The 57671-nt window shown below is 70.4% G+C and carries 48 protein-coding genes and 1 pseudogene (1 of these 49 running past the window's edge); 37 read left to right on the top strand and 12 right to left on the bottom strand.

From position 1 onward, the window contains the following. Nucleotides 1–965, bottom strand: the 5' portion of a protein-coding gene (locus tag ABS52_10865) for a hypothetical protein (protein ODT03100.1). 871 nt of this gene lie to the left of the window's left edge; the window shows 965 of its 1836 coding nt (coding positions 1–965); it begins with the start codon at nt 963–965; its stop codon lies beyond the left edge, outside the window. Nucleotides 966–1181: 216 nt separating this feature from the next. Here ABS52_10865 and ABS52_10860 point away from each other — a divergent pair, with 216 nt between their 5' ends. The 9 genes from ABS52_10860 (at nt 1182) to ABS52_10820 (ending at nt 12055) form a co-directional block, all read left to right on the top strand. Further along, a complete protein-coding gene (locus ABS52_10860; GenBank protein ID ODT03099.1) occupies nt 1182–2153 on the top strand; it encodes a hypothetical protein in 972 nt (323 codons plus the stop codon). A gap of 239 nt (nt 2154–2392) precedes the next feature. Beyond that, on the top strand, nt 2393–4438 hold the full coding sequence (locus ABS52_10855) for an oligopeptide transporter, OPT family (GenBank protein ID ODT03140.1): 2046 nt from the start codon (nt 2393–2395) through the stop codon (nt 4436–4438). 70 nt (nt 4439–4508) lie between these two features. Continuing rightward, nucleotides 4509–6152, top strand: coding sequence for a hypothetical protein (locus tag ABS52_10850; GenBank protein ID ODT03098.1), 1644 nt, complete (start codon nt 4509–4511; stop codon nt 6150–6152). A gap of 10 nt (nt 6153–6162) precedes the next feature. Continuing rightward, a complete protein-coding gene (locus tag ABS52_10845; protein ODT03097.1) occupies nt 6163–6570 on the top strand; it encodes a hypothetical protein in 408 nt (135 codons plus the stop codon). Nucleotides 6571–6714: 144 nt separating this feature from the next. Then, nucleotides 6715–7800 carry an endoglucanase gene (locus ABS52_10840; protein ID ODT03096.1) on the top strand — a complete coding sequence of 362 codons (1086 nt, stop codon included), beginning with the start codon at nt 6715–6717 and terminating at the stop codon, nt 7798–7800. A gap of 134 nt (nt 7801–7934) precedes the next feature. Next, the gene (locus tag ABS52_10835; GenBank protein ODT03095.1) at nt 7935–9974 is read left to right on the top strand and encodes a hypothetical protein; all 2040 of its coding nucleotides are present in this window, start codon (nt 7935–7937) and stop codon (nt 9972–9974) included. Further along, nucleotides 9971–10732 carry a hypothetical protein gene (locus ABS52_10830; protein ID ODT03094.1) on the top strand — a complete coding sequence of 254 codons (762 nt, stop codon included), beginning with the start codon at nt 9971–9973 and terminating at the stop codon, nt 10730–10732. The genes ABS52_10835 and ABS52_10830 overlap by 4 nt, the downstream gene beginning before the upstream one ends. Before the next feature lie 91 nt (nt 10733–10823). Continuing rightward, nucleotides 10824–11054: a hypothetical protein gene (locus tag ABS52_10825; protein ODT03093.1), complete on the top strand. Its 231-nt coding sequence runs from the start codon at nt 10824–10826 to the stop codon at nt 11052–11054. Between the two features lie 98 nt (nt 11055–11152). Beyond that, the gene (locus ABS52_10820; GenBank protein ODT03092.1) at nt 11153–12055 is read left to right on the top strand and encodes a deacetylase; all 903 of its coding nucleotides are present in this window, start codon (nt 11153–11155) and stop codon (nt 12053–12055) included. Nucleotides 12056–12145: 90 nt separating this feature from the next. Here the strand turns inward: ABS52_10820 and ABS52_10815 are convergent, their stop codons facing one another. After that, on the bottom strand, nt 12146–12829 hold the full coding sequence (locus ABS52_10815; protein ID ODT03091.1) for a hypothetical protein: 684 nt from the start codon (nt 12827–12829) through the stop codon (nt 12146–12148). 119 nt (nt 12830–12948) lie between these two features. On the opposite strand from ABS52_10815, the gene ABS52_10810 reads away from it, so the two are divergent. The 5 genes and pseudogenes from ABS52_10810 to ABS52_10790 all read left to right on the top strand — a co-directional run bounded on the left by ABS52_10810 (nt 12949) and on the right by ABS52_10790 (nt 17644). Continuing rightward, nucleotides 12949–13839, top strand: a complete 891-nt coding sequence (locus ABS52_10810; protein ID ODT03090.1) for a hypothetical protein — start codon at nt 12949–12951, stop codon at nt 13837–13839. A gap of 4 nt (nt 13840–13843) precedes the next feature. Beyond that, complete coding sequence (locus ABS52_10805; GenBank protein ID ODT03089.1) at nt 13844–14299, top strand: hypothetical protein; 456 nt, start codon at nt 13844–13846, stop codon at nt 14297–14299. A 38-nt stretch (nt 14300–14337) separates the two neighbouring features. After that, on the top strand, nt 14338–16095 hold the full coding sequence (locus ABS52_10800) for a hypothetical protein (GenBank protein ID ODT03088.1): 1758 nt from the start codon (nt 14338–14340) through the stop codon (nt 16093–16095). Between the two features lie 293 nt (nt 16096–16388). Further along, nucleotides 16389–17081 (top strand): annotated as a pseudogene (locus ABS52_10795) (endonuclease III). Nucleotides 17082–17185: 104 nt separating this feature from the next. Continuing rightward, nucleotides 17186–17644, top strand: a complete 459-nt coding sequence (locus tag ABS52_10790; GenBank protein ID ODT03087.1) for a cyclophilin — start codon at nt 17186–17188, stop codon at nt 17642–17644. 272 nt (nt 17645–17916) lie between these two features. Here the strand turns inward: ABS52_10790 and ABS52_10785 are convergent, their stop codons facing one another. Continuing rightward, nucleotides 17917–18636 (bottom strand): hypothetical protein, encoded by a 720-nt coding sequence (locus tag ABS52_10785; GenBank protein ID ODT03086.1) that lies wholly within the window; start codon nt 18634–18636, stop codon nt 17917–17919. 225 nt (nt 18637–18861) lie between these two features. Here ABS52_10785 and ABS52_10780 point away from each other — a divergent pair, with 225 nt between their 5' ends. The 13 genes from ABS52_10780 (at nt 18862) to trkD (ending at nt 33490) form a co-directional block, all read left to right on the top strand. Further along, complete coding sequence (locus ABS52_10780) at nt 18862–19572, top strand: hypothetical protein (protein ODT03085.1); 711 nt, start codon at nt 18862–18864, stop codon at nt 19570–19572. Beyond that, the gene (locus ABS52_10775) at nt 19565–20932 is read left to right on the top strand and encodes a hypothetical protein (protein ODT03084.1); all 1368 of its coding nucleotides are present in this window, start codon (nt 19565–19567) and stop codon (nt 20930–20932) included. Before ABS52_10780 ends, ABS52_10775 begins: the two co-directional genes overlap by 8 nt. A 140-nt stretch (nt 20933–21072) precedes the next feature. Then, nucleotides 21073–22095, top strand: a complete 1023-nt coding sequence (locus ABS52_10770; protein ID ODT03139.1) for a hypothetical protein — start codon at nt 21073–21075, stop codon at nt 22093–22095. Nucleotides 22096–22135: 40 nt separating this feature from the next. Then, the gene (locus ABS52_10765; GenBank protein ID ODT03138.1) at nt 22136–23704 is read left to right on the top strand and encodes a hypothetical protein; all 1569 of its coding nucleotides are present in this window, start codon (nt 22136–22138) and stop codon (nt 23702–23704) included. Nucleotides 23705–24090: 386 nt separating this feature from the next. After that, a complete protein-coding gene (locus ABS52_10760) occupies nt 24091–24690 on the top strand; it encodes an HAD family hydrolase (protein ODT03083.1) in 600 nt (199 codons plus the stop codon). 126 nt (nt 24691–24816) lie between these two features. After that, entirely contained in the window at nt 24817–25374 is a 558-nt protein-coding gene (locus ABS52_10755) for a hypothetical protein (protein ODT03082.1), read from the top strand. Further along, on the top strand, nt 25371–25751 hold the full coding sequence (locus ABS52_10750; GenBank protein ODT03081.1) for a hypothetical protein: 381 nt from the start codon (nt 25371–25373) through the stop codon (nt 25749–25751). Before ABS52_10755 ends, ABS52_10750 begins: the two co-directional genes overlap by 4 nt. Before the next feature lie 11 nt (nt 25752–25762). Beyond that, nucleotides 25763–26140 carry a hypothetical protein gene (locus tag ABS52_10745; GenBank protein ID ODT03080.1) on the top strand — a complete coding sequence of 126 codons (378 nt, stop codon included), beginning with the start codon at nt 25763–25765 and terminating at the stop codon, nt 26138–26140. Beyond that, nucleotides 26140–27447, top strand: coding sequence for a hypothetical protein (locus tag ABS52_10740; GenBank protein ID ODT03079.1), 1308 nt, complete (start codon nt 26140–26142; stop codon nt 27445–27447). Before ABS52_10745 ends, ABS52_10740 begins: the two co-directional genes overlap by 1 nt. A 76-nt stretch (nt 27448–27523) precedes the next feature. Further along, nucleotides 27524–29305: a hypothetical protein gene (locus tag ABS52_10735; protein ODT03078.1), complete on the top strand. Its 1782-nt coding sequence runs from the start codon at nt 27524–27526 to the stop codon at nt 29303–29305. 13 nt (nt 29306–29318) lie between these two features. Next, the gene (locus ABS52_10730; protein ID ODT03077.1) at nt 29319–30542 is read left to right on the top strand and encodes a multidrug ABC transporter substrate-binding protein; all 1224 of its coding nucleotides are present in this window, start codon (nt 29319–29321) and stop codon (nt 30540–30542) included. 238 nt (nt 30543–30780) lie between these two features. After that, on the top strand, nt 30781–31299 hold the full coding sequence (locus tag ABS52_10725) for a hypothetical protein (protein ODT03137.1): 519 nt from the start codon (nt 30781–30783) through the stop codon (nt 31297–31299). Nucleotides 31300–31474: 175 nt separating this feature from the next. Then, nucleotides 31475–33490, top strand: a complete 2016-nt coding sequence (gene trkD / locus ABS52_10720; GenBank protein ODT03136.1) for a potassium transporter Kup — start codon at nt 31475–31477, stop codon at nt 33488–33490. 50 nt (nt 33491–33540) lie between these two features. On the opposite strand, the gene ABS52_10715 is transcribed toward trkD, so the two are convergent. The 6 genes from ABS52_10715 to ABS52_10690 all read right to left on the bottom strand — a co-directional run bounded on the left by ABS52_10715 (nt 33541) and on the right by ABS52_10690 (nt 40598). Next, nucleotides 33541–35844 (bottom strand): hypothetical protein, encoded by a 2304-nt coding sequence (locus tag ABS52_10715; GenBank protein ID ODT03076.1) that lies wholly within the window; start codon nt 35842–35844, stop codon nt 33541–33543. Nucleotides 35845–35983: 139 nt separating this feature from the next. Beyond that, a complete protein-coding gene (locus ABS52_10710; GenBank protein ID ODT03075.1) occupies nt 35984–37189 on the bottom strand; it encodes a hypothetical protein in 1206 nt (401 codons plus the stop codon). Between the two features lie 85 nt (nt 37190–37274). Then, nucleotides 37275–37691 (bottom strand): hypothetical protein, encoded by a 417-nt coding sequence (locus ABS52_10705; protein ODT03074.1) that lies wholly within the window; start codon nt 37689–37691, stop codon nt 37275–37277. Further along, nucleotides 37691–38509, bottom strand: a complete 819-nt coding sequence (locus tag ABS52_10700; GenBank protein ID ODT03135.1) for a hydrolase — start codon at nt 38507–38509, stop codon at nt 37691–37693. The genes ABS52_10705 and ABS52_10700 overlap by 1 nt, the downstream gene beginning before the upstream one ends. A 122-nt stretch (nt 38510–38631) precedes the next feature. Then, the gene (locus tag ABS52_10695) at nt 38632–39594 is read right to left on the bottom strand and encodes a hypothetical protein (protein ID ODT03073.1); all 963 of its coding nucleotides are present in this window, start codon (nt 39592–39594) and stop codon (nt 38632–38634) included. Then, entirely contained in the window at nt 39591–40598 is a 1008-nt protein-coding gene (locus tag ABS52_10690) for a hypothetical protein (GenBank protein ID ODT03072.1), read from the bottom strand. The genes ABS52_10695 and ABS52_10690 overlap by 4 nt, the downstream gene beginning before the upstream one ends. 281 nt (nt 40599–40879) lie before the next feature. On the opposite strand from ABS52_10690, the gene ABS52_10685 reads away from it, so the two are divergent. Further along, nucleotides 40880–41734 carry a hypothetical protein gene (locus tag ABS52_10685; GenBank protein ODT03071.1) on the top strand — a complete coding sequence of 285 codons (855 nt, stop codon included), beginning with the start codon at nt 40880–40882 and terminating at the stop codon, nt 41732–41734. A gap of 109 nt (nt 41735–41843) precedes the next feature. Here the strand turns inward: ABS52_10685 and ABS52_10680 are convergent, their stop codons facing one another. Beyond that, nucleotides 41844–44312 carry a leucine--tRNA ligase gene (locus ABS52_10680; protein ODT03070.1) on the bottom strand — a complete coding sequence of 823 codons (2469 nt, stop codon included), beginning with the start codon at nt 44310–44312 and terminating at the stop codon, nt 41844–41846. 119 nt (nt 44313–44431) lie between these two features. Here ABS52_10680 and ABS52_10675 point away from each other — a divergent pair, with 119 nt between their 5' ends. After that, a complete protein-coding gene (locus tag ABS52_10675) occupies nt 44432–45763 on the top strand; it encodes a hypothetical protein (GenBank protein ODT03069.1) in 1332 nt (443 codons plus the stop codon). On the opposite strand, the gene ABS52_10670 is transcribed toward ABS52_10675, so the two are convergent. Further along, the gene (locus ABS52_10670; GenBank protein ODT03068.1) at nt 45720–46793 is read right to left on the bottom strand and encodes a hypothetical protein; all 1074 of its coding nucleotides are present in this window, start codon (nt 46791–46793) and stop codon (nt 45720–45722) included. The two genes, ABS52_10675 and ABS52_10670, sit on opposite strands and share 44 nt — an antisense overlap. Nucleotides 46794–46939: 146 nt before the next feature. Beyond that, entirely contained in the window at nt 46940–47857 is a 918-nt protein-coding gene (locus ABS52_10665) for a hypothetical protein (protein ODT03067.1), read from the bottom strand. A 52-nt stretch (nt 47858–47909) separates the two neighbouring features. Between ABS52_10665 and ABS52_10660 the strand changes: the two genes are divergently transcribed. From ABS52_10660 to ABS52_10625, 8 genes are all read left to right on the top strand, one after another. After that, entirely contained in the window at nt 47910–50015 is a 2106-nt protein-coding gene (locus ABS52_10660) for a hypothetical protein (GenBank protein ODT03066.1), read from the top strand. Between the two features lie 70 nt (nt 50016–50085). Beyond that, the gene (locus tag ABS52_10655; protein ODT03065.1) at nt 50086–50559 is read left to right on the top strand and encodes a hypothetical protein; all 474 of its coding nucleotides are present in this window, start codon (nt 50086–50088) and stop codon (nt 50557–50559) included. A 616-nt stretch (nt 50560–51175) separates the two neighbouring features. Continuing rightward, entirely contained in the window at nt 51176–52600 is a 1425-nt protein-coding gene (locus ABS52_10650) for an aspartate ammonia-lyase (protein ODT03134.1), read from the top strand. 9 nt (nt 52601–52609) lie between these two features. Then, nucleotides 52610–52981: a hypothetical protein gene (locus tag ABS52_10645; protein ID ODT03064.1), complete on the top strand. Its 372-nt coding sequence runs from the start codon at nt 52610–52612 to the stop codon at nt 52979–52981. 235 nt (nt 52982–53216) lie between these two features. Further along, entirely contained in the window at nt 53217–54416 is a 1200-nt protein-coding gene (locus tag ABS52_10640) for a cytochrome c oxidase subunit II (protein ID ODT03063.1), read from the top strand. 54 nt (nt 54417–54470) lie between these two features. Continuing rightward, nucleotides 54471–56405: a cytochrome c oxidase subunit I gene (locus ABS52_10635; GenBank protein ODT03062.1), complete on the top strand. Its 1935-nt coding sequence runs from the start codon at nt 54471–54473 to the stop codon at nt 56403–56405. A 63-nt stretch (nt 56406–56468) separates the two neighbouring features. Then, nucleotides 56469–57146 (top strand): cytochrome oxidase subunit III, encoded by a 678-nt coding sequence (locus tag ABS52_10630; protein ODT03061.1) that lies wholly within the window; start codon nt 56469–56471, stop codon nt 57144–57146. Between the two features lie 8 nt (nt 57147–57154). Continuing rightward, nucleotides 57155–57490, top strand: a complete 336-nt coding sequence (locus ABS52_10625; GenBank protein ID ODT03060.1) for a hypothetical protein — start codon at nt 57155–57157, stop codon at nt 57488–57490. Nucleotides 57491–57671: the final 181 nt, after the last annotated feature.

Here is a 57671-nt window from a genome sequence, read left to right as displayed (position 1 = left end):
ATCTCGGCCGGGCGCATCCGCTTGACGTTCCACAAGTGGAAGATCTCGTGCGCCGTGACGCTCGGGAGCGCCGTGTTGCCGATGATGAAGGGCGAGTAGATCCCGAGGTGCGAATTGGCGTGCTCGAGCGCGCTGTAACCCGCCGACGACGAGTCGAAGACCGCGAGGATCGCGTAGGTGTCGTACGGCGCCTCGCCGAAGACGTCGATCATCGGCGGGAACATGCGCTGCACCTGCTCCCAGAAGGTGCGCCGGCCCTCGCCGGCGAGCGCCCGCTCGGGATACGACGCCACGCGCACCCACTTGCCTTGCACCTGCTGGGAATCCACGTCGAAGGCCCCGACGAAGAAGGGCATGTCCACGAGGTCGTGGTAGTCGCGCGCCGAGAAGGTGCGGGGGCCGGCCGACGGCATCCCGGTCGCCACCCTCCACCCCGGCTCGGTGACGACCGTCACCGTGGCCCCGAAGCCGGTGTCGCGCCCCTCGGGATAGGGAAAGAGGTTCGTCCCGTTGAAGAAGGCGAAGTCGTCCCGCGCCCACGCCATCGCGTTGTCGAGCGAGTCCGCGGCGAAGTCGAAACGAACGGCGATGTCGCGTGCGCCGCCAGGCGCAATGCGCCACGTGTCGTAATCCGCCTTGTCCCAGTGCAGCGGCTTCCCGTCGCCGGTGGCGCCGAACGACGAGACGTTGCGGGCAAAGTACGAGAGCTCGTAGGCCCCGGGGGTCCAGGCCGGGAACGACAGGAGCACCGGGTCGCGCCCCCTGGCCGAGAACCTCACCGTCACCGCCAGCGAGCGCGTCGCCGCCGTCGCCCGCGTGAAGGTCACCTCGTAGCGCAGGTCGGAGACCGGGGCAGACACCTCGGCGCCCCGGGGGGTGCCGCGCTGGGCCACGACGGGAGAGGTGATCCCGAGGGCGAGCGGGACGAGGAGAGCGTGGCACAACGAGCGCAGGGGCGGGCGCATATGCGGGGCGATTGGTGAAGCGCGGAAAGGTAATACCCCCGGATCCGCCCGGACGGCGGCGAAGGGGCCGCCCTTCCCACCGCGCCGAACCAGCCGCGCCGAACCAGCCGCGCGCGGCGCATGTGCAAGTTCCGCGACCGCCGGCGTCTCCACGGCAGGGCGCCACCCTCGGCCGGCGCCAATCACGCCACGAACCACCCAACACGGAGACGTACCATGTCCCGCCGCCTCCCTCTCCCCCGTCCCGTCCTCCTCGCGCTCGCGCTGCTCGCCACCTCCTGCGGAGGCGAGGGGCGCCCCGCCGTGGCGACGTCGGACGCGCCGTTCGTCGCGGGGCCGGGCGCATCGGCCGCCCCCCCACTGGAGGCGCCGGTCGAGCTGTCCCAGGCCGACGCCGCCGCGCGCGGCAAGGCGATCGTCGCCTCCCCTCTGCCGCCCCCCTTCGCACGCGAGCGGCGGGAGCCGCCCACCGATGCCGCGATACGGCAGGGAGACACGTCGGCCGCGTCGATGGTGATCCGCAACGGCGTGGCCTCGGTCCGGGTGGACTCTCTCGAGCCGGCCATCGCCGCGGTGCAGCGCATCGCCTCATCGTTAGGCGGCTGGGTGGGGAACACGACGCTCTCGGCGGGCGAGCACGAGGTGCGCAGCGCCACGATCGAGCTCAAGGTCCCGGCGCCGCGCTTCGACGAGGCGCTCGCCGGCCTCCGCCCCATCGGGAAGGTGGAGACGGTCACCAGCACCGCCGAGGATGTCGGCGAGCAGTATGTCGACCTCTCGGCGCGCGTCGCCAACAGCCGCCGTCTCGAGGAGCGCCTCGTCGCCCTCCTCGCCACGCGCACCGGGAAGCTCGAGGACGTGCTCAACGTCGAGCGTGAACTGGCGCGGGTGCGCGAGGAGATCGAGCGCGTCGAGGGGCGCCTGCGGTACCTGCGGGCGCGCGTCGCGACGAGCACCCTGGTGGTGACCGTCCACGAGCCCCTCCCGCTGGTGAGCTCCACCCCCGGCGAGAGCGTGATCGGCGAGGCCTTCCGGGAGGCGTGGCGCAACTTCGTGCGGTTCATCGCGGGAGGCATCGCCTCGTTGGGAACGCTGGTTCCGGTCGGTGCCCTCCTGTGGCTCGCGGCGGCCGCCTGGCGGCGCTACCGGCATCGCCCACGCCGCCAGGCGGCGACCCCGCAGGGGTGACTCGACGGCGCGACCGTCACCCCCCAGCTTAGAGGGCCTCGCACTGATGGTCGCGGGCGCACCCCGCCCCCTCCGCTTTCCTCCGACTCTCCACCATGGCCACCACGGCACCCGCAGGCGAGCCCCTCGCCACCGACATCGACGCCCCGGACGAGAACGGGCACCGCCCCTTCATCCCGCCGTCGCAGTCCCCGGTCGAGCTCACCGTCGGCGCGATCATCCTGGGGTGCATCCTCGGGCTGGTCTTCGCCGCGTCGTCGGTCTACCTCGCGCTCAAGGTGGGGCTCACCGTCAGCGCCTCCATCCCCATCGCCGTCCTCTCGATCACCATCTTCCGCTACGTGCAGAAGGCGTTCGGGTGGGAGTCGTCGATCCTCCAGAACAACATCGTGCAGACCACCGGCTCGGCCGGTGAGTCGATCGCCGCGGGGGTCGTCTTCACGCTGCCGGCGATCCTCCTGATGGGCTACAACCTCCCCTGGACCAACGTGGCGGCGATCGCCCTCGTCGGGGCGTTGTTAGGCATCCTCTTCACCATCCCCATCCGGCGCTCGCTCATCGTCAAGGAGCACCACAACCTCAAGTACCCCGAGGGGACGGCCTGCGCCGAGGTCCTCATCTCGGGCGAGAAGGGGGGCATCCAGGCCAGGACGGTCTTCCAGGGGTTCGGGCTGGGGGCGCTCTACAAGTTCCTCAACGCGGGGATGAGGTTGTGGGCCGAGGTGCCGCGGAAGGCGTTCGAACGCCTGCGCCCCGACGGCGCCCGCGAGCTCTTCGGCGAGATCCGCGCCGAGATCTCGCCCGAGCTCACGGGGGTCGGCTTCATCATCGGTCCGCGCATCGCCGGCTACCTCTTCGCCGGCGGGATGCTCTCCTACTTCGTCCTCATCCCCGCCATCAAGCTCTTCGGGATGAGCGCGACCGAGAAGATCCTCCCCTACGACACGCAGCTCATCCGCGACATGGATGCGACGGCGGTCCGCGGGAACTACATCTTCTTCATCGGTGCCGGCGCCGTCACCATGGCCGGCATCATCTCGCTGGTGCGCTCGTTCCCCACCATCTGGTCGGCGCTCACCGCCGGACTCGGGAGCATGAAGGGGCTGTCGGCATCGGCCGGCGTGCGCCGCACCGAGCAGGACCTCCCGATGTCGTACGTCATCGGCGGGTGCATCGTGCTCATCGCCGCCATGGTCCTCCTGCCACAGATCGGGATCAACCTGTTCGGGGCGATCCTCGCCGTCATCTTCGGCTTCCTGTTCGCCACCGTCTCGAGCCGCGTTGCCGGGCAGATCGGGGCCAGCTCGAACCCCATCTCGGGGATGACCGTCGCCACCGTCCTCATGACCGCCCTCTTGTTCCTGGCGGTGGGGTGGACCGGGATCGAGCATCGCGTCCTCGCGCTCTCCATCGGCGGCGTCGTGTGTGTCTCGGCCGCCGTCGCCGCCGCCACGTCGCAGGACCTCAAGACGGGATATCTCGTGGGAGCAACGCCCAAGCGGCAGCAGATCGGCCTGGTCTTCGGCGCGGTCACCTCGGCGATCCTCGTCGGCGGAATCATCCACTTCCTCAACGACGCCAAGACCACCATCGTGGCACGGTCGTTCCCCGGCGTCGACGTGCGCGACGTCGAGGCGTCCCCCATGAAGGGGCCCGACGGCAAGGCGTATCGCATCGGGCACCTGTACGAGCAGACGGGGAGCGCGCCGGCCGGGAAGTACCTGATCGACGACGCCGGCGCCATCGCCTTCCTCATCGACCCGGGGATCGGTGGGCGCGAGACCAGGGGAGCCGACGGGCGCGAGGTCGAGAAGCTCGACTCGCCCAAGTCGCAGATCATGTCGCTCGTGGTCGACGGCATCCTCACGCAGAAGCTGCCGTGGGGGCTCATCATGATCGGCGTCTTCCTCGCCGTGGCGTTGGAGATCCTCGGCCTTCCGTCGCTCCCGATCGCGGTGGGGGCGTACCTCCCGATCTCGACCTCCGCGACGATGTTCATGGGGGGGATCGTCCGCTGGCTCATCGACCGCAAGCTGGCCCCCGAGGAGCGCGAGGGGCCGGAGGCCGACAGCGGCCCCGGCGTCCTCTTCTCGTCGGGGCTCATCGCCGGCGGAGCGATCATGGGGGTGTTCCTCGCCGCGCTCGCCGCCCGCCGCCTGGACGGGGCGTTCAACCTGAAGGAGGCGATGGGGGCGTTAGGCGAGAACTCGCTGTTCGCCATGGTCATGTACGTGGCCCTGGTGGCCGTCCCGCTGTACCTCGTGGCGCGGCGCCGTCAGCCCTGACCGTCACCGGGGCGCGGGGCTGGCGGCAGCGGCCGGCCTCGCGCTCCCCCTCCTCGCCACCTCGCTCTGCCTGCTGGCCCCCCACGCCGGCGCGCAGCCCCCCGACCTCATCGTCACCAACGCCCGCATCTACACGGTCGACCAGAACCGCCCCGTCGTCGATGCGATGGCCATCCGCGACGGCCGCATCGTCGCCACCGGCCCGGCACTCCTGATCACCGCGATGAAGGGGGCGAACACCCAGGTGCTCGACCTCGAGGGGAAGACCGTGATCCCCGGGATGATCGACGCCCATGTGCACCTGATGGGGTTGGGGGAGGGGCTGCGCACCGTGGACCTGCGAGGCTCCACGTCGTACGACGAGGTGATCGCGCGCGTCGTCGAGCGCGCGAAGACCACCCCTCCCGGGCAGTGGATCCTGGGGCGTGCCTGGGACCAGAACGACTGGGCCGACACGCGCTTCCCCACGCACGAGAAGCTCTCGGCCGCGGTGCCGAACCACCCGGTCTTCCTGGTGCGCGTCGACGGTCATGCGACACTCGCCAATGCCGCCGCGATGAAGGCGGCGGGGCTCACCGCCGCCGCCAAGGACCCCTTTGGCGGGCAGATCGTGCGCGACGCGCGCAACAGCCCCACCGGGGTTCTCGTGGATCGCGCGCAGGGACTCGTGGCGCGCGCCATCCCCGACGCGAGCCGGGACGAGCTGCGCGCCGCCGCCATCGCGGCGACGCAGGAGATGAACCGCTGGGGACTCACCAGCGTGCACGACGCCGGGGTCGGGCGCGAGGCGATCGACGTCTACGAGGAAGTGGCGCGCGAGGGCAAGTTCTCGGTCCGCGACTACGTCATGATCGCCAACGACGACAGCACCATTGCCCACTACCTGCGCCGTGGCCCGCAGGCCAACCTGTACGAGGGGCGACTCTGGATCAAGGCGATCAAGATCAGCGCCGACGGCGCGTTAGGCTCGCGCGGGGCGGCGCTCCTCGAGCCGTACAGCGACGACCCCAGGAACTCCGGCCTCGCGCTCGTCCCCCCGGGGCGGGTGAAGCAGGTCAGCACGCTGGCGCTGCGCAACGGCTTCCAGGTCAACGTGCACGCCATCGGCGACCGCGCCAACCGCACCGTGCTCGACGAGTTCGAGGCCGCGCTGAAGGAGGTCCCCACGCCCGACCATCGCTTCCGCGTCGAGCACGCCCAGATCATCCACCCCGACGACATCCCGCGCTTCGCCCTGCTGGGGGTCATCCCCTCGATGCAGGCCAGCCACCAGACGAGCGACATGTACTGGGCGGGGAACCGCCTGGGGCAGCAGCGCCTGCTGGGCGCCTACGCCTGGCGGTCGCTGCTCAATTCCGGCGTCGTCATTCCCAACGGGAGCGACCTCCCGGTGGAGAAGACGAACCCGCTGATTTCCTTCCACGCCGCCATCTCGCGGCAGGACGACAACAACTGGCCGGCGGGCGGGTGGTTTCCCGAGCAGCGGATGACGCGCGAGGAAGCCCTGAAGTCGATGACGATCTGGGCGGCGTGGTCGGCGTTCATGGAGAAGGAGGTGGGGTCGCTGGAAGCCGGCAAGTACGCCGACTTCGTCGTCCTCGACCAGGACATCATGCGCGTCCCCCCCGAGCTCGTGCTGCAGACCAGGGTCCTCTCGACCTGGCTGGGCGGGAAGCCGGTCTATCGTCATGACACGGCCGTGGCCCACGACTGACGTCCCGTCCATGCCCTCCCGCCAGCTGCAGTCCGGGGCCGCGCGTCTCAAGCCGGCAATCCTCATTCGCGCCGCCCTCCTCCTGGGGGTCCTCTTCTTCGGCGCGGTGACCTGGTTCATCCGGCGTTCCGGCGGCGTCCCCCCCTTCGACCCCGCCAACGCGACCACGCTGCTCTGGGTGGCCCGCGGTGTCTGGGGGTTCTCCATGGCCACCTGCCTCGTCCTGTTCGGGCTGTTGCGCCACAGCCGCAACGCGGCGCGCGCGCGATCGCTCTCCATCGTTGGCTGGGCATCGGGCGAGCTGGTGGCCATGATGGGCGGGGTGGTCTGGTACCTCACGGGGAACTCCCAGTGGTACACGTTCGGGCTCGTGTACCTCGTCCTCACCTTCTTCGCCTTCCCCGCGCCGCGCGAGTGAGACCGGCACGCCCCACCATCTCGCGCGAACCGCATGCGCGGGCCGGGCGTTTGGAAGGCAACCGACGCGGAACCCGCCCCTCCCTGGGGAGTGCGGCGCGTTCCTTGCTGCGCACGTAGCCCTCTCGCCCCCCGTCGCCCGCCCATGCTCTCCGACTCGTCGATCGCATTCCTCAAGCGCCTCCTCGACACCCCCGGCCCCTCCGGCTTCGAGGGAGCGCCCGCCCGCGTCTGGCGAGACGAAGCGGCCCCCTTCGCCCGCGTCTCGGCCGACGTCACCGGGAACAGCCTGGCCGCGGTCGATCCCGCCCCCACCATCACCCCCGTCGAGCCGGTGACCATCATGCTGGCCGGCCACATCGACGAGATCGGGGTCATCGTGACGTGGGTGGATGAAGGAGGGCTGGTCTACATCGCGCCCATCGGCGGCTGGGACACCCAGGTGCTGGTGGGGCAGCGCATCCGCTTCGCCGGGCGCAATGGCGACGTCGTGGGCGTGATCGGGAAGAAGCCGATCCACCTCATGAAGCCCGACGAGCGCGAGAAGGTGACGAAGGTGGCCGACATGTGGGTCGACATCGGTGCCGCGTCGCGCGATGAGGCGCTGGCACTCGTCGACATCGGCGATGCCGGCGTCATCGACTCGCGCACGATCGACCTCCCCAACAACCGGATTGCCTCCCGCTCCATCGACAACCGGATCGGCGCCTTCGTGGTCCTCGAGGCGCTGCGCCGCTACGCGGAGCACCCGGGCAGCGCGCGGGTGGTGGCGGTGGCCACCGCGCAGGAGGAGATCGGGCTCCACGGCGGCGGCGCCCTGGTCGCGGCGCACCGGATCAACCCGGCCATGGCCATCGCGGTGGACGTCACCTTCGCGACCGATCACCCGGGCCCCGAAAAGAAGGAGGTCGGGGAGCACACGCTCGGCGGCGGGCCGGTCCTCACGCGCGGGTCCGTCAACTCGCCCGTCGTCTTTCGCCTGCTGCGCGACGCGGCCAAGCGCCGGGAGATTCCCTTCACCATCCACGCGGCGGGGCGCGATACCAGTACCGACGCCGACTTCATCCACCTTGCCCGCGAGGGCGTGGCGACGGCGCTCGTCTCGGTCCCGAACCGCTACATGCATTCGCCGAACGAGATGGTCTCGCTCGACGACCTCGACCGAACGGCGGAACTGATCGCGGAAGCCTGCCGCTCGGTGACGACGGAGACGGACTTCACCGCGCGCTAGGGAGCGGCCGTATCGCGGGTGGCGGCCCAGCGGCGCGTGCGTGCCCGCGGCCCGCCGCCCCCCTTCTCCCCGGTGGCGCGCGAGGCGCGGCCGGGGCATTTTGTATACAATCCACCCTTCACCCCGCGACCCGCATGCGCGCTCCCCGTCCCGCCCTCGCCCTCGTGCTCGGCGCCGCCTCCCTCGCGGTCCCTCCGCTTCACGCGCAGGGAAGGGGAGAACGCAATCCCCTCCCCCGTCCGCGCGCCGAGATCGTCGCCGCGATCGACTCCATCGCCAACGCCTTCCTGAAGGACGGGCGGGCCGCCGGCATGTCGATCGCCGTCGTGAAGGGACGCGACACCCTGGCGTTGAAGGGGTACGGCAAGGCCGACCTCGAGCTCGACGTCGCCACGCCGGCGCGCGCCGTCTACGAGATCGGCTCGGTGACCAAGCAGTTCACCGCCGCCGCCCTTCTCCAGCTGCAAGACGACGGGAAGCTCTCGCTCGACGACGAGCTCACCAGGTACCTCCCCGACTACCCCACGCAGGGGCACCGCGTCACCCTCCGACGCCTCCTGGACCACACGTCGGGAATCAAGGGCTATACCGAGCTCCCCGGCTTCGGCGCCATCATGACCCGCAAGCTCCCCAAGGACTCGCTCGTCGCCCTCTTCAAGAACGAGCCGTTCGACTTTGCGCCTGGCGAGGGAGAGGTCTACAACAACTCGGCGTACTTCCTGCTCGGGCTCGTGATCGAGAAGGTGGCGGGGAAGTCGTATGCCGACTACGTGAAGGAGGGGCTCTTCGCCCGGGCGGGGATGGCCGACTCGCGCTACTGCTCGGAGAGCGCCATCACCCCGCGCAAGGCACACGGCTACGACATGGGGCCCGGGGGGCTGCGCAACAAGGGATACATCGACCACACGTACCCGTACGCCGCCGGTTCACTCTGCTCGACCGTCGGCGACCTGGTGGCGTGGAACCGCGCCCTCCACGGCGGCAAGATCCTCTCGGAGCGGGCCTACCGCGAACTCCTCACGCCGGGAACGCTCAACGACGGGACCACGCTTCGCTACGCGAAAGGGCTCGCCCTCCACACCTTCGCCGGGCATCGCACCATCGAGCACGGCGGGGGAATCAACGGCTACCTCTCGTCCTCGGCGTATTTCCCCGACGAGGACGCCATCATCGTGGTCCTCATCAACACCGCCGGCCCCGTCTCGGCGGATGCGGTGACCGCGGCCCTTGCCACCGCCACCTTCGGCCCCGCCACGCGCCCTTCGCAACGCTACGCCGGCAACCTCGCCGAGCTGACGGGCACCTACGGTGGCGTGGGACGCGGCGCGCGGCTCGCCATCACGGTGACCGCCGACAGCGGCAAGCTCCGCGCGCTCTTTCCGCGCAACCAGTCGGCGGCCGAGCTGCGCTACATCGGCAACGACACGTGGGAGATCGAGGACACCCGCCTCACCTTCGAGCGCAAGGATGGCAAGGTGGCGCGGGTGCGGGCCGATCTCGTCTACGCCCCGGCGGGCCGCGGCCCGCCGGCCGCCGCCCGCCGGCTGACGGCTGCCTATCGGCCGGCGAGCGCGCCCTGGGCCCGTTCGGCGAGCGCGCGCTCGGCGGCCGATTGCACCTCGCGGTCGCGATCGCGCTGCAGCTGGCGGAGCGCCGCCTTCGCCGCGTGCGTCCCGGCCGCCCCCAGCGCCTGCACCGCCGCCAGGCGCAGCGCCAGCGATCGCCGCGCCAGGAGCCGCCCGGGCTGGGCCAGGCGCACCAACCGCTCGACGGCCTCGTCGGTGGGATTCGCGCCCAAGGCCTTCACCAGCGCATGCTGGACCTCGGGATCGGCCTCACGCTCCAGCGCCTGCACCAGCGCGGGGACGCCGCGCGGGTGGCGCGCGGCGGCGATGGCATGCGCCGCCTGGAGCCGCACCGCGGCGTTCGTGTCGGCCAGGAGCGGCGGCACGGCACTCATCCCCCGCGCGGTCCCGATCCGCGCCAGTGCCGCCACGGCGGAGCGCCGCACCCGCGCGTCGCTGTGGCCCAGCGCCCCGACCAGCACCGCCTCCGCCTCGCGGGACCCGAGTTCCCCCAGCAGCTCCACCGCATTGCGCACCACGTACCAGCGCGTGTCACCCATCAGGTGCATGAGGAGCGGTGCGGCTGACGGGCACCGCGCGATGGCATGACGGAGCGCGCGACGTTCCGAGGTGACGTTCGACGCGATCAGCTGCTCGACCAGCGCCTCGGCCCCCTCGCCTCCCGTTCGCACGAAGATCGACTCCAGCGCCGGCCGCAGCTCTCGCCGTACCGCCAGGAGCCGCGCGAGCCCGCGCATGGTCGAGGGGCTGGCGACGCGACGCACGTGAATCCCGAAGGCACGCTTCACGTCGGCGTCGGCGATCGCCGCCTCGCGCGTGACGACGCGATGCAACAGGTGCGTGACCGCCTCCCACTGGTCGACGCGCGCAAGGTCTTCGCACCGGCGCAGGAGCACATCCAGTGCTGCCGCCGCCTCGTCCGGCGTCACCCTTCCCTCGAGGCGCCGCAGCGCCGTGGTCACGGCGTCGGCGCTGCTCCGCGAAGCGAAGGCGGCCTCGGCAAGCTGCCGCTGGTCGCTGCCGCGGTCGATGCCGCTCTCGCCCCCGCGCTCGCCCCCGCGCTCGCCCCCGCGTGCGCCCTCGCGCTCGTCTCCGGCCACAATGGCGCGGTTCGGCCCCCGCTCCCTTCCGCGGTCGTCCCCCGACGCGCGCGGGGGCGGCGTCGGCTCGGCCACGATGGCGCGCGTCACGGCGATCGGCGTCGGCCGGCGCACGAAGCCGCCATGACCCAGCGTCACCGACACCGTCGTCAGGCGCAAGGCCAGCGTCCGGGCGTCGAAGTTCTGCCCGTCGTCCCCGGCCACTGGCGGCGTCGCCAGGACTCGCGCCACGCCGAGCAGGTCTGACGCCTTCACCGCCGGGGTGAACGCGAGCGCGCGCACGGAGTGCCCTGCCATGCGCGCCGCGAGTTCCTGAAGCCACAGCGCCGCGTCCTGGATGAACGGGTTCTCCGTGCCACTGGCCAGCGCGAGCCCGATGTCCGCTCGCGAGATCACGTGTCGCCCGGTGCGTCCCGCCGCGATCGCCGACCGCAACGCCTCCTTCTGCGCCCCGACCAGCGACGGGCGGTGCGTGAGCAGCCAGACGAGCCGGGCGACGTTGGCGACGAACGGGGACGGATGCGGCATGACGGATGGGATGGCGCTGGTCGGTGGAGATCTTCGCTGAGACTAGGACGCGCTCCCGGGGCGCGGCGAAACACAGTCTGGTCCCGTCGGGCATGCGCCCTTATCGTTCGCCGCACCCACTCCCAGCATTCGCACCACATGGCGCTCCACGCCTGGACGTCGGCGCGCTGCGTCGTCCCCCTCCCCGCAGGACATCGCTTCCCGATCGAGAAGTACGAGCGCCTGCGACGCCGCGTCATCGACGAAGGGCTCGTCCCGCCGTCGCACCTGCATGAACCGGAGCGGGTTGCGCGCGCCGACCTGCTCCGGGTGCATACCGCAGACTACGTCGACCGGATGATCGGGGGGGCGCTCACGGAGGCGGAGTTGCGGCGCATCGGCTTCCCCTGGTCCGCGGGGCTCGTGGAGCGGTCACTCCGCGCCGTCGGCGGGACGTGCGAGGCGGTCGCCTGTGCCCTGGACGAGGGGCTGGCCATCAACCTGGCCGGAGGAACACACCATGCCTTCCCCTCTCATGGCGAGGGGTTCTGCGTCTTCAACGACGTGGCGGTGGCCGTGCGGGGAGCCCTCGCCGCGGGACGAATCCGGCGCGCGGCGATCGTCGATCTCGATGTCCACCAGGGCAATGGGACCCACGCCATCTTCGCCGGCGATCCCCGTGTCTGCACCTTCAGCATGCACGGCGGCCGCAACTATCCGTTCCACAAGGTGAGCGGAACGCTCGACATCGAGCTGGAAGACGGCATGGGCGACGAGCGGTACCTGTCGTTGCTCGCCGAGGCCCTCCCCCGCGTCCTGGCCGGCTCGGCGCCCGATCTCGTGGTCTATCTCGCCGGGGCCGACCCCCACGAGGGCGATCGCCTCGGGCGACTGGCGCTCACGTTCGAGGGGCTCGCCCGGCGCGACCACATGGTCCTCCACGCGGCGCGTGAAGTCGGGATTCCCGTGGCCATCACCATCGCCGGCGGATACGGGCGCGATGTCGACACCACCGTCGAGGTGCACTGCCGCACCGTGCGCGTCGCCGCGGCCATGACCTGACGCACGGGGGGGCGGCACGCGGCGTCCGGGCCGCGCCCCCGGAGCGACCCGGCGCCGATCACGTTGCCGCTGCCGGCGCGGCGGGGCCGCTCACGGCTTCGTCATCCCGAAACCGGCCACGTGCACGTCGAGGTTGTGGTTCACGCGGATCCCGTACACCCCATCGGTCGACTCGAGCTTCCCGGGGCCGATGAGGTCGGCGCGCGGGAACGTCTCGACCGCCACGCCGTTGATCACGCACGAGACCCGGTCCGCATCCACCTTCCACGCGATCTCGTTCGTCGCCTTCCCCTGGGCATCGCCCTTGTGCAGCGCGTCGCTCGCCTTGCGATCGACCAGCGTGTGCACCTCGCTCCCGAAACGGTGCTTGATGGAGTACATCCCCGTCCCGAAGGCGACGCAGTACAGGTAGTTCTGGTCCTCGCCGTCGAGCTTCGTCCCCCCGATGAACAGCCCGTAGGCCTCGGGGTGCGCCGGCGAGCGCGTCTGCGTGAAGGTCGCGCGCACGGTGTAGCTCCCGCTCGCCACGTCCGCCGGGTTCCAGTACGTCGCCGCGGGCCCCGCCGTCACGTGCAACCCGCTCCCCATCGCGACGAACCTGGCGTCGCCGATCTTGCGCCCTTGCTTCTCCGCCTGGGGATCGATGCGTCCCGTCCACCCCTTCACCAGCACGCCGCCGTCCTGCACGAGCTTGTCGGGATCCCCGCCCTGCGCCATGGCAGGAACCGAGATGAGCACCACCAGCAAGCACCCGGAGCAAATCGACCGTCGCATGAGTCCTCCTCGCAGTTCGCCACGTCGGGCGGTGGATGTCGACCAAGACGATACCCCGCCCGTTGCGAGGGATCCAGCGGGCTCGGGCGTCCCGATCCCGCCCTCCCTATCTTTCCCGCATGCCGCTCCCCATCCCTGCCCCACGCGCCGAAGGGACCACCTCGACCACGTCGGCCCCGCTCTACTGGTGCACGTACGGAGCCGCGCCGTCCTCGCCACTCCTCGTCCTCCATGGCGGCCCCGGCGCGCACCACGACTACCTCCTTCCGCAAATGCTCGCCCTGGCCGAGCGGCACCAGCTGGTCTTCTACGACCAGCGCGGCGGTGGCCGATCCCGGACCGACGATCCCGCCGCCATCACCTGGCAGGTGCACGTCGATGACCTTGCCCACGTCGTGCGAGAGCTGGGCCTGGAGCCGCTGACGATCGTCGGCTATTCCTGGGGCGGGATGCTCGCCTTGCTCTACGCGCTGGAGGCGATGGAGCGCACCGACGTCACCCCGCCGCACCGCCTCGTCCTCATCGACCCCGCCCCCCTCTCGCGCCCGCACCGCGACGCCTTCGAGGCGGAGTTCTTGCGTCGACAGTCCGCCCCCGCCATCGCCCGGCTGCGCGAGGAGCTCGCCTCGTCGGGACTCAGGGAGCGCGCCCCCGCGGCCTATCGCCAGCGCCTCTTCGAGCTGGGGGTGGCCGGCTACTTCGCCGACCCGCTCCGCGCGCATGACCTCACCCCGTTCCGGGTCACCGGGCGCGTGCAACAGTCAGTTTGGGAAAGCCTCGGCGACTTCGACCTCATCCCCCGCCTGTCGGCGCTCCAGTGCCCCTCGCTCTTCGTGCATGGGTGGGCCGACCCGATCCCGGTCGAGTCGACCCTGGCTGCCGCGCGTGCCATGCGCGGGCGTTGCGTCGTCTTGGAAGCAAGCGGGCACGTCCCGTACGTGGAGCAACCGGACGCGCTCTTCGGCGCGATCGGGCAATTCCTTGGGGAGACCTCAGACGGCGCGGGGTAGGGCAATGACGCGGACCGACCAGAACGAGCAGCTGCACGTCACGACCGTCGAGATCGAGGGACGGCGCCTCAGCGTCTCCGTCGCCATCGAGTTCGACGGCGTCGAGCACATCGGCCACCTGTGGTACGCCGACGAGGAATGGGACGACGAGGAGGTGCGTGATCACGGCGCGATACCGGGACAGTCGCCGGAGGAGGTGCTGGCCCACGCTCGGCAGCTGTCGCAGGCCGAGCTGGCGCTGCGCTTCCAGCGCGCCCAGGCCGACAAGCGTCGCTTCCACGGACTGCGCCAGATCACCGAGGACGTCCTCTCGCGCATCCGCCACCTCAACGCGGTGGCGATCTCGATGCGGGCGGGACTCCTCGACCTGGAGGAGGCGGCGGCCGAGATCGACGAGACCGAGAAGCGCCTGCACGAGATGGTCGGCCAGCTGCGTCACTTCGCCGGCGTCGCCAGCTAGCGGGGGACGCCGCGCCGGGCGGCGGGTATATTGCGCGCATGCTCTCCCCGCGCGCCGCCGCCCACGTGCTCGACGAGATTGCCACGCTGCTCGAACTGCGCGGCGAGTCGCGTGCGACGTCGCGCGCCTTCGCGTCCGCGTCGCGCGCGCTCCACGTCCTGGCCGTCGACGACGTCACCCCCTTCATTCGCGAGGGTAGCCAAGGGGCGCTGGCGGGACTCGCCCCGGCGGCGCTCGACGTCCTGCGCGACCTCGCCGCATCCGGCGACTCGCAGCTGCTCGACCAGCTGCGCGAGAACACTCCCGAGGGACTGCTGGAGATGTTGCGCGTCCCGGGGCTTGGAACGGCCAGGATCCACCAGATCCACGGGGGGCTGGGGATCGAGACGCTGCACGAACTCGAGCAGGCGGCGCGCGACGGGCGCCTGGCGTCGCTGCCGCGCTTTGGGGAGCGCACGGCGGGGAAGGTCCTGCGCGGGATCGCCACGCTGCGGGAGAGCGGGGCACGCGTCCTGTACCCGCATGCGGCGCTCGACGCGGAGCGCCTCCTCGCGCTGGTCCGTGCACACCCCGACGTCGTGCGCGCCGAGGTGGCCGGCTCGCTCCGCCGCCGGTGTGAGACCATTGGCGACGTCGACATCGTCGCCGCCACGCGCGGGGAGCCGTCGCTGGTGGCCGCCGCATTCGCCCACGCGCGAGGCGCGCGGGAAGTCGTCGGCGGGGGCGGGCCGGCGCTGAGCATCCGCTTCGAGGATGGGACGCGACTCGACCTGCGCTGCGTGAGCCCGGATCGCTTCGCGCTGGCGCTGTGGTGGGCGTCGGGGAACGCTCCGCACTGCGCGCAGGTCGTCGCCGCCGCCGCGGCGCGTGGCGTCACCATCGGGACGGATTCGGTGCGCGACGCGCGCGGCGCCACGATCCCCGTGCCCGACGAGGGAGAAGTCTATGCGCTGGCCGGACTCCCATTCATCGCTCCCGAACTGCGAGAGGCGACGGGCGAGGTCGACGCCGCGGCGCGAGGCGCGCTCCCCCGACTGATCTCCGCCGGCGACCTGCGCGGGGTGCTGCACTGCCACTCGCACTACTCCGACGGCGCCGGGACGATCGCCGAGCTGGCCGAGGCCGCGCGCGAGCGGGGGTGGGAGTACCTGGGGATCAGCGATCACTCGCAGTCGGCCTTCTACGCCGGCGGGCTCTCGCGTGACGCCATCCGGCGCCAGCACGAGGAGATCGACGAGGTCAACGACCGCCTGCAGGGCTTCCGCGTGCTCAAGGGGATCGAGGCCGACATCCTCCCGTGCGGGCGTGTCGATTACGATGCCGCCCTCCTCGATCGGTTCGACTACGTGATCGCCTCGGTGCACTCACGCTTCGGGATGAACGAGGTGCAGATGACGGATCGGGTACTGAAGGCGATGGACGATCCGCACGTGACCATCGTCGGACACCCGACGGGACGCCTCCTCCTGACGCGCGAGGCGTTCGCGATCGACGTCCCGGCGATGCTCGACAAGGCGGGCGAAGCTGGCGTGGCGATCGAGCTCAACGCCGATCCGCATCGCCTGGACCTCGACTGGCGCCACCTGCGCGCGGCGCAGGCGCGCGGCGTCCTGGTCGAGATCGGTCCCGACGCCCACTCGGTGGCCGGACTCGATCACGTGGCGCTCGGCGTCGGCATCGCGCGCAAGGGGTGGCTGGGCGCGGGCGACGTCCTCAACGCGCGCGGCACCGCCGGTGTCCTGGCCTTCGCCGCCGCCAGGCGCAACGCGAGCGCCGGCCCGGCCCTCGCCCGTTAGGCGACGCCGCCACGCCCCTCCCCTCGCCGCCCCCGTACCCGTACCCGTACCGCACCCGCGCGCACGCCCCTCCACCGGAAGGCCAACCCGACCCCCACTCACGCATGGCGGCGAAGACGAAACAGGCACCTACGACCAGGGCCGGCACACCGAAGGCCGCCGGGGACGGGAAGGCCCCGGCGAAGAAACGGGCAAGCGCGGGAGCGGCGGCGGCCGGGTCGCGCACGAAGGGCGCTGCCCCGGCGACGCGCCACGCGAAGGTCGCGAAGAAGGCGACGGCAGCTGCGGCGAAGGGGGCCAGACGCCCGGCGAAGCCGTCGCGCGCACACGCCCGCACCCCGCTCCGCAACGCGAACCCCGAGGCGGCCGACGCCATCTATCGCGAGCTCCTGGCGCTCTACCCCGACGCGCACTGCGAGCTCGACTTCCAGTCGCCGTACCAGCTGATCGTCGCGACGATCCTCAGCGCGCAGTGCACCGACAAGCGCGTGAACATGGTCACGCCCGTCCTCTTCAGGCGATACCCCACCCCGCACGCCCTCGCGGCCGCACGCCCCGAGGAGCTCGAGGCGATCATCAAGAGCACCGGATTCTTCCGCGCAAAGGCGAAGTCGCTCATCGGGATGGCCGGCGCGGTCACCGACCGGCATGGCGGCACGGTGCCGCCCAGCATGGACGACCTGGTCCACCTCCCCGGCGTGGGGCGCAAGACCGCCAACGTCGTCCTCGGCAATGCATTCGGCATCGACGAGGGGATCGTGGTCGACACCCACGTCGGGCGCCTGGCCAACCGACTCGGCCTAACGAGCGAGACCGACCCGGTCAAGGTGGAGCAGGCGCTGATGCAGCTCGTCCCGCGCGAGCGCTGGACGATGCTCGCGCACCTCCTCATCTGGCACGGCCGGCGCCTGTGCGAGGCCCGCAAGCCCCGCTGCGCCGAGTGCCCCCTCGCCCCCCTCTGCCCTTCCGCCCAGCTCCCCGCCTGACCCCGCCGGCCGGGCAGTTGGCCTTTCCCACCCAGCGCTTAGTTTCCACCCGGTTGGACGCTCTCGTCTGCTCGTCTTCCCGTCCTCTCGTCTTCTCCCGATCAATGAAATCCGCCACGATAGTCACCTCCAAGGGGACGCTCACCCTGGAGCTCTACGACACCGAAGCCCCCAACACCGTCGCCAACTTCGAGAAGCTCGCCAACAGCGGCTTCTACGACGGCACCCGCTTCCACCGGGTCATCCCCGAGTTCGTCGTACAGGGCGGCGATCCGTATTCCAAGGGGGGCGAGCATGCGAAAGGCCCCGTCGGCACCGGCGGCCCCGGATGGAAGATCAAGTGCGAAACGGCGGGGAACCCGCACAAGCACGAACTGGGTTCCCTCTCCATGGCTCATGCCGGAAAGGACACGGGGGGCTCGCAGTTCTTCATCGTCCTGAACCCCGACAACTGCCGTCACCTCAACGGCGTGCACACCGTCTTCGGGCGCGTCACCTCGGGCCTCGACATCCTGCCGACCATCAAGCAGAATGACGAGCTCACCTCGGCGCGCGTCGACTAACCGAACCCCCGACTCCACCCCACCCATGTCATCCCAGCACTCGAGCGACCAGGGCGCTGCCTTCAAGGGGCTCATCGTCACCGCCTTCCTCCTCTTCGCCATGGTCTTCGGCATCATGAAGTGGACGAATGCCAAGTACGCCTCGCACGAAGCCGGCAAGGCCGGGGCGACGACGAAGCACTAGTCGACGTTCCTCCGTCCGAATCGACTCGGGGCCGGGCTCAGCGGTGTGAGCCCGGCCCCGAATGTCATCTCCCCACAGGACCCGCGTCTCACCCCTCGGCGGGAGCCCTGGCCCCGTCCAGGATCCAGTCGGTCAGCGGCGGCAGCTCGGTGAACGCGGGAATCCGTCCGTCCGGACTCCCCTTCCCCCCGATCAGCACCCCCCTGCACCCGGCCGACGCCGCTGCAATCGCGTCGACCTCGGGGCGGTCTCCGACGTACACGGCCCGCTCGGGCGCCACGCCGAGTCGGCGCAGCACCTCTCGCAGGCCGGCAGGATCGGGTTTCAGCACGCCGATCGACGCCTCCTGGGCCCAGGCGACACAGTCGAACATCGCCTCGACGCCGAGCGCCCGCAGCTTGGGGATGGGGGGATAGTCGGAGAGGACCGCCGTCCGGAGTCCGGCCCCTCGCAGGCGGGCGAGCGATTCCGAAAGTCCCGGACGCGCCGCCGCGGCGAGCGCGGGGAGTGGAGCGACATCGAACCACTCGTGCACGATGCGGCGGACCTCCTGCTCGCGCTCCCCGCTCAGCTCTGCCGTCAGGCGAAGTTGCACGTCGGCCAGCGCCCCCCCCAACTCGTCTCGACCGCGTCCGCGAAGCTGCTCGTGTACCCGGCGGTACGACCGGATGACGGAGAGCACCGTGGTCGCCTCGGTGGGACGCATGAGGCTCCCCTTCAGGAGGCGCGGCAGGAGCCCCCACCGCATGCGCCGGGTGTCGTAAAGCGTTCCGTCCACGTCGAATACGACGGCGGAGACTTCGGTCATGACTGGGGGTGTTGCGAGTCGTGGCGCGGGGGATCGACGGTCCGAGCCCAAGGGAGCGACAATGGTACGCTGTGAACGTCCCGAGGACACTCGGCGCCGTCAAGCTCTTGTCACGATGCGCTTTGCAGGATCTTGGCGACTGGAGAGGTGCAGGTGGCGGGGCAAGTAACTTACCGTTCAGTCACTAATATGGCTGACTTTCACGCCCCCCAAACCAACGACGATGTGGCGCCGGACCTCGGCGACGCATCAGCTCCCGGTGCCGAGCCGCCCGCCCCTCGCTGGCGGCGCCTGCCCGAGGAGCGCCCGCGCCAGATCATCGACGCCGCCTTCGACGTGTTCAGCGACGCGGGGCTCCAGGGGGCGCGGCTCGACCGAATCGCCCGTCGCGCCGGGGTCTCGAAGGGGACGATCTACCTCTACTTCGCCAGCAAGGAAGAGCTCTTCCGCGCCGTGGTCGAGGCCAAGGTCATCACGGTCATCGAGGCCGCCGAACAGGATGCCGCGCGGCGGGCCGCCGGCGACGAGTGCGCCGTCGACGCGCTGCGTCGCCTGATGCTGAACCACTGGGACCTTCTCCGGTCGTCCACGTACCTCGCGATGCACCGCCTGGTCCAGGCCGAGCTGCACCACTTTCCCGACCTCATGCGCTACTACGGCGACGAGGTCATCGAGCGCTCGTTGCGCCTGACGGCGAGCATCATCGCCCGGGGAATCGCCCGCGGCGAGTTCGTCGTCGTCGACCCCCTGGCCGCGGCCCGCATCCTCACGGCGATGCTCGTCACCAACGCCAACTGGTACGAGCGACGCCACCTGTTCCAGTCCAGCATGCACGAGTCCGCCGACGTCGTGCGCGACACCGTCATCGCCTTCGCGCTGCGTGGCCTCGTCGTCCCCGCCGGCGCTGCCCCCGCCTCACCCCGCACCAATGCCTGACCCCTTCCCGTTCCCGTGGCGGGCCCTCCCCCGCGCCGCCATGCTCGTCGCCCTCCTGATGGTCGCGCCTTCGGGCGCGCGTGCCCAGGCCCCCGCGGCCGGCCGCCTGTCGTTAGGCGAGGTGGTGCAGATGGCGGCATCGCGCAATGCCGCCGTCGACGCCGCCCGGGCGCGCACCGCGCAGGCCCAGGCCCGCGTCCGGCAGCGCCGCGCCGACCTCTTCCCCTCCCTCTCCGCCGCCGCCGTCCAGGCGGGACGCACCTTCAACACGGCCACCCTCGGCTTCGCCTTCAGGGGGAGCGACGGCGTCCCCCTCTTCAATCCTGACGGTCAAGTCGAGGGGCCGGTCCTCACGACCGACCTCCGGGCCCACGCGTCGCAGGCGCTCTTCGACGCCGGGGCGATGGCGCGCGTGAGCGCCGCCCGCGCGGCCGCGTCGGCGACCGAGACCGAGGCCGCCGCCGCCGCCGAGCAGGCCGCCGGCGCTGCGGCCATCGCCTATGTCCGACTGCTGCGCGCCGATGCCCAGGTGGCCGCGCGCCAGGCCGACTCGGCGCTCGCCGGCGAGTTGCTCGTCATCGCCCAGGAGCAGCTGCGCGCCGGCGTGGGGGTCGCCCTCGACGTCACGCGCGCCCGCGCGCAGGCCGCCCAGGTCCGCGCCCAGCTGATCGCCGCCCGCGCCGACCGCGCGCACGCCGCCCTCGAGCTGGCGCGACTCCTCGCGCTCCCCGCCGATGCCCCGGTCGCCGCCGCCGATTCGTTAGGCGCGCTGGCCATCGCCGCCGACGACTCCGCCGGCAACCTGCAGCAGGCCCTCGCCCGCCGCCCCGAGCTGCGCTCCCTGGACGCCCAGCTGCACTCCGTCCAACAGCAGGAGCGCGCCGTTCGCCGCGAACGCCTCCCCACCCTCAGCGCCTTCGGCGACAACGGTCCCATCGCCGGCGAGGGAGGATCGTACCTCCGCACCTACAACTGGGGCGTGCAGCTCTCGCTCCCGCTCTTCGACGGCTTTCGCCGCGAGGGCCGGCTCGAGGAGCAGGCGGCCGTGCATCGCGAGCTGGAAGTCCGCCGCCACGACCTCGCGCAACAGGTCGCCCTCGAGGTGCGCGGGGCGAACGAGGATCTCGCGTTCGCCCGCGAGCAGCTCGACGCCGCGCGCGAGCGCGTGGCGCTCGCCGAGCAGGAGCTCGCGCAGGCCCGCGACCGCTTTCGCGCGGGCGTCGCCGGCAACGCCGATGCCGTGACCGCCTCGCTCGCGCTCAACGCCGCCCGCACCCTCCTCATCGACGCCACGGCCGCATGGCATGGCGCCCGCATCGCCCTCGCCCGCGCACTGGGCGAGGCGCGCACCCTGCACTGATCGCCCCCTCGACGCTTCGCTCGCCCCTTACGCCTCGCACCATGTCCAGCACCGCCGCCCCCGAATTGCGCCAGTCGAGCGCCGCTCCGCCCGCGCCCCCGCCACCAACGCCCGATGCGGGAAACCGGCGCCGGCGTGTCATCCTCGTCATCGCGGCGCTCGCCGCCGTCGCCGCCCTCGTCACCGCCGTCCGGGCATGGAGCTTCGGCCGCAGCCACGTCTCCACCGACAACGCCCAGGTCGACGGAAACATCACCCCCGTCGTCTCCCGCGTCGGCGGCTACGTCTCGCGCGTCCTCGTCGACGACAACGTGCGCGTCAAGGAGGGCGACACGCTCCTCATCCTCGATGACGCCGAGTTCCGCGTGCGCCTGGCGCAGGCAGAGGGCGATCTCGAGGCGGCCCGCGCCATTGCGGGCGGCCTCGGCGTCGACGGACAGTCGGAGGCGGTTCTGCGCTCCGCCACCAGCCAGCGAGCCGCCCTCGAGGCGCAGCTCGGCGCCGCCCGCGCCGGACTCACCAAGGCACGGGCCGACCTGGGGCGCGTCGAGGAACTCGTCGACAAGCAGATCGTGTCACGCCAGCAGCTCGATGCCGCCCAGCTCGCCGTCCGCGCCTCGGCGGCGAACGTCGAGGCGGCCGAGCGGCAGCTGGCGGGCGCCACCGCCGGCGTGGACAACGCCCGGGTGGGGACGCGCCTCGCCCAGGCGCGGCTGGCCGCCGCCACCGCCGTGCGCGACAACGCGGCGTTGCAGCTGACGTACACCCGCATCCTCGCTCCGCACGACGGCTTCGTCTCCCGCAAGCAGGTCGAGTCGGGGCAGCTCGTGCAGGCCGGGCAGCCCGTCCTCACCGTCGTCGACGACCGCGACATCTGGGTCTCCGCCAACTTCAAGGAGACGCAGCTGGCCCGGTTGCGTGCCGGCCAGCCGGCCGCATTCGACGTCGACGCCTATCCCGGCTGCAGCGCCGAGGGACGCGTCGCCTCGCTCAGCCCGGCCACCGGCGCCAAGTTCGCGCTCATCCCCCCCGACAACGCCACCGGCAACTTCACCAAGGTCGTGCAGCGCGTCCCGGTCCGCATCGCCGTCACCCGGGGGTGCGGCGCCGACCGCCCCCTCCGCCCGGGCATGTCGGTGAACGTCCACGTCAGGACGCGTTAGGCGCATGAGCAGTACGGTCCTCCCGTCGCCCGTCCCGATCCTGCCGCCGACGGCCCTCGCCGCCGAGGAGGACAAGTACCGGCACAAGTACCTCATCGCCATCGCCGTCACGCTGGCGGCCGTGCTCGAGCTCATCGACACGTCCATCGTGAACGTCGCCATCCCCCACATGATGGGGAACCTCGGCGCCACGGTGGACGAGATCACCTGGGTGTCGGTGGGGTACATCGTCGCCAACGTCATCATCATCCCGATGTCGGGGTGGCTGTCCGCCTACTTCGGGCGCACGCGCTACCTCACCACCTCGATCCTCCTGTTCGTCGCGGCGTCGTTCTTCTGCGGCGCCTCGACGTCGCTGGGAATGCTCGTCACCTGGCGCGTGATCCAGGGAATCGGCGGCGGCGCGCTCCTCTCCACCGCCCAGTCCACGCTCTTCGAGGCCTTCCCTCCCCAGGAGATCGCGGTCGGGCAGGCGATGTTCGGCATCGGCGTGATGGTCGGCCCCACCATCGGCCCCACGCTCGGTGGCTGGATCACCGACAACTTCAACTGGCCCTGGATCTTCTACATCAACGTCCCGCTCGGCATCGTGGCGGCCATCATGGTCGCCTCGTACGTGCGCGACTCGGAACACCAGGAGAAGGCCACCACCATCGACGGCACCGGCATCTTCCTCCTCGCGGCCTGCATCGGGTCGCTGCAGTGGATGCTCGAGCGCGGCGAGCGCTACGACTGGTTCGAGTCGCGCTTCATCGTCGCCCTCGCCGTCACGTGCGTCGTCTCCGGGATCCTCCTCATCTGGCGCGAGCTGACCATCGACGAGCCGATCATCAACTTCCGTATCCTCAAGAGCCGGCAGCTCGCGGTCGGCGTGATGTTCGCCGCCGCCCTCGGCCTCTCGCTGTACGGCGGCATCTTCGTCCTCCCCATCTTCCTGCAGCAGCTGCACGGCCTCTCGGCCGAGCAGACGGGGTTCCTCCTCCTCCCGGGGGCGCTCTCCTCGGCCTTCGTGATGGCGGGCATGAGCCGCATGCGGGGGAGGCTGGATGCGCGCTATACCATCACGCTCGGCGCCTTCGGCTTCCTCGGGTCCATGTGGCTCCTGTCGCGCCTCACGCTGCAGAGCGGGACCGACGAGCTGTACTGGCCCCTGATCCTCCGCGGGCTGGCGCTGGGCCTGATCTTCGTCCCGCTCTCGAATGCGGCCATGGCCGACGTGCACGCGCGCGACCTGGCGCAGGCCACCGGGCTCTTCAACCTCATGCGGCAGCTGGGCGGCTCGTTAGGCATCGCGATCATGGCCACCCTCCTCGGCCGCATCACCGCGACGCAGCGGGCGATCCTGACCGAGCACGTGGGGGCGACCGACCCGCTGACCCTGGAGCGGCTCGACATGCTGACCCGCGGCGCAATGGCCCACGGCGCCCCCTACCTGCAGGCCAAGGCACAGGCGGTGGCCATCCTGTCGCAGCAGCTGGGGGCGCAGGCGTCGGTCATCGCCTTCGCCCGCCTCTATCTCCTCAACGGCCTCCTCCTCGTCTGCGCGCTCCCCCTCCTTCTCATCTGGAGAACCGGACGTGCTCGCGGCGCAGTCCCGCCGATGCACTGACGTGCGGCGCGCCGGGGCCCCGGCGCGCTCAGCCGAAGCGCCCTCGGGCGTTGGGCGGGAAGCCGGCGGGAAGCCGGCGGGAAGTCGGAGGGAAGCCGGAGCGAGGCCGGAGCGAGGCCGGCGGGAGGCCGGCGGGAGGCCGGCGGGACGTCGGCGGGACGTCGGCGGGACGTCGGCGAGCAGCCGGGGGACGCCGGAGGGGAGCCGGAAGGACGCCGGAGCGGTGCGGGAACGAAGCCGCGGGGCGCCGCCTGGGGACGAGGGGGGCGGGGACAGCCCGGGGGACACGGCGACGCCCGGGGAAGCTCTCCCCTCGATCCCATGCTAAATTGATCGGTTCGGCTGGTCGGACCAGACGCTCCCCCTCCTACGGACCGCGATCCCCGATGTCGCTCCCTTCCCGCTCCGACGCCCTGGCCCTGATGCACGAACTCACCCAGAGCGAATCCCTTCGTAAGCACATGCTCGCCGTCGAGGCCGCCATGCGTGCCTACGCCCTCGAGTTCGGGGAAGAGGTGGAACGTTGGGGGCTTGCCGGGCTCATGCACGACTTCGACTACGAGCGCTGGCCCAATTCGGCCCATGCCCCGGACGCCGAGCATCCGGCGGAGGGAGTCCGGTTGCTCCGCGAGCGCGGCTACCCCGACGACGTCCTGCAGGCGATCCTGGGCCATGCGCAGTACACGGGGGTAGCACGCGAGAGCCGGATGGCCAAGACGCTGTTCGCCGTCGACGAGCTGACGGGGCTCATCACCGCGACCGCGCTCGTCAAGCCGTCGAGGAGCATTCACGACGTCGACGCCAGGTCGGTCATGAAGAAGATGAAGGACAAGGCCTTCGCCCGCGGAGTGAGTCGCGAAGATGTCGTTAACGGCGCGGCGGACCTCGGCGTCGAACTGGAGCCCCACATCCAGTTCGTGATCAACGCCATGCGTGCGTGCGCCGGTGACCTCGGGCTGGCCGGAGTTCCTGCAGCGGCACCGTGAGCATTTCTCAACACTGCCCCAAACCGACGCGTTCTACGGGGGACAATCATGTCGAGGGCCCCCGTGACGACTGCGCTCATCCCCACTCCGCTCGCTCCACCCGCGGACTCATCGCCCCGCCGGTTCATGTCCGCCGCCGAGCGCGCTGACCGCGAGTACGAGCACGCGCTGGTGGTGGCGGCGCAGCGCGGAGAGAGCGAGTCGTTCGCCGTCCTCGTGCGCCTGCACCAGCGGCGCGCCTACGCGGTCGCGCGCTCGATCGTCCTCACGCACGAGGATGCCGAGGACGCGGTGCAGGAAGGATTCCTGCATGCCTTCAAGGCGCTGCATCGCTTCCTCCCCGACCAGGCCTTCGGCGCCTGGCTGCACCGCATCGTCGCCAACGCGGCGCTCGACATCACGCGGCGCAAGAAGGTGCGTGACGCCGACACGCTGGCCGACACCATTGCCTCGCCCTTCCGCGACCCGGCGGAAGCGGACGAGCTGAAGCGCCGCCTGACCCGGGCCCTCGAATCGTTAGGCGAGCGGCAGCGCAGCGTCATCGTGCTGCACGACGTGGAAGGCTACAAGCACGCCGAGATCGGGCGGATGCTCGGAATTCCCGAGGGAACGGCCCGGTCCGACCTTCACCATGCCCGTGCCCGGCTGCGCCAGGCACTGAGTGCGATACGGAGCCAGTTATGAAGATCGTACGCGGTGACGGCCGCGACCCCAACGACGACGAGATCCAGGGCGCCCTGCGCGAGCTCTACGCGCCCCCTGCCGACGACTCGTACTGGACGACCCTCGAGCGGCGCATCATGGACGTCGTCGCCGCCGAGCGCGCCCGCGAGTGGTGGTCCTACTTCCCCGGCTGGGTGCGCATCGGCCTCACCGCCGCCGCCGCCGCCGCGCTCATCGCCGCCCTCGCCTCCTGGCAGACCCGTGACGCCCAGCAGCGCATGGCAGCCGACCGGCTCCTCGGTCCGTCGGGCGACATCCCCCTCCTCACCGAATCCGAACGCGGGGAGCGCAACGCCGAGCGTGAAGCGACGCTGCGGTACCTCATCACGCACGACTGAGTGCGCCCGTCATGAGAGACTCCAAGAACCTCGCGCTGATGTTCCTGCTGGGCGCCTTTCTCACGGGGGGGGTCCTCGGCTTCACCGCCAACCGGTACATCAACCGCGACCAGGTCTGCACATCGGGAACCGGGACCGCCAGCCTGCGGGGCATCCTCTCCGAGCGCCTCCGCCTGTCGGCCGAGCAGCAGCACGCCGTCGACTCCATCCTCGACGAGCGCAGCCGCCAGTACATGATCGAGGTCGAACCCCTCCGGCCCCGCATGGAGGCCATCAAGCTCAACGCTCGCGAGCAGATCCGGCGCGTCCTGAACGAGGAACAACGCCGCCAGTTCGAAGCGTTACTCACGGAACTGAACGATTCAACGCGCAACGACGGCAGAGATTGATGCCACGCAGGTTCCTCGTCCTCGCCCTCCTGACTCCGCTGGGCCTGGATGCACAGGGCGCCGCCGGTGGCGGCGCCCGACCTATTTCGCTGGATGAAGCCGTCCGGCTCGCCCAGCAGAACGCCCCGTCGGCCGTCCAGGCGCGGGGACAGATCCGCTCGTCCGACGCCGCCATCCGGTCGGCCTACGGGAGCTTCATCCCCTCGCTTTCCCTGAACTACGGCAGCAACCGGCAGGGGGGCGAGACCTTCTTCCAGGGGCAGCTCGTCCCGTTCCGCGGCGACCCGTGGAACTTCAGCCGCGGGGTGAGCTCCAACCTCGAGCTCTTCGACGGCGGGCGCCGCCTGTTCAACCTCCGTAGCGCCAGGGCCAACCTGTCGGCCGCCGAATCCAACGAACGACTGCAGAAGTTCCGCGTCGCCCTCGACGTCAAGCAGCAATACTTCAACGTGCTCGCGGCCCGCGAGTCGCGTGCCGCCTCCCAGGCGCAGCTGGCCCAGGCCGAGGAACAGCTGAAGTCGGCCACCGCACGTGTCCGCGCCGGCGCGGCCACGGTCTCCGATTCGCTCCGCTCGGTCATCCAGGTCGGAAATGCGCAGCTCGCCCTCTCGACCGCCGAGAACACGCTGCGCGTCAGCAACGCCAACCTCACGCGCCTCGTCGCGACCCCGTTCGAGGTCACGGCCGAGGAGGTCGACGGCGCCCCGATCCCGCAGCTCGCCCTCGACAGCGCGGAGTTCAACGACGCGATCGAGTCGGCGCCCTCCGTGATGCAGGCCAGGGCCGAGCTGACCGCCGCCGGCGCCGCACTTCGGGCGTCGAAGACGCCATACCTTCCCGTCCTCAACGTCAGCTACAGCCTCTCGGGGAGCCGCACCGACAAGACGTTCGACCTGACGGGGGGGACCTACGCGCGCGCGAACGCCCTCCGCTTCTCCCTGTCGTATCCGATCTTCAACGGCTTCACCCGCGAGGAGAACGTCGCCCGGGCGAGCGTTGCCGAGGCCAACGCCCAGGCGCAGCTGCGCGATGCGCGCCTGGCCGCGCAGCAGCAATTGACGCAGTACCTCGGGGCCCTGCGGCTGGCCCAGGAGCGGGCGTCGATCCAACTCGCCTCGGTGGCCGCGGCCGAGGAAGACCTGCGGGTCCAGAACCAGCGGTACGCCCTGGGGTCGTCGACGCTCCTCGATGTCCTCACCTCACAGGCCCAGCTCAACTCGGCGCGCCTCGCCCTCATCCAGGCACGCTACGACGCCCGCGTCGCGAAGGCACAGCTCGAGGCCCTCGTGGGCCGCGACCTTCCCTGATCGCCGCGCCCACTAACACCCCACGTCCATCGGCGTCCAACATCCGATGCGACTGCCCCTCATCGAGAGAACTCTGGTGAATCGTTCGTCCCTCGGCTCGCTCCTGACGATGCTGGCCCTCGTTTCCCTTGCCGCCTGCGCCAGGAAGGAGGAGCAGAAGCTCACGATCCAGACGTCCACCGTCGCGCGGCGTACCATCATCCTCGACGCCACGGCTTCCGGGGCGGTGGAACCGATCAACGTCGTCGAGGTAAAGTCGAAGTCCTCGGGACAGATCACCAGCATGCCGGTGGAGACGGGGTCGGAGGTCCGCCCGGGAGACCTCCTGGTGCAGCTGGATACGCGCGACGTGCAGAACCAGTACGACCAGGCCGAGGCCGACCTCAAGGCGGCCGACGCGCGGTTGCAGGTGTCGGAGGCGCAGCGGAAGCGCTCCGACGACCTGTTCCGGCAGCGCATCATCACGGCCCAGGAGAACGAGACGGCCCAACTCGACTACGCCAACGCCCAGGCCGCCGTCATCCGCGCCCGCACCTCGCTCGACCTCGCCAAGCAGCGTCTCGAGGACGCGACCGTGCGCGCCCCCGTGGCCGGAACGGTGATCGAGAAGACCGTCTCGCTCGGCCAGGTGATCACGTCGGCCACCAGCGCCTTCGGCGGCGGCACGACGCTCCTGAAGATGGCGGACCTCAGCAAGGTGCGGATGCGCGCCCTGTTCAACGAGACCGACATCGGGAGCGTGCAGGGCGGGCAGCAGGCCACGGTGACCGTGGATGCGTACCCGGACCGCCCGTTTCGCGGGACGGTGGAGAAGATCGAGCCCCAGGCGGTGGTACAGCAGAGCGTGACGATGTTCCCGGTGCTCATCAACCTCGCCAACCTGGAGGGGCTGCTGAAGCCGGGAATGAACGGCGAGGCGTCGGTCCTGGTCGACCGTCGCGAGAACGTCCTCGCCGTCCCCAACGACGCCGTGCGCACGACGCGCGAGGCGCCGATGCTGGCCAAGTCGCTCGGGCTCGACCAGGACAGCGTGAGCGCGCAGATCCAGGCGCAGATGGCGTCGTTCGGCGGGATGGGACGCGGCAACGGGGCCAACGGTGAAGGCGGGATGAACATCGCCACCCCGCGGGAGATGCGCCGCATGATGCGCGGCGAGGTGGAGCTTGCCCCCGAACCACCCCAGCAGGGCGGGCGCGGGCAACTCCCGGCCGTCGGCGATGCCGACTGCAAGAAGGTGAGCGACGCCATGGCGGCCAAGCCCGAGGTCGCACGGCAGCTCGCGGCGCTGCGCCAGAAGATGCAGAGCGGCGAGATCGACATGGCGGCGCTGCGCCAGGAGTCGCAGAAGGCGTACGCGGCCCTTGGCGTGGATCCCATGGTGGCGCGCGCATGCCAGCAACGCTCCGGGACGCCGGGCCCCGCGCCAGCCGCTGCGGCTGGCGGGACGGCACAGGCGGCGGGTCGGCCGAGCCGGGCGGCGCAGGGCGCCGGAGTGCCGTCGGGACGCGCTGCGCAGGGGGGCGCCGCCGTCCCGCAGGCGCAAGGGGAGTTCCCCTCGCGCGCGCGCACCCGCCCGGGCGTCGTCTTCGTGAAGGGAGGGACCGGGTTCGAGGTTCGCGTGGTGCGACTCGGTCTCGGCAACTTCGATTACACCGAGGTGGTGGGCGGACTCGAGGAAGGCGACGAGGTCGCCCTCCTCGGCGCCGCCGCGATCCAGGTGTCCCGCGACTCCAGCGCCGCGCGGTTCCGCCAGATGACGGGTGGCGGGATGCCGGGCATGCAGCGCCAGCAGCAGGGCGGCACCCAGCAGGGTGGCGCCCAGCAGGGTGGCGGGGCCGCCCCGTCGCCGCGTCGATAACCCCGAGCGTCGCATGCTTCTCGGCGAAATCTTCCAGGTAGCGTTAGGCGCCCTGCGCGCCAACAAGTTGCGCTCCCTCCTGACCATGCTCGGCATCGTCATCGGCGTGGGGTCGGTCATCGCCATGATCGCCCTCGGTACCGGTGCCCAGCAGGCGGTGAAGGACCGCATCTCGGCCCTCGGCACCACGCTCCTCACCGTCTCGCCCGGACAGATGTTCGGGCGCGGCGGGGTCAGCTCCGAGGCCGATCGCGCCCGGTTGGTCATGAAGGATGCGGCCGCACTCGAGGAGCGCGGCACGACGTTCCTTGCCGTGCAACCGGAGATGTCGCGCAACCTGCAGGTGCAGTACCTCAACAAGAACACCAACACCAGCATCACGGGCACCACCGCCAACTACCTCGACGTCCGCAAGTACCAGCTGGAGGCGGGGCGGATGTTCACCTCCGCCGAGGACAACTCCAAGGCGCGTGTCGCCGTGGTCGGTCCGGAGGTGGTGAAGAACCTTGGCCTCGAGTCGCCCTACGCCATCCTCGACGAGCCGATCCGCATCCGCGGGATCCAGTTCACGGTGGTCGGCGTCCTCAAGTCCAAGGGCCAGGCGCAACCCTGGATGAACCCGGACGACCAGGTGCTGATCCCCATCAACACCGCGCGCTTCCGCGTCATCGGCAGCGATCGCATCCGCTCCATCTCGGTGCTGGCCAAGTCGGAGCAGCAGATCCCCGAGACGATGGCGGAGATCCAGAAGATCCTTCGGCGGGAGCACAAGCTGCGACAGGGGCGTCCGGACGACTTCAGCATCCGCAACCAGGCCGACTTCCTGTCGACGTTCGCGGAGACGACCGTCGTCTTCACGTACCTGCTGGCCGGCATCGCCGCGGTGTCGCTCGTGGTGGGCGGGATCGGGATCATGAACATCATGCTGGTGTCGGTCACCGAGCGGACCCGCGAGATCGGCGTGCGCAAGGCGTTAGGCGCGACCCGGTTCAACATCCTGTTCCAGTTCCTGATCGAGGCCGTGGTGCTCTGCCTGCTGGGTGGCTTCCTCGGCATCGTCCTCGGCGGTGGTGTGGCCACCTGGCTCAGCGCCGCATTCCAGTGGAACACGCAGATCTCGTCGACGTCGATCCTGCTCGCCTTCGGCTTCTCCGCCCTGATCGGGGTCCTGTTCGGGGTCTGGCCCGCGCGCCGGGCGGCTCGCCTCGACCCGATCATGGCGCTGCGCTACGAGTAGGCGGTCGGGACCGGAGTCGGGACCGGAGTCGGGACGTGGGGAGGCGCGACGAGAGCGCCTCCCCATTTGTTTCGCCCCTGGATGGGGCCTGCGGCGACGGTACTTGCGATATATCAGAGGTTGCGATATATCTTGCGATGTATCTTACGATATATCGGAGGTCGCCATGTGGTTCGACTGTGATCCCCCAGGCTCGTCGCGAGCGCGGTGGAGCTTCGGCCCGGACGTCTATGGTTTCGTGTGGGGGGGCGGCGGCCGCAAGCGTGGCGGATCGCGCGGTGGCCGCATCTTCGAGCAGGGAGACCTGAAGTACGTCATCCTCCAGCTCCTGGCCGAGAAGCCCCGACACGGCTACGAGATCATCAAGGAGCTCGAGGAGAAGTTCGGGGGGGCGTACGCGCCCTCTGCCGGGGCAGTCTACCCGACGCTTTCACTCCTCGAGGATCTGGGGTACGCCACCGTAACCCCCGAGGAAGGGGGAAGGAAAACCTACACGATCACGGACGAGGGGCGTCGCTACCTCGAGCAGAATCGCTCCTCGGTCGACGACATCTTCGAGCGCATCGCCGAACTCGGCGCGTCGTTCCTGAGCGACGGGATGACGGAGATCAACCGGGCGATGGCCGGTGTGGGCCGAGCGGCATACGGCCCGGCCGGTCGCTACTTCCGCGACAAGGAGAAGGTCGCCAAGGTTCGCGAGATCCTCGAGCGTGCCGCACGCGAGATCGACGAAATCGTGGGGCGCGGCGGCGGGTAAAAGCCCCCATCCGATTGGGGGGGAGTCGGCTAGACGCTGGGAGGCACGGGGCTAGATTGGGGCCGGGTCGCGGCGAATGTCGCGGCCCGTTTTTTCGTCGCCTCGTCACCGGGGCGGCGTGGACTCGGCCGAACGTCCGGTGTCTCCGGCCTCGCGCCGCGATCGACGCATCCTCATGAGTGCAGATTCCGCCCCCGCCCAACCCGCGGAAGGCGAAAGTAGCAGGACCAGCGGCGGTACTCCCCCTCCCGTGGCCACCACCGGGAGCATGACCGTCGAGGCACCCGTGCCGATGCAACGGCATCACGCGCCAGCCAACCCCACCGGCAAGCGGTTGGCGCTGCTGACGCTGACGGCGCTCGGCGTCGTCTACGGCGACATCGGGACGAGCCCGCTCTACTCCATGAAGGAGGCGTTCAAGCCCGAATACGGGCTCACGCCTAACGAGGCGAACGTCTTCGGCCTCCTCTCCCTCATCGTCTGGGCGCTGATCCTCATCGTCAGCATCAAGTACGTCGCCTTCATCCTGCGCGCCGACAACCGGGGCGAGGGAGGCGTGCTCGCCCTCCTCGCCCTGATCCTCCAACAACCCGACGATGGCACGTGGCGGACGCGGCGCATCGTGCTCGTGATGCTGGGTCTCGTGGGGGGGGCGTTCCTCTATGGCGATGGGGTGATCACCCCCGCCATCACCGTACTCGGCGCCGTGGAGGGGCTCGAGGTCGTCGCCCCGCAGTTCTCGTACGTCGGCGTCCCGCTCGCCGTCATCATCATCGCCACGCTGTTCTACTTCCAGCACCACGGGACGGCGCGCGTGGGCGGGACGTTCGGCTGGATCATGCTCGCCTGGTTCGTGAGCATCGGGTTCGTGGGGCTTCGTGAGGTCGTGAACCATCCGGGGATCTTCGCCGCCGTGAATCCCTGGTATGGAGTGACGTTCTTCATGGCGCACCCCGTGCGCTCGTTCATCGTCCTGGGGGCGGTCGTCCTGGTCATCACCGGGGGCGAGGCGCTCTATGCGGACATGGGGCACTTCGGGAAGCGGCCGATCCGCGTCGCCTGGTTCGCCCTCGTCCTCCCGGCGCTCCTGCTGAACTACTTCGGGCAGGGCGCGCTGGTGTTGCGGGATCCGGGCGCGGTCGAGAACCCCTTCTACCTCCTGGCGCCGGAGTGGGCCCTCATTCCGCTGATCGTCATCGCCACCCTGGCCGCCATCGTGGCGTCGCAGGCGCTGATCTCGGGCGCCTTCTCGCTCACGCAGCAGGCGGTGCAGCTGGGCTACACCCCGCGCGTGACGATCGTCCACACGTCCAAGCAGGAGGCCGGGCAGATCTACATCCCCGAGGTCAACGTGGCGCTGGCGATCGGGACGCTCCTCCTGGTCGTCGGCTTCCGCTCGTCCACCGCGTTAGGCGCCGCCTACGGCGTGGCGGTGACGGGGACGATGGCCATCACCAACATCCTGTTCTACGTCGTCGCCCGGCGGCAGTGGAACTGGTCGGCGCTCAAGGCCGGGAGCTTCCTCGCCTTCTTCATGGGGATCGACCTGGCGTTCTTCGCCTCGAACCTCCTCAAGATCCCGCACGGGGGGTGGGTCCCGCTCGCGATCGCGGCCACGCTGTTCACCCTCATGACCACGTGGAAGCGCGGGCGCGTCCTGCTGCGCATCAAGCTCCTCGACCGCACCCTCCCGATCGCCTCCTTCGTCGAGAGCCTGCAGCACGGCGGTCCGGTGCGCGTCCCGGGGACGGCGATCTTCATGACGTCGGAGTCCGAGGGGACCCCGGTCGTGCTCCTGCACCACCTCAAGCACAACAAGGTGCTGCACGAGAAGGTCATCCTCCTCTCGATCATCTCCCGCGAGGTTCCCGAGGTCCCGAGCGGCGAGCGCATCACGGTCGAACCGCTGCAACAGGGGCTCTTCCGCGTGCGGGCGTACTACGGCTTCATGGAGACCCCGAACGTGGAGGACATCCGTGCCCGGCTGGGGGAGGCGGGGATCAAGACCAAGCGGATGGATACGACGTACTACCTGGGGCGCGAGGACCTCATCTGCGCCAACAGCGTCGGGATGTCACGCTGGCGCAAGAAGCTGTTCGCCGTGATGGCCCGCAACGCCCGCTCGGCAACACAGTACTTCGGCATCCCTGCCAACCGGGTGGTCGAGTTGGGGACGCAAATCGAATTCTAGAAGGCGAGAAGACGAGACGTTCCCGGTTCCGGCTTCCCGCGCCGGGAACGTCAGAAGGTGAGGCGATACAGGAGCGACACGTTGCGCCCGGCGGCAGGGGCGAAGTCCTTCACGCGGCTCGTCGCGTCGCGATACAGCCGGTCGCCCACGTTCTCGCCGCGCAGCAGCAGCGCGTGCACGTGGCCGCCGGCCAGCAGGCGCACGCCGGCATGCGCCTCGATCACCGTGAAGGCGTCGGTGGGATACTCGCCGTTCGTCACGCGCCGTTGTGCCAGGACCCGACGGACCCCCCCGCCCAGCTGCCACCGCCCGTCATCCCAGCGCGCCGCCCCCGAGAACCGTGCGGGGGGCATGAAGGGGAGCGGATCGCCCCGATCGTCCGAGGCCCGCAACACGTCGGCGCTGAACGTCGCGACGACGTGGCGCGCCACGGCGCCCTCCACGCTCACCTCGCCGCCGCGCACGCGGGCGTCACGCTGCGCGACCATCATCAGGGGCAGCACCTTTTCTCCCCCCCCGGGGACGGCCGCGATGGTGTCCCGCCCCGTCGGGTAGAGCGCGATCCAGCCGTCGACTCGCGAGGCGAACAGCGCCACCTGGGCGCGCATGGCGTGCCGCTCGACGCGAACCACGGCATCCACCCCACGCGTCACCTCCGTCGCCAACGAAGGATTGCCGATCTCGAACGCCCCGGTGCCGGCGTGCCCGGCGCGCGAGAAGAGCTCCTCGGGTGACGGGACCCGCGCCCCGCTCGCGGCGTTCACCGCGACCGACGCGACGCGCGTGAGGGGAACCGCGACGCCCGCCGAGGCCGAGAGGCTGGTGAAGCGGCGCGTGAGGGCCGGGCCGAAGGCGTCCGTTCCGTCGCGTCGCAACATGGCATGGTCGAGGCGCAGGGCGACGGGGAATCGCGGCGCGCCCCGTCCCGCCTCCCGTTCCCGCCACGGCGCCACCTCCTGGTAGGCGAAGGCCGACATGGTCAGGTTGTCGTTAGGCGGCGTGAGGGCCTGTGCCCCCGACACCCCGTTCCGGCGCGAGAGCACCGACACCCCCACCACCCCCTCACCCAGCACGCCGGCGGGGCGGGTGCGCGCCATGACCTGCCCCTGCTGCGTGCGAAGCGCCAGGGCGGTGGCCACCTCGCCGCCCGACGTCACCTCATCGTGCGCATACCACTGCGCCGTGGCCTCGACCCGCACGCGCGACACGACGCCGCGCGTGCCGCGCTCGGCGCGCATCGATACCTCGTTCCGGGCCCCGCGCAGTCGCACCCCGTCCGCCGCGCGGCTGCGCCAGGGGAGGCCGAACTCGAAATCGTAGCGGCGAACGGCCACCCCGCCACTCGTCTCCCCCAGTGAATCGTCTCCGACGCGCGAGAGCCCGATCACCGCCTGCCGGTTGCGCGAGCTCGTGTTGTCCAGCACCCCCCGTAGGTCGCCTCTCCCCACGCGCTGGTCGCCATGCGAGCGCCCCCCGGCCTTGAGCCGGAGCACCCCCGTGTGCCCCAGTGGCTGCACCACGTCCACCAGCAGCCCGCCCCCTCCGCTGACGCTCTCGGCATTCAGGGTGAGAGTCGACAGGCGCTGCGACGGAACGATCCGGGCGATGTCGTCGGCAACGACGTTCACCACCCCGCCCAGCGCCGTGCTCCCGTGAACCAGCGCCGCCGGCCCGCGAACGATCTCCACCTCGCGCGCCGCGAGCGGGTCGATGGTGACGCCGTGGTCCGGCGCGCTCCCGGCCAGGTCGCCGGCACGCTGCCCGTCGTGAAGCACCACGATCCGCTCCCCCGTCAGCCCGCGGATTACCGGCATGCTCGCGGCGGGTCCCTGCGAACGCACCGTCACGCCGGGCGACCAGGCGAGGGTCTGCGACAGGGTTGCCGCCATCGAGCGCTCCAGCTCGCGCCCACCGAGCACGGCGGCCGGCTGGGCCACCGCCAGCGGGTCACGCCCGCTCGGCGTCGCGTCGATGGTGACCCCCGCGAGCTGCACCGCCGTGCGCTGGAGCGTCACCTCCACATGCGTGCTCTCTCCGGCGACGACCGTGGCCGCCACGCGCGCCGGGGTGAAACCGCGGGCGGTCGAGAGCAGGCGCCGCTCGCCGGCGGGGACCGCGCGCAGCACGAAGCGCCCGTCCCTGCCGCTGCTGACTGGGCCGTGTTCAGCATCGTCGAGCAGGATCGTGGCATTGCGAACGGCGGCGCCGTCGGCCGATCGGACCGTGCCTCCGATCGTCCCGGTCGTCACCGCGGTGCGGGGGGCGGAGGCGCGTCGCCCGCCCTCCTCCTGTCCCCCTGCCATGCCCGGACCCGCGAGCAGTGCGGTGACCGTCAGCCGTCGCCATCCATGCATGCGATGCCATCCCCTGAATTTAGTATTGCCTAAACTACAGACTAGGCAATACTAATCAAGGGAGCCTCTCACGCTATGGGCGACGGGGCGGACGATCCCGAGGGAACGCCCGCCCCGCTCTGGTCCGTGCGTCGGACGCCTACGTCGTTGGCGGGGCGGCGATCCGCAGCATCGATGCAGCCCGACGCGGTGCGCGGGACGGGACGTCGCCCGGCGTCCGATCTCCCTCCAGTTCGACGCGGATTCGCTGGTGCCTGCGCGGTGCCACTTCCATCGCCCGGGCCCGCGCCTCCTCGAGCGCCTGCCGTGTCATCTCGCGGACCTCGTCCTGGACGCGGGGGGAGATTCGCAGCCTCACGCCCCCGTCACCGTCGTCATCGAACCAGATGACGCGTGGTGCGACCGGAGGGCGAGGTGGCACCGGGGCGACCCCGGCAGCCGGCGGAACAGGAGGCACCGGCGGGACGGGGGCGTCCTCGAAGCGGAACGAGCCGAACGGGGCGTCGCCCGTCATGAACATCGCGCGGCGCGTGCGCTGCAGCTCCCTGGCCGCCACCGTCTTCACCTTCACCGTTCGAGGCTGCCCGGCGCGATAGATGCGCAACTCCACCTCGTCACCGGGCGTGAGCTTCTCCAACTCGCGGTAGAGGCGGTTGACCCTGGCCGTGCTCGCGTTCCAGTCGCCGATGTCCTCGCGCTGCACGCGCAGGTCGACGCCGTTGACCGCCGCGATCCGGTCGCCCTCCTCGAGCCCCGCCTTCTCGGCCGGACCATCGCTGGCCAGGCTGGCGACGAGGACGCCTAACGTGTCGCGCTTGCTGCCGGTGGCGCCGAGCCCGATCCCGAGCGATGCGCGCGTCCCGCTGCCGCGGCCGCTGGAGGCCCAGGAGCTCCGGGCGCTCTCGAGTTCGGCCGCACGCGCCGTCTTGACCTTGACGGCCTGCGCCCGTCCGTCGCGCATCAGCCGCACCTCCACTTCGTCCCCCGGTTCGTGGCGGGCGAGTTCGCGCGTCAGGCGGCGAGCGCCGATTCCCTGCATCTCCTCGTCCTGGGCATCGGCCGGCGCGAGTCGGAGGTTGACGCCATTGACGGCGACGAGCCGGTCGCCTGCCTTGATCCCGGCCTTGTCGGCCGGGCTTCCGGCCGACACGTCGGCGACCAGCACGCCCAGCGTATCGCTGGCGCCGGTGGATTCGATCGAGATGCCGAGGCGGGGACGGTTGGCGTCGCCAGCCATGGTGATGAGCCCGCGACGCGCGCGGGGGATGGTGATGGCCTGGGCGGGGAGCACGGCGGACGCTCCAACCAGCGCCAGCAGGACGGCGGGGAGGTGTCGGTTCTTCATGGTCGTCGGGTTGTGTTCACCCCGTCTGTCACCGGCGAGGCGGCAAGGGGTTTACCACCCCCGCCGCCGAACCCGACCACCCGGCTCAGCGCCCGGCCAGGCGCGACCCGATGAGCGGGGCCGCGAGGAAGGCGAGCATCGCGAGCGCCACGAACCATTGCGGATGCGGGATGGCCATGAAGTTCGCGGCGCCGCCGACCGCGAAGAACCCTCCCACGATGGCGGCGTGCAGCCGCGCCCGCGCGGGCGCCATCCGTGCCGCCAGCGCCGCGCCTAACGACGGCCCCACCAGGTAGGCGAACAGGAGCGGGAGGAAGTGCGCCGCCGGGAGCGTGCGCATGGCGGCCTTCACCGCCGCCGGGTCGCTCACGTCGAGCCCCGCCGGGGGCGGCACCAGCACGTGCCCCAGCGCCTCCACGCCGTAGGTCGCGATCCCGCCGATGAAGATCCCGGCCGCCACCGAGATGACGCTGCGGATGATTGGAGGCGTGGATGACGACATCAGTACACTCCGAGGTCGAGGGCCGACGCCACCGGGCCGCGATATCCCGCCTCGCGCACCTCGCGCAGGAGGTCGGCGTCGGTCGCTCCCCAGTAGAGCTGGTGGTAGAGGAGGAGCGACTTCGCCCGCGCGTCCCGCGCCAGCGCCGCCAGCTCCACCGTGGACGTGTGCGCGTTGCGATGGTACGCCTGCCACTTCGGCGGACGCGTCCTGAAGCGCGCGGTGGAGTACACCTCGTGCACGAGGAGGTCGCAGCCATTGCACGCCTCGACCACGGCGCGGCTCGCCCGGGTGTCCCCGGAGACGACGACCACGCGGTCCGGCGTCTCGAACCGGTAGCCGAAGGCGTACTTCCAGTCGCCGTGCGGGACGGCGAACGCCTTGACGGTCACCTTGTCGTCGCGATAGACGACGCCGGGGCGCACCACGGTGGTCCGCGCCTGGTAGCCGGTGCGGTTGGCATGCTCGCGTCCGTCGAGGCGCACGCGGACGTCCTCGCGCCAGGCCGACTCGAGATGGCCGACCATGGCGCTCACGCCCGGGGGTCCAAAGATCCGCAGCGGCACGGCGCGCTCCAGCACCCAGGGAGTGAAGAGGAGATCCGGAAGCCCCACCGTGTGGTCGGAATGCAGGTGCGTGAGGAAGACGATGTCCAGCCGCTCGACCGCAAGCGCCTTCTCCCCCGCGCGCACCGCCGACGCGGCCCGCCTCACGACGCCTGGCCCCGCGTCCACGAGATACGGCCGGCCATCGACGACGATGGCCACGGCGGGCCCCGAGCGGTCAGGGTCGGCATTCGGTGTCCCGGTCCCGAGCATCACGACCCGCGTGCGGCCTCGCGGGGGCGACTGCCCCTGCACCTCGCGGGGGATGATCACGAGCGAGGCGATCGCCACGGCGATCCACACGCGGCTGCCCAGCGGCCGACCGGAAATCGATGTCATGGTACCTCGCCCTGTAGGAGCGCCACCAGCGTGCGACTGTCCAGGTTCCCTCCGGACACCACCGCGACCACCGGCCCGTCGCCCGCGTCCCCGGTCAACGCGGCCGCCACGGCGGCCGCCCCCGCCCCCTCGGCGAGGACCCGGTTCCGCTCGAGCAGGAGCCGAAGCGCCGACGCCACCTGCGGCAACGACACGACGAGCGACCCCGCGAGGAGCGTGGAGGCCAGCGGCCAGATCTCGTCCAGGACGCTCCGCCCCCCGATGCCGTCGACGAAGCTCGCCGTGTACGACGTCGGGACGGGACGCCCCGCCGCCAGGGCGGGGGCAAGTGGCGCCGCGGTGTCGACCTCCGCGGCCAGGACCCTGACGTGCGGCGCCAGCTGCCGCACCGCCGAGGCGATCCCGCAGCTGAGCCCCCCGCCACCATAGGGGACGACGATCGCGGTGACGTCGGGGACGTCCTCGAGGATCTCGAGCGCGATGGTCGCGTTGCCCGCCATCACGTCGGCGTCCGACACGGGGTGGACAAAGCGCCCCGGGATGTCGGGTGAGCCGTGGTCGACGAGCAGCTGCCACCATGCGTCGAAGGAGCGCCGCACGATGCGCCCGCCGAGCCGCTCCACCGCCCGCACCTTGGTGTCCGGGGCGTGGTCGGGGACGACGACGGTGCACGGGACGCCAAGCTCGCGCGCGCACCACGCCACCCCCTGCGCCATGTTCCCCGCGCTCGCCGTCCAGACCCCGCCGCCCAACGTATCGGGTGACAGGCGCCGCAGCGCATTGCCTGCCCCGCGCAGCTTGAACGAGCCGATCGGCTGCAGGTTCTCCAGCTTGAGGCGCACGTCGGGGTGCGGTGCGTCGTGGCGCAGCCGCACCACGGGGGTGCGCATCGCGGTCCCGCGCAGGCGCTCGCGGGCGGCGAGGATCGCGTCGAGCGGGATGATGGGCGGGAGTGTCACGGGACCGGGCGCAGTCCGCCGAGTTCGATCCACGTGCCCGCCCCGGTCGCGAGCGCACGCTCGTAGATGAGGCGCGCACTGGCCACGTCTTCCACCGCGAGCCCCAGCGACTTGAAGAGGGTACGCTGCGCCGGGTCGGTGCGCCCGGCCACGCGCCCGAGGACGAGCTCACCGAGCTCGCCGCGGATGTGCGCATTGTCCACCGCTCCCTCGTCGCGCGGGATGAGGAAGTCTCCCGCCTCGCTCATCGCCGACTCGCGCCGGTCGACGAAGAGCAGCGACTGCTCCACCGCCTCGGTGTCGAGCTCGCGCGCCGAGGCGATCGACGCCCCGACGGCATTGACGTGGGCACCGGGGGCGACCCAGGCGCCCTGCAGCACCGGCGAACGCGACGCGGTCACGGTGCAGATCACGTCGGCGCCACGCACGGCGTCCGCGGCCGTGTCACAGGCAACGACCTCGAGGGCGAATCGCTGGCGCGCCCATGTCACGAAGTGCGCGCGACGGTCCGTGCTCCTGCTCCAGATGGCCACCTGTTGGATGGGGCGCACGGCGCACATCGCCTCGAGATGCGTCATCGCCTGTACGCCGGCGCCGAGCAGGGCCAGGCGCGATGCCCCGGGGTTCGAGAGGAGTCGGGTGGCGAGTCCGGACACGGCCGCGGTGCGGATCGCGGTCACCGAGCTGGCGTCGATGATGGCGAGGAGGCGGCCGTGCGTGTCGTCGAAGTACAGGATGACGCCGATGTGCGACTCGTACGGTGTGGCGTCGTTTCCCGGGAAGACGGTGATGACCTTGGCCCCGATCGCGCTGCCGAGGATGGCGGGCATCAGCGCGAAGGCATCGCGCCCCGAGTGGAGGCGGAGCACCTGGCGAAGGGGGAGGAGCGCCTCGCCGCGCGTGGCGGCGGCGAGCGCCTCGCCCATGACGTCGATGCACTCCGCCATGGGGAGGAGGCGCTCGACCTCGGCGTGGGGGACGATCAGCGTACGGGCGTCTGCCATGGGGCTCGAGGAGGGTGCGCTGCCTCGCCGGTGGGCTGGGTCGTGTGACCCATGCGCCTCCGGCGCGACCGCGCGATTCTGTCACGCTTGGTGTCACGGCGTAAGGTCGAGCGAAGCCCATGGTCGAACACCGGCATGTGCGAAACGCCATGCCGCGTGCGGCGGCCCGTGCCCCGGGAAATGTGGTGCTTGCCGTGCGCCGTTCCCCAATCTAAGATCGACGCGCCCCCGCGCGTGCACCCCGTGGTGCCGGCGGTGGACTCTCACCTCTGGAGCCTCGCATGCACGGAAAGTCCATATTCGCCCTCCCCCTGCTCTGGCTCGCCGCGTGCGGCGGCGGCGCGGAGAAGGGCGCGCCCGCCACGGCCAGGTCTGCGCCGTCGACACCGCCGGTGGTCACGATTGTCGCCAAGGACTTCGCCTTCGAGGCGCCCGACACCATCCATGCCGGCATGACCACCCTCAAGCTCGTGAACGAGGGACCGAACCTGCACCACGTGCAGCTCGTGCGGTTGAGGGAAGGGCGGAGTTACGAGGAGTTCCTGGCGGCGCTGAAGGAAATGAAGCCCGGGATGGCGCCCCCGGCGTGGATCATCGACGTGGCTGGCCCCAATTCCCCCCTCCCGGGCGGCGAGTCGTCGCTGACGCAGGAGCTCCAGCCGGGAACGTACGCCCTGACCTGCTTCATCGACACGCCTGATCACGTGCCGCACATCGCCAAGGGGATGGTGAAGCCGCTGACGATCCTTCCCAACAACATGCCGTCGGCCGCCGCCCCCACGGCGGACATCACGGTGACGATGTCGGACTATGCGTGGGAGATCACCCCGGCGCTCTCGGCGGGGAAGCACGTGATCCGGATCGAGAACGCCGCCTCGCAGCCGCACGAGATGTTCATCATGCAGCTGGCGCCGGGGAAGACGGCGGAGGACGTGATGAAGTGGGGCCAGACCTATGAGGGGCCGCCGCCGGGGAAGCCGATGGGCGGGATCTCCGGGATGGCGACCGGGCAGGTGGGCTACCTGCCGGTGGACCTGCCGGCGGGCGAGTACCTCCTGGTCTGCTTCCTCCCCGACGCGAAGGACGGGCAGCCGCACCTGGCGCACGGGATGATCAAGCAGCTGACGGTCAGCTGAGCGAGCGGGCGCCGGCTGCGGCGCCCGCCAGCGGCCCTCGCACACCAGAGAATGCACGCGGGGCCCGGCGAGCGCCGGGCCCCGCGTCGTTCGCCGCGGACGCGGGGGGTCAGACCACCAGGTTGAGCAGCCGCCCCGGGACGAAGATGACCTTCCGGAGCTCGCCGGTGACGTGCCGGGCGATCCCGGGCTCGCCCAGCGCCGCGGCGAGCGCGTCGTCCTGCGAGACGTCGGGGGCGACGGTGACCGTCCCCCGCAGCTTGCCGTTCACCTGCACCGCCAGTTGCACCGACTCGTCGCGCGCGAGCGCGGGGTCGAAGACGGGCCACCCGCTGTCGAACACGCTCGCCGTGTGCCCGAAGCGCTCCCACAGCTCCTCGGCGATGTGCGGGGCGAACGGCGCGATCATCTGCACCACCGGCTCCACCTCGCGCCGGTGCGGCGTGCGCTCCCCCTTCCGGAGCGTGTTCATGTACTCCATCATCGCCGCGATCGCCGTGTTGTAGCTGAGGCGCGGGATGTCGTGGGTGACCTTGGCGATGGCCTGGTGCAGCTTGCGCAGCACGCCGGGATCGGCGGCGCCGTCGGTGTGCGCGATGGTCGCCGCCAGCCACAACCGGTCCAGGAAGCGCCGGACGCCGCTGATGCCCGCGTCGCGGAAGTCGCCCCCCTCCTCGTACGGGCCGAGGAACATGAGGTAGGTGCGGAACGCGTCCGCCCCCCACTGGTCGATGAAGGCGTCGGGGTTCACCACGTTCCCGCGGCTCTTCGACATCTTGGCCCCCTCGCGGATGATGAGGCCGTGGGCGCGGAACCTCGTGAACGGCTCCTCGAAGTGCAGGTGCCCCATGTCGTGCAGCACCATGGTGATGAACCGCGCATACAGCAGGTGCAACACCGCGTGCTCGTTCCCGCCGATGTACGAGTCGACGGGGAGCCACTTGCGCGTGAGGGCCGCGTCGAACGGGACGTCGTCGTGGCCGACGCTCGGGTACCGCAGGAAGTACCAGGCGCTGTCGAGGAACGTGTCGGACACGTCGGTCTCGCGGCGCGCCGTCGCCCCGCACGCCGGACACGGGACGTGGTACCACTCCGCGTGACGCGCGAGCGGCGAGACCCCCGAGTCGTCGGGCTTGAAGTCGGGGATGTCGGGCAGGACCACCGGGAGGTCCGCCTCGGGGACGGGCTGCGTCCCGCAGGCGTCGCAGTAGATGACCGGGATCGGCGGCCCCCAGTAGCGCTGCCGCGAGATGCACCAGTCATGCAACCGGTAGTTGGTCACGGGCGTCCCGGCGCGACGCTCGGCCAGCCACGCGGTCACCGCGCGCTTCGCCTCGGCGACCGGGAGGCCGTCGAACGCCCCGGAATTCACCAGCCGCCCGTCCGCATCGTCGGTGAACGCCGACTCGAGCGGCGTCTCCGCCGTGTCGTCGGGGCCGGCCACCACGCGCACGATCGGGAGCGAGAAGACCTGCGCGAACTCGAAATCGCGCTGGTCGTGCCCCGGAACCGCCATGATCGCCCCGGTCCCGTACTCCATCAGGACGTAGTCGGCGATCCAGACCGGAATCGGCTCCCCCGTTGCCGGGTTGACGGCGTACGCGCCGGTGAAGACTCCCGTCTTCTCCTTCGTCGACCTCCGGGTGACGAGGTCCTGGTGCAGCGAGCGCTCGCGGTACGCCGTCACCTCGGCACGCTGCGCCTCGGTGACCAGCGCGTCGACCAGCGGATGCTCCGGCGCCAGCACCATGTACGTGGCCCCGAAGATCGTGTCCGGCCGCGTGGTGAAGACGGTGATCGCACGCGCTCCCGCCTCCCCTCTCCCGTCGCCCGTCTCGAGGGCAAAGTGCAGCCGTGCCCCCTCGCTCCGCCCGATCCAGTTGCGCTGTGCCGTCTTCGTGGTCTCCGACCAGTCGATGACCTCGAGGTTGTCGAGCAGCCGCCCGGCATAGTCGCTGATGCGGAAGAACCACTGCTCCAGGAAGCGCTGCTCGACCGGCGTCCCGCATCGCTCGCAGGCCCCGGCGATCACCTGCTCGTTGGCCAGCACCGTCTTGCAGCTGGGACACCAGTTCACCGCCGCCTTCTTCTTGTACGCCAGCCCGCGATGGTAGAGCTGCAGGAAGACCCACTGGGTCCACTTGTAGTAGTCGGGCGACGTGGTGTCGACCGATTGGCGCCAGTCGACCATCAACCCCGCGCGCTCCAGCTGGCGCCGGAAGTTGGCGATGTTCCGCGGGATGAGGCGCATGGGGTGCTCGCCCACCTTGAGCGCGTAGTTCTCGGAGTGGATCCCGAAGGCATCGTATCCGAGTGGCTCGAAGACCGTGTGCCCCTGCTGGCGGTGAAATCGTCCATAGATGTCGTTCCCCGTGAAGGCAAAGAGGTTGCCGACATGCAGCCCCTCGGCCGAGGGATAGGGGAACATCATCAGGGCGTAGAACGGACGCTCGCCCCCCGCCAGGTCGGTCTCGTTCGTCCCGCGCTCACGCCATCGGGCCTGCCACTTGGCCTCGACGGTGCCGGGATCGTAGCCAGCCGGTTCGGCGGCGTTGGGGGGTAGGTTCGGTGAGGTCATCGCAAGTCATTGGAACACGGCGCGTTACGCGCCTCTTCGCCCCCCAAGCTGGAGGACGTGGAGTGACGGAATCTAGCGGCACGCAGCAGGCCCTCAAAGGCGCCCCCCGGCGCCGTGGGGTGGATCTCTCCAACGCGGCCCTCGTCAGCGGGCTTGGCGGTGGCCTGGTGTTGACCGTCTGCGTCTGGCTGGTCCGGCGCGAGCTCGCCGGGGCCGGGACGCTGACCCTGCTCGCCCTGCTCGGGGCGGCGATCGGCGCAGCGCTCGTCTTCGCCTCGCTCGCCGTGGCCACGATGGCGGCCCCCGCCACCGGCGAGGGAGCGCGCCGGCTGCTCGACGCCCTCGATTCGGCGGCCCGCGGCGACTTCGTCAGCGCCGTCCCCCAGCCCATTCCGGGACTCTTCGCCCCCATTGCCCGGGGGGTGCGCCAGTCCGCCATCAACACCCGCAACCTGCTGACGGGGGTGCGCGACCAGACACGCGACGTCGCCGCCCGGGCCGCCGACCTGCAGCTCCAGACCTCCACGCTCGCCCCCTCCGCCCAACACGCCAACGAGCATCTCGCCCTCGCCGGGCACCAGATGACCGCCCTGGCCGAGTCCGCGCGCGCCGCGCACACCGACGCCACCCGCACGCGCGACGCGGCGCTGGCCCTCGTACGGGAATTCCGCGACGCGACCGGTCGGGGGGCACAGTCGGCATCCGCGGTGCGCAATTCGGCGGCGGACCTGGCCACGCACGCCGACCAGGTCCAGCAGGTGGCGATCGTCCTTCGCGAGGCGTTGGGCGACCTGGAGGCGCTCACGCGGTCGGCCGACGAGATTCGCGAGTTCGCCACGCTGGTGCGCAAGATGGCGCGCCAGTCGAAGCTGCTGGCGCTCAACGCGGCGATGGAGGCGGCGCGCGCCGGAGAACAGGGGAGCGGCTTCGCCGTCGTGGCGGGGGAGGTGCGGCGCCTGGCCATGAGCTCCACCGACGCCGCCGATCGCACCGAGGCGCTGGTCGGCGACGTCCTCGCCCGGGCCGAACGCTCCCGCCTCCGCGCCGCGGAGGGGAGTGGGGCGCTCGAAGGGGCCCACAGCCGCCTGCTGGCGGCCATCGTCGCGCTGCGCGAGCACGAGCAGGCCATTCAATCGGCAGCCGGCGACGCGGCACGCCTCGACCCCGTCTCGGCGGCCCCGCTGGCCGAATCGCTCGCCGACCGGTTGCATCGCCTCGCGCAGGAGGCCGACGCGGCGACCGCCGAAGTGCACGAGGCGCACCTGGCGGCCGGCGTGCAGCTGGCGAAGTCACAGGATGTGGCCGCGCTGGCGGCCACGCTGGCGCGCGCGGCGCAGAAGGGGGCGGCGTCGCTCGCCGCCGTGCGACTCGAGGTTCCGGGACGCACGGCGGCCGTCGACGCCCCGGCTACGAATCCCGCGGCACTGCCCGCGGCCGTTGCTCTTTCCTGAACAGGTACACGCACGGCTCGATGCGCGCCCCCTTCTCGTCGCACACGGCGAAGGTGCTCCCTTCGTACGCCGAGGCGCCGGCGTAGCGCCCGTCCTTCGTGAGGGCGTAGAAGTTGAGGTCGAAGTAGGGGCGTCCGTTGCCGTCGAGCAGTCGCGCCTCCGTCATGGCGATGACCCGCTCCATGACCTTCATGAGCGCGGCCTCGGGCGAGGCGCCATTGCGCATCAACTCGACGGCGAGGAAGGCGCCGCAGACCTTGATGTTCGCCTCGCCGCGCCCCGTCGAGCCGGCCGCGCCCACCGTGTTGTCGCAGTATTGCCCCGCCCCGATGATCGGCGAGTCGCCCACGCGCCCCGGCACCTTCCACGCCATGCCGCTGGTGGTGGTGCACGACGAGACGTCGCCCGCCGCGTTCACCGCGTTCATGTTGATCGTCCCGGTGGTGAACTTGATGCGGATGTCGTCGTCGTGGTCCAGCCAGGCATCGCCGCGGTTGAGGCGCGACTTCCAGCGCAGCCAGTCCTGCCGCGATTTCTCGGTGAGGAGGTTCTGCGGCGTGAACCCCATGTTCACCGCGAAGCGGCGCGCGTCGGCGCCGACCAGCATGATGTGGTCGGTGTAATCCATGACGGCCTTGGCCACCAGCGACGGGGTGGCGATGTCCTCGATGCAGCCGACCGCCCCGGCGCGCCGCGTGGGGCCGTGCATCACCGACGCGTCCAGCTGGACGACCCCTTCCTCGTTAGGCAGCCCACCCAGCCCCACCGACTGGTCGTCGGGGTCGAGCTCCTGGATGTTCACCCCGGCGATGATGGCATCGAGGGTATCACCCCCCGCGACGACCTGGTCGTAGGCCACCTTCACGCCGCGGAGCCCGTTGGCGCTGGCGACCACCACCGGCCGGGGGACGCGCGGCGACGAGGGACGGGAGGCGGGTGACGGGAGGGCGTCGCTGCGCGACGCGCCCACGGCGAGTGCGGCGGCCGTGGTGGCGCCACTCGCGAGAAAATCGCGGCGAGAGATGGGCATGACGGGGGGGGGGTGAAAGTGGAAGGGGAGCGCGCGAATTCTACGGCGCCGCAGGCGCGGTGACGAGCTGGAACCCGTGCGCCGCCATACGTGAGCCTCTCGTCTTCTCGTCTTCTCGTCTTCTCGTCTTCTCGTCTTCTCGTCTTCTAGAATTCCAGGCGTGCCAGGTACGCCAGGTCCTCCCTGGCACTCGCCAGCGAATCCCTCGCGCCTTCCTGTTCCACGAAGAACGACTTCTGGTCCACGTCGGGAATCGCGGCGAGGATCCGCCGCAGGTCGACGCTCCCCGTCCCCAGCTCGGTGTCACGGGTGCGATCGGCGACCACGTCCTTGAGGTGGAAGCTCCAGCAGCGCGCGGCGTGGCGTTCGAGGAAGGCGTGCGGGTCTCCGCCCCCCATCACCATGTTCCCGACGTCCAGCTGCAATCGCACGACCGCCGGGTCGGTCGACTCGGCGAAGAAGTCGATCGGGACGCGCCCCTCGAGCGGCTGCTGGTGCCCGGGCTCGTTATGGAAGGCGAGCCAGATCCCGTGCCGGCGGGCCACCTCCCCCGCGCGGTTGAAGCGCTCCGCCCATTCCTTCCAGTCGTCCAGCGTGCGAGAGGTGTCGACGGTGAAGCTGGGGACGACGAGCGTCTCGTGCCCCAGCATCCGGGCGACGTCGAGCGACCGCTCCCACCCGACCAGCACGGCCGCGGGCGAGATGTGGGCCGACGGCGCGCGCAGCCCTTCCCTGTCCAGCGCCGCTCGCACCTGCGCCGGAGACCTCCCGAAGTTGCCGAACGTCCAGAGGAGCTCGACATCGGTGTAGCCCATCGCGCGAACCGCGGCCAGCGTGCGCTCGGGATCGCGGCGCATGGCATCGCGGACCGAGTAGAGCTCGAGTCCGATCCGGGTGAGGCGTCGCGCGCCCGGGGGCACCCGGCCGCCTCCCCTCGCCCCCGCGGCGAGCCCGAGCATGCCGAGCCCCAACCGCTCGACGAAGCGTCGCCTGTGCATCGTCCCTCCCCCACGAATGGTGGTCGTGTAGCGCCGGCGCGGGGTCGTGCGTACGATCCCGTACATCGCGCGCCGCCCGGCGGCGCCGTGACCGTATCACCTTCGCATCGAGGCCGCAATGCGCACGCTGGTGTCCACACTTCGACCAACGAACAGGCTGCGGGGCGCGCTCGCCCTGCTCGCCCTGCTCGCCGTTGCCACCCCCATCCAGGCGCAGTCCCGCCCCATGACCGTCGACGACGTCATGGACCTGCGGAGCGTGGGGGCCGTGGCCATCTCGCCCGACGGCGCGCGTGTCGTCTACACCGTGAGCGCGTGGGAGCACCCGGCCGCGCGCGACACCAGCAAGGGGGATCGTCACGACATGCGGTCGCACCTCTGGATGGTGTCGACCCGCGGCGGCGACCAGCGACAGCTCACCTTTGGTGAGCGTGGCGAGACCGCGCCGCAGTGGTCGCCGGCCGGGACGTACCTCTCCTTCATCGCCGCCCGCGGCACCGCCTCGGGCGACGAGGGGCCGCGCCCGCAGCTGTGGCTCCTGCCGGCGGCGGGCGGCGAGGCGTGGCAGCTGACGACCGCGCGCGACGGGGTGAGTGGCTACACCTGGTCGCCCGACGGCGCGCGCATCGCCTACCTCACGACCGACTCGCTGACTCGCGACGCCGAGGCCAGGGTGCGCCGGCGCGACGATCCCAAGCCGTTCGAGGGCGATCTTCGCCTGTCGCACGTCTGGGTGGTCGACGTCGCCACGAAGAAGGCGACCAAGGTGACGAGCGGCGCCTTCACGGTGCGCGGCGCTCCCAGCTGGTCTCCCGACGGCACGCAGCTGGCCATCCTCACCTCGCCCACCCCGCTCATCCGCGACGAGCGGCGCGAGGCCTGGATCGTCAGCATCGCCACCGGCGAGCGTCAGCGCGTCGCCCCACCCCCCTCCATGGTCGCGCAGGGGACGCCCGCCTGGTCACCCGACGGGCGCACCCTGGCCTTCGGGGCACTGGTCGACACCTGGAAGCCGAACGGCGACGGGATCGCCCCGCGCTCGCTCAAGAACACGAACCTCGTGCTGTATGATGTCGCCAGCCGCAGCGCGCGCGACGTCTCGAGCGCGCAGCTCGACAACTCGGTCGGGGCACCGCGCTGGACACCGGATGGCAAGGCGGTGACCTTCAGCGTCCAGGAGCGGGTATACAACAGCGTCTATTCGTTCGACGTCGCGAGCGGGCGCATCACGGCGATCACGAAGGAGATGATGGTCCGTCCTCCCTCGTACTCGGCCGACGGGCGCACCGTCGCCTTCGCCATGGACACGCCCTCGTCGCCGGCCGAGGTCTACGCCACCGACGCCTCGTTCTCCGCGCCGACGCGCCTGACGAGCACGAACCCGCAGCTGGCGGGGATCGCATTGGGGGAGACCGAGGTCGTCACCTGGAAGAGCAGCGACGGGTGGAACGTGGAGGGGATCCTCCTCAAGCCCGTCGGCTACCAGCCGGGGCAGCGCGTCCCCCTTCTCGTCGACGTTCACGGCGGCCCCACCGGGGCGCACACCAACGGCTTCAAGGCCAGCTGGGGGAACGCGGGACACTACTGGGCCGGCCGCGGGTGGGCGGTGCTCTATCCCAACCCCCGCGGCAGCACGGGGTACGGCGAGAAGTTCATGCGCGGCAACATCAAGGATTGGGGAGGCGGCGATTATCGCGACATCATGACCGGCGTCGACGATCTCGTGCGCCGCGGCATCGCCGACGCCGACCGGCTGGCCATCACCGGGTGGAGTTACGGCGGCTACATGACCGGATGGGTCGTCTCGCAGACGGGACGCTTCAAGGCGGCGATGATGGGTGCCGGGCTGGCGAACATGGAGAGCATGTACGGCACCACCGACATCCCCGGCTACATCGGGACCTTCTACGACGGGATGCCGCAGCTGGACGGCTCGCTCAACAACAAGTCGCTCCAGTTCTACCGTTCGCGCTCGGCGATCCAGTACGCCGACAAGGTCACCACCCCGCTCCTCATGCTGCATGGCGGGAGCGACGAGCGCGTCCCCATCGGGCAGCCGATGGAGTACTTCCGGAACCTGAAGGATCGCGGAAAGACGGTCGAGCTGGTCTTCTACCCGCGTGAGGGGCACGGCCTGTCGGAGTACTACCACCAGGCCGACAAGCTCAAGCGCGAGTACGAGTGGATCGCGAAGTTCACGCTCCAGGGCAAGGTGCTGCAGTAGCTTACCGTGCGGTCGCGGCGTCGCGAGACGCCGCGACCGCATCCCTCGACACGCCAGCAACACTCGCCGCATGCAGCCACGACACCTTCTCTGTACGCAGTGTGGCGCAGAGACCAGCGCCCCGCTCAAGCTCCCGCCGGGGAGCCCCTGGGTCGCCCTCGTGCTCGCCGTCCCCTTCGTGATTCCGGGGCTGGTGTACACGGTGTGGCGCTACACCATGCGGCGCACCGTCTGCCCGACGTGCGGGCACGCGCAGTTGATCCCCGGCGACGCTCCGCTGGCACGCGCCTGGCGCTCGGCCGGGTGGCTCCCAGGGCGACCGCCGGCGCGCGAGGAAGAGGCGCGTCCCGTGACCGCCCCCGACATCCGCCTCGACCGGATCGAGCAGGCCATCGACGCCATCGCCTCGGAAGTGGACCGAATCGCGCAGCACCAGCACCAGCACCACCAGCAGCAGCAGCGCGGGCTCGGCGGCTCCCGCGCCGAGCACGATGCCCCGAGTCCGCCGCGACTCCGCGATCGGGGCACCGTCACCCCGGCCTGAGCGACACCCTCCCGTGGCGTGGCACGCCCGGCGCCTCGCGCGCCGGGCGTGCCGTTTCTCCCGCGGAGCGCGCGCCAGCCATATTGAATGGACGCGTTGCGAGAGGTCACCCCGACCTGTCGATATTCCAGCGCGGCGCACGCCGCGACGACGCGCGTTCCTCCTTCCCGTTCACCGGCGCATGACCCTCTCGACCATCCGCGAACAGCTTCGCCTCCTCTCCTTCCTGCAGGGGCTCACCGACACCGCCCTGCACCAGCTGGCGCAGCAGGTGAGCGTGGAGGAGTTCCCCGCCGAGCACTCACTCTTCGCCGAGGGGGCACCGCGCAAGATGCTGGCGCTGTTGGTGCACGGAAGCGTGAGCATCGAGAAGACCCAGAACGCGCGTCCCGTGCGCCTGGCGACGCTGGGAGCCGGCGAGGCGGTCGGCGAGGGGATCCTGCTCGACGACAGCCCGCACGGGACCACGGCACGCACGCTGGAGCGCACCACCGCCTTCGTCCTCACCCGGGAGAGGACCGAGGCCATGCTGAAGGAGAATCCGACGCTCTACGCCGCCCTGGTGGCGCGGGCGGCGAGCTCGATCTCCCGGCGCCTCGCGGCGACCGACGCCACGATGATCGGGCGGGGGCGCCGCCTGGGCTTCGCGGGCGCGGTGACGCGTACGGAAAAGGACCTCCTTGGAACGCGCGAACTCCCGGACGACGCGCTGTACGGCATCCAGACGCTGCGGGCGATGGAGAACTTCCCGATCACCGGCGTCGTGATCCGCGAGTTCCCGGCCCTCCTCGCGGCGCTGGCGGCGGTGAAGGAAGCGGCGGCCAAGGCCAACGCCGAGCTGGGGCTCCTGGACCAGGAGCGGTGCGACGCGATCGTGAAGGCGGCGAGCGAGGTCCGGCACGGGCGCCATCACGAGCACTTTTTGGTGGACGTGATCCAGGGGGGAGCGGGGACCTCGACCAACATGAACGCCAACGAGGTCATCGCGAATCGCGCCCTCGAACTGCTGGGGGGCAGGCGCGGCGACTACGACCGGCTCCATCCCAACTCGCACGTCAACCTCTCGCAGTCCACCAACGACGTCTATCCCACGGCCGTCCGGGTGGCGCTGCACGGCGAGATCGAGACGCTCCGGGACGCGATGCGCGAGCTCGCGCAGGCCTTCCAGCGAAAGGGGGAGGAGTTCGCCCCCTACCTCAAGATGGGGCGCACCCAGATGCAGGACGCCGTTCCGATGACGCTGGGCCAGGAGTTCAGCGCCTTCGGGCACACCATCCTCGAGGACGTCGACCGCCTGGGCGAGTCGCTCTCGCTGATCCGCGAGATCAGCATGGGGGCCACGGCGATCGGGACGGGGATCACCGCCCCGCCGGGGTACACGGAGGCGGTGCGGCGGGAGCTGTCGGCCATCACGGGGCTCGAGCTGGTGACGGCGCCCAACCTGGTGGAGGCGACCTCGGACACCGGCGCGTTCGTGCAGCTGTCGGGGGTCCTCAAGCGATGCGCCACCAAGCTGTCCAAGATCTGCAACGACCTGCGCCTGCTGAGTTCCGGGCCCCGGACCGGGTTCGGTGAGATCAACCTCCCGCCGATGCAGCCCGGCTCGTCCATCATGCCCGGCAAGGTCAACCCGGTCATCCCCGAGGTGGTGAACCAGGTGTGCTTCGAGATCATCGGCGGCGACATGACGGTCACCATGGCCGCCGAGGCGGGACAGCTGCAACTCAACGCCTTCGAGCCGGTGATCGCCTATCGGCTCCTGCGGGGGATCGATTCCCTGCGCAACGCCTGCGACGTGCTGCGGACGCGGTGCGTGGACGGGATCACGGCGAACCCGGACCGGATGAAGCGATTCGTGGAGGAGTCGATCGGGATCGTGACGGCGCTGGTCCCCGTGCTGGGGTATGCGGTGGCCACCGAGATCGCGAAGGAGGCGTTGGAGACTGGACGCGGGGTGTACGACGTGGTCCAGGCGCGCGGCTTGATGACGCGCGCGGCGCTGGACGAAGTCCTCAATCCGGCCGCGATGGTCGGAGAGTAGGAGCGGGGGATGGCGAGCCAACTCGATGGGGCGGGGCAGCTGAAGCTGGCGACGCTGGACGAGGCGGGGCTGCAGCTGCAGCGCCTGCACGCCCTGGTGGAGCGATACGCGATGGCGGTGCGGACGCAGTCGGAGACCGGGCAGTTCCGGCAGCAGCTCACGCGGACCGCGACGCCGCTCCACGGACTGCTCAAGCCGCAGTTCAGCGTGATCGCCGACGTGGTGAGCAGCTTCCTGCTGGTCGCCTCTCGCGGCGGGAGCGAGCAGACGAAGGTGCGGGGACTGCGGGAATCGGTCGCGCAGGTCCGCATGCAGCTCGACATCGCGGTCACGAAGGTCAAGGAGAAGCATGCGATCGTGGCCGAAAAGACCGAGGCCTGAGCCCGGATTTCGCGGCCTCGCTCCACGATGAACGCGGCTTAACTCATTGCGGCGCCGCGCCTCTGGGCGCGGCGCGTTCTTCTTGCCCTCCCCCGGGCCCAACCGTACTTTGTCCCTTTCCACGCCCCGACCGGTCAGGCCGGGGTGCGTGTTCCCCGCCCACATTCCAATCCGAATGCTACGGAACCTCCGCTCGCGTCGGGGGGCCACGGTCTTTGTTGCCGCCGTCGCCCTATTGGCCCTGGCCGCCTGTTCAGGCGGTGACTACCCCAACTCGACGTTCCTCCCCACTACGGACAACAACCGCGACGTCACCGCGCTCTGGAATCGGATGATGTTCTGGGGGACCGTGGTGTTCGTGATCGTCGAGAGCCTCCTCATCTATACCATCCTGAAGTATCGTCGCCGGCCGGGGGGGCCCGAACCCCGCCACGTGCACGGCAACACGCTGATGGAGATCACCTGGACGCTGGCGCCGGTCCTCATCCTCGTCCTGATTGCCGTGCCGACGGTGCGCACGATCTTCAAGACGCAGGCGAAGGCGCCGGCCGGTTCGCTGGAAGTGGAGGTGATCGGGCACCAGTGGTGGTGGGAGTTCCGTTACCCCCAGTACGGCGTGACCACGGCCAACGAGCTGTACCTCCCGCAGGGTCGGCCGGTGAACTTCGCGCTGCGCACGGCCGACGTGCTGCACTCGTTCTGGATTCCGTCGCTGGCGGGGAAGCGCGACCTCATCTCGAACCGGACGAACTACCTCTGGTTCACCCCCGACTCGACGGGTGAGGCGGCGTTCAACGGGAGCTGCAACGAGTACTGCGGGGCGAGCCACGCGAACATGAAGTTCCGTGTCTTCACCGTCGCCCCGTCCGACTTCGAGACCTGGGCGACGCACCAGGCGGCCAACGCGGTCTTCCCGCCCCCGGCGCCCGCCGTCGACACGGCGACGGTCCGCCAGGTGAGCAACCCGGCGCAGGCCGCGCCGGCCCCCGCTCCGGCGGCGGCCAGTACCCCCTGGCAATTCCCGGCCGAGAAGATCCCCCCGCACATCGTCCCGCGGACGCCAATTCCGGCGGGAGTCATGATCGACGATGCGGTGATCGCGGCTGGCGACGCCCAGCGCGGCTTCACGACCTACTCGCGCTCGGCCTGCATCGGCTGCCACAAGATCCGCGGCAACCCGAGCTCGCTCGGCATCATCGGCCCGGACCTCACGCACGTCGGATCGCGCTACACCATCGCGGCGGGACTCTTCCCCAACGATGCCAAGCACCTTGCCCACTGGATCAAGAACGCGCGGGCCATGAAGCCCGGCTCGCTGATGCAGACGCTGGGCAAGGGCGAGCACGATCCGATCATGAACATCACGGTGGCGGCCGGTGGCCTGACAGACGAACAGATCGCCGACATCACTGCGTACCTGCTCAGCCTGAAGTAGCCACGCCGGCCGTCTTCGTCTTCTCGTCTTCCCGTCCTCTCGTCTTCCATAGTCATGGCAACTGTCGCTGCAAGTCCGACCTATGCATCCAGCGCGCCCAAGGCGCGCACCGGGCTGATGGAGTGGCTCACGACCACCGACCACAAGAAGATCGGCACGTTGTACCTGCACACGTCGCTCTTCTTCTTCGTGTTCGGCGGGCTCGAGGCGATCCTGATGCGCTGGCAGCTGATGCGCCCGAACAACACCGTGGTCACCGCCGAGCAGTTCAACCAGCTGTTCACGATGCACGGCACGACGATGGTGTTCCTCGCGCTGATGCCCCTCTCGGCGGCCTTCTTCAATTACCTGATCCCGCTGCAGATCGGGGCGCGTGACGTCGCCTTCCCGCGGCTGAATGCGTTCAGCTACTGGGTCTACCTCCTGGGCGGGCTGTTCATCACGCTCCCCATCTTCGCGTGGGTGGCCCCCAACGGCGGCTGGTTCGGCTATGCCCCGCTCTCCGGACGCACGTACTCGCCGGGGATGAACATGGATTTCTGGGTGCTCGGCATCCAGATCCTGGGCATCTCGTCGCTGGCCGCCAGCTTCAACTTCGCCACGACCGTCATCAACATGCGCGCGCCAGGGATGAACATGATGCGCATGCCGATCTTCACGTGGATGTCGTTCGTGACGCAGTTCCTGATCATCCTGTCGTTCCCGGTCATCACCATCGCCCTCGTCTTCCTGCAGTTCGACCGCTTCTTCGGGACGACGTTCTACCAGATCTCGGCCGGTGCCGACCCGCTCCTCTGGCAGCACCTCTTCTGGATCTTCGGGCACCCCGAGGTCTACATCCTCATCCTCCCGGCCTTCGGCCTGGTGAGCGAGGTGCTCCCGGCCAATGCCAGGAAGCCCCGGTTCGGCTACCCGGTGATGGCCTACTCCGGGATCCTGATCGGCTTCCTCGGCTTCGGCGTGTGGGCGCACCACATGTTCTCGGTGGGTATGGGCCCGGTCGCCGACACCGTCTTCGGCCTGATGACGATGCTCATCGCCATCCCCACCGGCGTGAAGATCTTCAACTGGATCTTCACGCTGTGGGGAGGCTCGATCCGCTTCACCGCGGCGACGAAGTTCGCGATCGGCCTCATCGCCATGTTCACCATCGGCGGCATCTCGGGGATCACGCACGCGTCGCCGCCGTCCGACCTGCAGCAGACCGACACGTACTACATCGTCGCCCACTTCCACTACGTGCTGTTCGGTGGGACGATCATGGGGATCTTCGCCGGCATCTACCACTACTTCCCCAAGATGTACGGCCGGAAGATGGACGAGCGCCTCGGCACCTGGCACTTCTGGCTGAACCTCATCGCGATGAACCTCACGTTCTTCCCGATGCACTTCTCCGGGATGCTCGGGATGCCGCGTCGCATCTACACGTACGACGCCGGGCAGGGGTGGGAGACGTTCAACCTGCTGTCGTCGCTCGGCGCGTTCCTCCTGGCGCCGGCCACCCTGATCTTCATCTACAACTTCTTCAGGTCCAAGAAGCACGGCGAAGTCGCGGGGCCGAACCCCTGGGATGCGCCGACGCTCGAGTGGTCGATCCCCTCGCCGCCGCCGGAGTACAACTTCGCCAAGATCCCGATGGTCACCTCGCGCTACCCGCTGTGGGACCTGACGCACCCCGAGCGCACGTCCGACATCCCGCACACGCAATCCGGGTGGGACGACGCGATGCGGCAGACGGGTGAGCACGACATGGCGCCCGTGCACATCGAGACGGAGACGAAGACGGCGAAGGAGCTGGGCATCGCCATGCCCTCCTCGACCATCAAGCCGTTCTTCGTGGCGTTAGGCATCACCCTGATGTTCGCGGGACTGATCTTCCTCCCCAAGGGGATGAAGGTCCCGGCGTACCTGCTGATGTATGGCGGGACGGCCATGTGGGTCGGCTACCTGTACGCCTGGCTCACGACCCCGCTCGAGGATCACCACTAGCCCAGCGGACGGGAGTGGATGCCACTCCCGTCCCCCGCCTCCTGTCTCCCGTCTCTTCATCGAATGTCTCACAGCGCTGAAGCAGCCCACGGCCACCACTACACGACCACCGGTCTCGACAACCGGAAGATCGCCATCTGGGCGTTCATCGGGTCGGAGTGCATGCTGTTCGCCTCGCTCATCTCCACGTACCTGATCTACAAGGGGAAGAGCCTCGTCGGCCCCTTCCCCCATTCGCCGTGGACCGATCCCTCCTCCGGAAAGGTCTACCCCGCCATCCTCAACATCCCCGTCACCTCGGCCTCGACGTTCGTCCTCCTGATGTCGTCGTTGGCGATGGTGCTGGCCTTGTCTGCGGTCGAGAACAGGGGAAAGCCGCTCCCCCCGGGGGCCGGCTGGTGGGACAAGGCGCTCACGTCGAGCAAGCTGTGGCTGTGGATGACGTGCCTCCTGGGCGCCGGCTTCCTCGCCTTCCAGGCCTACGAGTTCACCTCCTTCGTACATGAAGGGCTGACCATCCGCCGCAACCTCTTCGGCTCGACCTTCTTCACGCTCACCGGCTTCCACGGCGCGCACGTCACCGCCGGGGTCATCTGGCTCGGGACGCTCCTCGCCATCGACTACAAGCGCGGACTGCAGCCGTCCGACGCCCTCAACGTCGACATCGCCGCGCTGTACTGGCACTTCGTCGACGTGGTGTGGATCGCGATCTTCACCCTCCTCTACCTCATTCCGGACTGAGCCCCCACATGTCGTCGCACTCGAACGCACACGCCGAGCCCTACCACCCGACGTGGAAGGAGTACAAGTGGGTGGCGCTCATCCTGTTCCTCATCACGGTCGTCGAGGTCTGGGTCTACTACATCCCCGAGTTCGTCGCCACGAAGGCCTTCGTCCCGTCGCTCCTCATCATGTCGGCCGTGAAGTTCGCGATCGTCGTGATGTTCTACATGCACCTCAAGTACGACCACAAGATCTTCCGCGCCCTGTTCACGGGGCCGCTCATGGTCGCCATCGTGACGATCATCGGGCTCCTCTTCCTCTTCTCGAAGCTGGCGATCCGCCTGGCCTCGGGGGCGGCGTAGGGCGCGACGCAGCGGCAGGCATCGGGGGGTGGCTCCAGCACGGAGCCACCCCCCGTTTGCGTCTGGGGCGCGTCGTGCACGAGCGCGGTGTTCCCGTCGCCGCGCCGCATCAGGCGACGCGCATCAGGCGACGCGCATCAGGCGACGCGCATCAGGCGACGCGCATCAGGCGACGCGCATC

This window comes from Gemmatimonadetes bacterium SCN 70-22, assembly GCA_001724275.1.
Lineage (GTDB): Bacteria > Gemmatimonadota > Gemmatimonadetes > Gemmatimonadales > Gemmatimonadaceae > SCN-70-22.
The sequence above is the reverse complement of the archived record's forward strand: the minus strand, read 5'-3'. Positions and strand labels throughout refer to the sequence as shown.

Coding starts and splice junctions, on each gene's coding strand:
- ABS52_10860 (ODT03099.1), top strand. CDS start 1,182: ATGTCCCGCCGCCTCCCTCTCCCCCGTCCCGTCCTCCTCGCGCTCGCG.
- ABS52_10845 (ODT03097.1), top strand. CDS start 6,163: ATGCCCTCCCGCCAGCTGCAGTCCGGGGCCGCGCGTCTCAAGCCGGCA.
- ABS52_10840 (ODT03096.1), top strand. CDS start 6,715: ATGCTCTCCGACTCGTCGATCGCATTCCTCAAGCGCCTCCTCGACACC.
- ABS52_10835 (ODT03095.1), top strand. CDS start 7,935: ATGCGCGCTCCCCGTCCCGCCCTCGCCCTCGTGCTCGGCGCCGCCTCC.
- ABS52_10830 (ODT03094.1), top strand. CDS start 9,971: ATGACGGAGCGCGCGACGTTCCGAGGTGACGTTCGACGCGATCAGCTG.
- ABS52_10825 (ODT03093.1), top strand. CDS start 10,824: ATGAACGGGTTCTCCGTGCCACTGGCCAGCGCGAGCCCGATGTCCGCT.
- ABS52_10820 (ODT03092.1), top strand. CDS start 11,153: ATGGCGCTCCACGCCTGGACGTCGGCGCGCTGCGTCGTCCCCCTCCCC.
- ABS52_10815 (ODT03091.1), bottom strand. CDS start 12,829: ATGCGACGGTCGATTTGCTCCGGGTGCTTGCTGGTGGTGCTCATCTCG.
- ABS52_10810 (ODT03090.1), top strand. CDS start 12,949: ATGCCGCTCCCCATCCCTGCCCCACGCGCCGAAGGGACCACCTCGACC.
- ABS52_10805 (ODT03089.1), top strand. CDS start 13,844: ATGACGCGGACCGACCAGAACGAGCAGCTGCACGTCACGACCGTCGAG.
- ABS52_10800 (ODT03088.1), top strand. CDS start 14,338: ATGCTCTCCCCGCGCGCCGCCGCCCACGTGCTCGACGAGATTGCCACG.
- ABS52_10790 (ODT03087.1), top strand. CDS start 17,186: ATGAAATCCGCCACGATAGTCACCTCCAAGGGGACGCTCACCCTGGAG.
- ABS52_10785 (ODT03086.1), bottom strand. CDS start 18,636: ATGACCGAAGTCTCCGCCGTCGTATTCGACGTGGACGGAACGCTTTAC.
- ABS52_10775 (ODT03084.1), top strand. CDS start 19,565: ATGCCTGACCCCTTCCCGTTCCCGTGGCGGGCCCTCCCCCGCGCCGCC.
- ABS52_10760 (ODT03083.1), top strand. CDS start 24,091: ATGTCGCTCCCTTCCCGCTCCGACGCCCTGGCCCTGATGCACGAACTC.
- ABS52_10755 (ODT03082.1), top strand. CDS start 24,817: ATGTCCGCCGCCGAGCGCGCTGACCGCGAGTACGAGCACGCGCTGGTG.
- ABS52_10750 (ODT03081.1), top strand. CDS start 25,371: ATGAAGATCGTACGCGGTGACGGCCGCGACCCCAACGACGACGAGATC.
- ABS52_10745 (ODT03080.1), top strand. CDS start 25,763: ATGAGAGACTCCAAGAACCTCGCGCTGATGTTCCTGCTGGGCGCCTTT.
- ABS52_10740 (ODT03079.1), top strand. CDS start 26,140: ATGCCACGCAGGTTCCTCGTCCTCGCCCTCCTGACTCCGCTGGGCCTG.
- ABS52_10730 (ODT03077.1), top strand. CDS start 29,319: ATGCTTCTCGGCGAAATCTTCCAGGTAGCGTTAGGCGCCCTGCGCGCC.
- trkD (ODT03136.1), top strand. CDS start 31,475: ATGAGTGCAGATTCCGCCCCCGCCCAACCCGCGGAAGGCGAAAGTAGC.
- ABS52_10715 (ODT03076.1), bottom strand. CDS start 35,844: ATGCATGGATGGCGACGGCTGACGGTCACCGCACTGCTCGCGGGTCCG.
- ABS52_10710 (ODT03075.1), bottom strand. CDS start 37,189: ATGAAGAACCGACACCTCCCCGCCGTCCTGCTGGCGCTGGTTGGAGCG.
- ABS52_10705 (ODT03074.1), bottom strand. CDS start 37,691: ATGTCGTCATCCACGCCTCCAATCATCCGCAGCGTCATCTCGGTGGCG.
- ABS52_10700 (ODT03135.1), bottom strand. CDS start 38,509: ATGCTCGGGACCGGGACACCGAATGCCGACCCTGACCGCTCGGGGCCC.
- ABS52_10690 (ODT03072.1), bottom strand. CDS start 40,598: ATGGCAGACGCCCGTACGCTGATCGTCCCCCACGCCGAGGTCGAGCGC.
- ABS52_10685 (ODT03071.1), top strand. CDS start 40,880: ATGCACGGAAAGTCCATATTCGCCCTCCCCCTGCTCTGGCTCGCCGCG.
- ABS52_10680 (ODT03070.1), bottom strand. CDS start 44,312: ATGACCTCACCGAACCTACCCCCCAACGCCGCCGAACCGGCTGGCTAC.
- ABS52_10670 (ODT03068.1), bottom strand. CDS start 46,793: ATGCCCATCTCTCGCCGCGATTTTCTCGCGAGTGGCGCCACCACGGCC.
- ABS52_10665 (ODT03067.1), bottom strand. CDS start 47,857: ATGTACGGGATCGTACGCACGACCCCGCGCCGGCGCTACACGACCACC.
- ABS52_10660 (ODT03066.1), top strand. CDS start 47,910: ATGCGCACGCTGGTGTCCACACTTCGACCAACGAACAGGCTGCGGGGC.
- ABS52_10655 (ODT03065.1), top strand. CDS start 50,086: ATGCAGCCACGACACCTTCTCTGTACGCAGTGTGGCGCAGAGACCAGC.
- ABS52_10650 (ODT03134.1), top strand. CDS start 51,176: ATGATCGGGCGGGGGCGCCGCCTGGGCTTCGCGGGCGCGGTGACGCGT.
- ABS52_10645 (ODT03064.1), top strand. CDS start 52,610: ATGGCGAGCCAACTCGATGGGGCGGGGCAGCTGAAGCTGGCGACGCTG.
- ABS52_10635 (ODT03062.1), top strand. CDS start 54,471: ATGGCAACTGTCGCTGCAAGTCCGACCTATGCATCCAGCGCGCCCAAG.
- ABS52_10630 (ODT03061.1), top strand. CDS start 56,469: ATGTCTCACAGCGCTGAAGCAGCCCACGGCCACCACTACACGACCACC.
- ABS52_10625 (ODT03060.1), top strand. CDS start 57,155: ATGTCGTCGCACTCGAACGCACACGCCGAGCCCTACCACCCGACGTGG.